Source organism: Thiorhodococcus minor (assembly GCF_010820565.1).
Taxonomy (GTDB): domain Bacteria; phylum Pseudomonadota; class Gammaproteobacteria; order Chromatiales; family Chromatiaceae; genus Thiorhodococcus; species Thiorhodococcus minor.
The window spans coordinates 1-51,276 of record NZ_JAAIJQ010000041.1 but is presented as its reverse complement, the minus strand read 5'-3'; the positions used below and the strand labels follow the sequence as shown (position 1 = coordinate 51,276).

53 protein-coding genes, 1 other RNA gene and 1 pseudogene are annotated in these 51,276 nt (G+C 65.5%); 32 read left to right on the top strand and 23 right to left on the bottom strand.

Features of this window, described 5'->3' with window-relative positions:
* Positions 1-312 precede the first annotated feature (312 nt).
* The 8 genes from tssA (at position 313) to tssG (ending at position 8,635) form a co-directional block, all read left to right on the top strand.
* Positions 313-1,365 (top strand): type VI secretion system protein TssA, encoded by a 1,053-nt coding sequence (tssA, locus tag G3446_RS14575; protein WP_164453559.1) that lies wholly within the window; start codon positions 313-315, stop codon positions 1,363-1,365.
* 216 nt (positions 1,366-1,581) lie between these two features.
* Entirely contained in the window at positions 1,582-2,124 is a 543-nt protein-coding gene (tssB, locus tag G3446_RS14570) for a type VI secretion system contractile sheath small subunit (protein ID WP_164453558.1), read from the top strand.
* Between the two features lie 2 nt (positions 2,125-2,126).
* On the top strand, positions 2,127-3,620 hold the full coding sequence (gene tssC, locus G3446_RS14565; protein ID WP_164453557.1) for a type VI secretion system contractile sheath large subunit: 1,494 nt from the start codon (positions 2,127-2,129) through the stop codon (positions 3,618-3,620).
* Between the two features lie 190 nt (positions 3,621-3,810).
* Positions 3,811-4,293, top strand: a complete 483-nt coding sequence (locus tag G3446_RS14560) for an Hcp family type VI secretion system effector (RefSeq protein ID WP_164453556.1) — start codon at positions 3,811-3,813, stop codon at positions 4,291-4,293.
* A gap of 120 nt (positions 4,294-4,413) precedes the next feature.
* Positions 4,414-5,253, top strand: coding sequence for a type VI secretion system accessory protein TagJ (locus tag G3446_RS14555; protein ID WP_164453555.1), 840 nt, complete (start codon positions 4,414-4,416; stop codon positions 5,251-5,253).
* Positions 5,246-5,758, top strand: coding sequence for a type VI secretion system baseplate subunit TssE (gene tssE, locus G3446_RS14550; protein WP_164453554.1), 513 nt, complete (start codon positions 5,246-5,248; stop codon positions 5,756-5,758). The genes G3446_RS14555 and tssE overlap by 8 nt, the downstream gene beginning before the upstream one ends.
* 1 nt (position 5,759) lies before the next feature.
* Positions 5,760-7,631 carry a type VI secretion system baseplate subunit TssF gene (gene tssF, locus G3446_RS14545; RefSeq protein ID WP_164453553.1) on the top strand — a complete coding sequence of 624 codons (1,872 nt, stop codon included), beginning with the start codon at positions 5,760-5,762 and terminating at the stop codon, positions 7,629-7,631.
* Positions 7,632-7,633: 2 nt separating this feature from the next.
* Entirely contained in the window at positions 7,634-8,635 is a 1,002-nt protein-coding gene (gene tssG, locus G3446_RS14540; protein ID WP_342450116.1) for a type VI secretion system baseplate subunit TssG, read from the top strand.
* 115 nt (positions 8,636-8,750) lie between these two features.
* Here tssG and G3446_RS14535 read toward each other — a convergent pair.
* Both G3446_RS14535 and G3446_RS14530 read right to left on the bottom strand, forming a co-directional pair.
* Positions 8,751-9,005 (bottom strand): annotated as a pseudogene (locus G3446_RS14535) (Txe/YoeB family addiction module toxin).
* On the bottom strand, positions 9,002-9,256 hold the full coding sequence (locus G3446_RS14530) for a type II toxin-antitoxin system Phd/YefM family antitoxin (RefSeq protein WP_164453551.1): 255 nt from the start codon (positions 9,254-9,256) through the stop codon (positions 9,002-9,004). Before G3446_RS14530 ends, G3446_RS14535 begins: the two are co-directional and overlap by 4 nt.
* Positions 9,257-9,427: 171 nt before the next feature.
* Between G3446_RS14530 and tssH the strand changes: the two genes are divergently transcribed.
* Positions 9,428-12,193, top strand: coding sequence for a type VI secretion system ATPase TssH (gene tssH / locus G3446_RS14525; protein ID WP_164453550.1), 2,766 nt, complete (start codon positions 9,428-9,430; stop codon positions 12,191-12,193).
* A 144-nt stretch (positions 12,194-12,337) separates the two neighbouring features.
* On the opposite strand, the gene G3446_RS14520 is transcribed toward tssH, so the two are convergent.
* Positions 12,338-13,678, bottom strand: a complete 1,341-nt coding sequence (locus tag G3446_RS14520; RefSeq protein WP_164453549.1) for a sigma 54-interacting transcriptional regulator — start codon at positions 13,676-13,678, stop codon at positions 12,338-12,340.
* A gap of 214 nt (positions 13,679-13,892) precedes the next feature.
* On the opposite strand from G3446_RS14520, the gene G3446_RS14515 reads away from it, so the two are divergent.
* A complete protein-coding gene (locus tag G3446_RS14515) occupies positions 13,893-14,768 on the top strand; it encodes a TauD/TfdA family dioxygenase (protein ID WP_164453548.1) in 876 nt (291 codons plus the stop codon).
* A 21-nt stretch (positions 14,769-14,789) separates the two neighbouring features.
* On the opposite strand, the gene G3446_RS14510 is transcribed toward G3446_RS14515, so the two are convergent.
* Positions 14,790-15,080 carry a DUF29 family protein gene (locus tag G3446_RS14510; protein ID WP_245232513.1) on the bottom strand — a complete coding sequence of 97 codons (291 nt, stop codon included), beginning with the start codon at positions 15,078-15,080 and terminating at the stop codon, positions 14,790-14,792.
* A 105-nt stretch (positions 15,081-15,185) separates the two neighbouring features.
* Here G3446_RS14510 and G3446_RS14505 point away from each other — a divergent pair, with 105 nt between their 5' ends.
* Together G3446_RS14505 and G3446_RS14500 are read left to right on the top strand one after the other, a co-directional pair.
* Positions 15,186-15,476, top strand: a complete 291-nt coding sequence (locus G3446_RS14505; RefSeq protein WP_164453547.1) for a type II toxin-antitoxin system ParD family antitoxin — start codon at positions 15,186-15,188, stop codon at positions 15,474-15,476.
* Positions 15,477-15,482: 6 nt separating this feature from the next.
* Positions 15,483-15,785, top strand: a complete 303-nt coding sequence (locus G3446_RS14500; protein ID WP_164453546.1) for a type II toxin-antitoxin system RelE/ParE family toxin — start codon at positions 15,483-15,485, stop codon at positions 15,783-15,785.
* 378 nt (positions 15,786-16,163) lie between these two features.
* Here the strand turns inward: G3446_RS14500 and G3446_RS14495 are convergent, their stop codons facing one another.
* The 10 genes from G3446_RS14495 to G3446_RS14450 all read right to left on the bottom strand — a co-directional run bounded on the left by G3446_RS14495 (position 16,164) and on the right by G3446_RS14450 (position 24,311).
* Positions 16,164-16,634, bottom strand: coding sequence for a DUF29 domain-containing protein (locus G3446_RS14495; protein ID WP_164453545.1), 471 nt, complete (start codon positions 16,632-16,634; stop codon positions 16,164-16,166).
* A 234-nt stretch (positions 16,635-16,868) separates the two neighbouring features.
* Positions 16,869-17,948, bottom strand: a complete 1,080-nt coding sequence (hisC, locus tag G3446_RS14490; protein ID WP_164453544.1) for a histidinol-phosphate transaminase — start codon at positions 17,946-17,948, stop codon at positions 16,869-16,871.
* On the bottom strand, positions 17,945-19,252 hold the full coding sequence (hisD, locus tag G3446_RS14485) for a histidinol dehydrogenase (RefSeq protein WP_164453543.1): 1,308 nt from the start codon (positions 19,250-19,252) through the stop codon (positions 17,945-17,947). Before hisD ends, hisC begins: the two co-directional genes overlap by 4 nt.
* 62 nt (positions 19,253-19,314) lie before the next feature.
* On the bottom strand, positions 19,315-19,959 hold the full coding sequence (hisG, locus tag G3446_RS14480) for an ATP phosphoribosyltransferase (RefSeq protein WP_164453542.1): 645 nt from the start codon (positions 19,957-19,959) through the stop codon (positions 19,315-19,317).
* Positions 19,956-21,236, bottom strand: coding sequence for a UDP-N-acetylglucosamine 1-carboxyvinyltransferase (gene murA, locus G3446_RS14475; protein WP_164453541.1), 1,281 nt, complete (start codon positions 21,234-21,236; stop codon positions 19,956-19,958). Before murA ends, hisG begins: the two co-directional genes overlap by 4 nt.
* A gap of 47 nt (positions 21,237-21,283) precedes the next feature.
* Complete coding sequence (locus tag G3446_RS14470) at positions 21,284-21,595, bottom strand: STAS domain-containing protein (protein WP_164453540.1); 312 nt, start codon at positions 21,593-21,595, stop codon at positions 21,284-21,286.
* Positions 21,592-22,212 (bottom strand): MlaC/ttg2D family ABC transporter substrate-binding protein, encoded by a 621-nt coding sequence (locus G3446_RS14465; RefSeq protein ID WP_164453539.1) that lies wholly within the window; start codon positions 22,210-22,212, stop codon positions 21,592-21,594. Before G3446_RS14465 ends, G3446_RS14470 begins: the two co-directional genes overlap by 4 nt.
* Positions 22,212-22,679: an outer membrane lipid asymmetry maintenance protein MlaD gene (gene mlaD, locus G3446_RS14460; RefSeq protein ID WP_164453538.1), complete on the bottom strand. Its 468-nt coding sequence runs from the start codon at positions 22,677-22,679 to the stop codon at positions 22,212-22,214. Before mlaD ends, G3446_RS14465 begins: the two co-directional genes overlap by 1 nt.
* Positions 22,680-22,683: 4 nt before the next feature.
* Complete coding sequence (gene mlaE, locus G3446_RS14455; RefSeq protein ID WP_164453537.1) at positions 22,684-23,466, bottom strand: lipid asymmetry maintenance ABC transporter permease subunit MlaE; 783 nt, start codon at positions 23,464-23,466, stop codon at positions 22,684-22,686.
* Positions 23,466-24,311, bottom strand: coding sequence for an ABC transporter ATP-binding protein (locus G3446_RS14450; RefSeq protein ID WP_342450115.1), 846 nt, complete (start codon positions 24,309-24,311; stop codon positions 23,466-23,468). The genes mlaE and G3446_RS14450 overlap by 1 nt, the downstream gene beginning before the upstream one ends.
* A gap of 448 nt (positions 24,312-24,759) precedes the next feature.
* Between G3446_RS14450 and G3446_RS14445 the strand changes: the two genes are divergently transcribed.
* From G3446_RS14445 to mgtE, 14 genes are all read left to right on the top strand, one after another.
* Complete coding sequence (locus G3446_RS14445; protein ID WP_164453535.1) at positions 24,760-25,779, top strand: KpsF/GutQ family sugar-phosphate isomerase; 1,020 nt, start codon at positions 24,760-24,762, stop codon at positions 25,777-25,779.
* Positions 25,780-25,811: 32 nt separating this feature from the next.
* Positions 25,812-26,333, top strand: coding sequence for a 3-deoxy-manno-octulosonate-8-phosphatase KdsC (gene kdsC / locus G3446_RS14440; RefSeq protein WP_164453534.1), 522 nt, complete (start codon positions 25,812-25,814; stop codon positions 26,331-26,333).
* A 33-nt stretch (positions 26,334-26,366) separates the two neighbouring features.
* Positions 26,367-26,981, top strand: coding sequence for an LPS export ABC transporter periplasmic protein LptC (lptC, locus tag G3446_RS14435; protein WP_164453533.1), 615 nt, complete (start codon positions 26,367-26,369; stop codon positions 26,979-26,981).
* Positions 26,982-27,040: 59 nt separating this feature from the next.
* The gene (gene lptA / locus G3446_RS14430; RefSeq protein ID WP_245232511.1) at positions 27,041-27,505 is read left to right on the top strand and encodes a lipopolysaccharide transport periplasmic protein LptA; all 465 of its coding nucleotides are present in this window, start codon (positions 27,041-27,043) and stop codon (positions 27,503-27,505) included.
* Positions 27,506-27,530: 25 nt separating this feature from the next.
* On the top strand, positions 27,531-28,256 hold the full coding sequence (gene lptB, locus G3446_RS14425; RefSeq protein WP_164453532.1) for an LPS export ABC transporter ATP-binding protein: 726 nt from the start codon (positions 27,531-27,533) through the stop codon (positions 28,254-28,256).
* Between the two features lie 171 nt (positions 28,257-28,427).
* A complete protein-coding gene (locus G3446_RS14420; RefSeq protein WP_164453531.1) occupies positions 28,428-29,912 on the top strand; it encodes an RNA polymerase factor sigma-54 in 1,485 nt (494 codons plus the stop codon).
* 32 nt (positions 29,913-29,944) lie between these two features.
* The gene (gene hpf, locus G3446_RS14415; RefSeq protein WP_164453561.1) at positions 29,945-30,265 is read left to right on the top strand and encodes a ribosome hibernation-promoting factor, HPF/YfiA family; all 321 of its coding nucleotides are present in this window, start codon (positions 29,945-29,947) and stop codon (positions 30,263-30,265) included.
* A gap of 405 nt (positions 30,266-30,670) precedes the next feature.
* Complete coding sequence (locus G3446_RS14410) at positions 30,671-31,120, top strand: PTS sugar transporter subunit IIA (protein WP_164453530.1); 450 nt, start codon at positions 30,671-30,673, stop codon at positions 31,118-31,120.
* 25 nt (positions 31,121-31,145) lie between these two features.
* A complete protein-coding gene (hprK, locus tag G3446_RS14405; RefSeq protein ID WP_164453529.1) occupies positions 31,146-32,108 on the top strand; it encodes an HPr(Ser) kinase/phosphatase in 963 nt (320 codons plus the stop codon).
* A gap of 55 nt (positions 32,109-32,163) precedes the next feature.
* Positions 32,164-33,024 (top strand): RNase adapter RapZ, encoded by an 861-nt coding sequence (gene rapZ, locus G3446_RS14400; RefSeq protein WP_164453528.1) that lies wholly within the window; start codon positions 32,164-32,166, stop codon positions 33,022-33,024.
* Entirely contained in the window at positions 33,021-33,419 is a 399-nt protein-coding gene (locus G3446_RS14395) for a PTS sugar transporter subunit IIA domain-containing protein (RefSeq protein WP_164453527.1), read from the top strand. The genes rapZ and G3446_RS14395 overlap by 4 nt, the downstream gene beginning before the upstream one ends.
* Before the next feature lie 36 nt (positions 33,420-33,455).
* Positions 33,456-33,725 (top strand): HPr family phosphocarrier protein, encoded by a 270-nt coding sequence (locus G3446_RS14390; protein ID WP_164453526.1) that lies wholly within the window; start codon positions 33,456-33,458, stop codon positions 33,723-33,725.
* Positions 33,722-35,464, top strand: coding sequence for a phosphoenolpyruvate--protein phosphotransferase (gene ptsP, locus G3446_RS14385; protein WP_164453525.1), 1,743 nt, complete (start codon positions 33,722-33,724; stop codon positions 35,462-35,464). The genes G3446_RS14390 and ptsP overlap by 4 nt, the downstream gene beginning before the upstream one ends.
* An 88-nt stretch (positions 35,465-35,552) precedes the next feature.
* A complete protein-coding gene (gene mgtE, locus G3446_RS14380; protein WP_164453524.1) occupies positions 35,553-36,914 on the top strand; it encodes a magnesium transporter in 1,362 nt (453 codons plus the stop codon).
* 239 nt (positions 36,915-37,153) lie between these two features.
* Here the strand turns inward: mgtE and G3446_RS14375 are convergent, their stop codons facing one another.
* On the bottom strand, positions 37,154-38,641 hold the full coding sequence (locus tag G3446_RS14375) for a phosphomannomutase (protein ID WP_164453523.1): 1,488 nt from the start codon (positions 38,639-38,641) through the stop codon (positions 37,154-37,156).
* A 603-nt stretch (positions 38,642-39,244) separates the two neighbouring features.
* Here G3446_RS14375 and G3446_RS14370 point away from each other — a divergent pair.
* The gene (locus G3446_RS14370; RefSeq protein WP_164453522.1) at positions 39,245-40,036 is read left to right on the top strand and encodes a hypothetical protein; all 792 of its coding nucleotides are present in this window, start codon (positions 39,245-39,247) and stop codon (positions 40,034-40,036) included.
* Between the two features lie 121 nt (positions 40,037-40,157).
* Here G3446_RS14370 and yihA read toward each other — a convergent pair whose 3' ends face one another.
* From yihA to G3446_RS14330, 8 genes are all read right to left on the bottom strand, one after another.
* A complete protein-coding gene (gene yihA / locus G3446_RS14365) occupies positions 40,158-40,766 on the bottom strand; it encodes a ribosome biogenesis GTP-binding protein YihA/YsxC (RefSeq protein ID WP_164453521.1) in 609 nt (202 codons plus the stop codon).
* A 69-nt stretch (positions 40,767-40,835) separates the two neighbouring features.
* Positions 40,836-41,324: a cyclic pyranopterin monophosphate synthase MoaC gene (gene moaC / locus G3446_RS14360; protein ID WP_425338404.1), complete on the bottom strand. Its 489-nt coding sequence runs from the start codon at positions 41,322-41,324 to the stop codon at positions 40,836-40,838.
* Positions 41,324-41,872: an inorganic diphosphatase gene (ppa, locus tag G3446_RS14355; protein WP_164453520.1), complete on the bottom strand. Its 549-nt coding sequence runs from the start codon at positions 41,870-41,872 to the stop codon at positions 41,324-41,326. Before ppa ends, moaC begins: the two co-directional genes overlap by 1 nt.
* 212 nt (positions 41,873-42,084) lie before the next feature.
* A complete protein-coding gene (locus G3446_RS14350) occupies positions 42,085-43,338 on the bottom strand; it encodes a 6-phosphofructokinase (protein ID WP_164453519.1) in 1,254 nt (417 codons plus the stop codon).
* A gap of 846 nt (positions 43,339-44,184) precedes the next feature.
* Positions 44,185-45,402 carry a UbiH/UbiF/VisC/COQ6 family ubiquinone biosynthesis hydroxylase gene (locus G3446_RS14345; protein WP_164453518.1) on the bottom strand — a complete coding sequence of 406 codons (1,218 nt, stop codon included), beginning with the start codon at positions 45,400-45,402 and terminating at the stop codon, positions 44,185-44,187.
* The gene (gene ubiH / locus G3446_RS14340; RefSeq protein ID WP_164453517.1) at positions 45,395-46,627 is read right to left on the bottom strand and encodes a 2-octaprenyl-6-methoxyphenyl hydroxylase; all 1,233 of its coding nucleotides are present in this window, start codon (positions 46,625-46,627) and stop codon (positions 45,395-45,397) included. Before ubiH ends, G3446_RS14345 begins: the two co-directional genes overlap by 8 nt.
* 52 nt (positions 46,628-46,679) lie before the next feature.
* Positions 46,680-47,984 (bottom strand): Xaa-Pro aminopeptidase, encoded by a 1,305-nt coding sequence (gene pepP, locus G3446_RS14335; RefSeq protein ID WP_164453516.1) that lies wholly within the window; start codon positions 47,982-47,984, stop codon positions 46,680-46,682.
* Positions 47,981-48,565: a UPF0149 family protein gene (locus tag G3446_RS14330; RefSeq protein ID WP_164453515.1), complete on the bottom strand. Its 585-nt coding sequence runs from the start codon at positions 48,563-48,565 to the stop codon at positions 47,981-47,983. Before G3446_RS14330 ends, pepP begins: the two co-directional genes overlap by 4 nt.
* A 98-nt stretch (positions 48,566-48,663) precedes the next feature.
* Between G3446_RS14330 and G3446_RS14325 the strand changes: the two genes are divergently transcribed.
* The 5 genes from G3446_RS14325 (at position 48,664) to rpiA (ending at position 50,805) form a co-directional block, all read left to right on the top strand.
* A complete protein-coding gene (locus tag G3446_RS14325) occupies positions 48,664-48,873 on the top strand; it encodes a TIGR02449 family protein (RefSeq protein WP_245232510.1) in 210 nt (69 codons plus the stop codon).
* Positions 48,870-49,244 (top strand): cell division protein ZapA, encoded by a 375-nt coding sequence (locus tag G3446_RS14320; RefSeq protein WP_164453513.1) that lies wholly within the window; start codon positions 48,870-48,872, stop codon positions 49,242-49,244. Before G3446_RS14325 ends, G3446_RS14320 begins: the two co-directional genes overlap by 4 nt.
* Before the next feature lie 14 nt (positions 49,245-49,258).
* A non-coding RNA gene (gene ssrS / locus G3446_RS14315) (6S RNA) lies at positions 49,259-49,444 on the top strand.
* Between the two features lie 15 nt (positions 49,445-49,459).
* On the top strand, positions 49,460-50,074 hold the full coding sequence (locus G3446_RS14310; protein WP_164453512.1) for a 5-formyltetrahydrofolate cyclo-ligase: 615 nt from the start codon (positions 49,460-49,462) through the stop codon (positions 50,072-50,074).
* Between the two features lie 71 nt (positions 50,075-50,145).
* The gene (gene rpiA / locus G3446_RS14305) at positions 50,146-50,805 is read left to right on the top strand and encodes a ribose-5-phosphate isomerase RpiA (protein WP_164453511.1); all 660 of its coding nucleotides are present in this window, start codon (positions 50,146-50,148) and stop codon (positions 50,803-50,805) included.
* Positions 50,806-51,276: the final 471 nt, after the last annotated feature.

The window sequence follows — 51,276 nt, the reverse complement described above, 5'->3', positions numbered from 1 at the left end:
CGCCGAAACTTCGACCATGGGGTCATATTTTAAGCCATTGTCCCGTAAGATGAAACAGACTTTTCGGCCAGGCACTACCTAGGAGGGCACGAGGGTATTCGCCGCGCTTGGCAGTCCGAGCCGCGCGCGATCCTCCGCTCAGACGAGCGACCTCGCTCGAAGATCGACAAGACCGCCCGTCGCCGCATCGCCATGGATTAGGCTCAGGTCATCTTGATCCGGCGACGGCCCGATTGGCGCATCGGCATCCCGCAGCATCCCGCTCGCGCATGAGCTCACTGCCGGATCCCGATGCCGAATAGGAGTACGGCGTTGATCGATATCCAAGGTCTGCTCCGAGAGGTTTCTCCTGAGGCACCTTGTGGAGAGGATCTCGAGTACGATCCAGCCTATGGCGCGCTGGAGCGCGCCACTGAGGGCAAGCCCGAGCAGCAGTTCGGCGACACCATCATCCCGGCGGAAGAGCCCGAGTGGTCCGAGGTCGAGCGCCAGGCCTTGGAGCTGCTGGTACGCACCAAGGATCTCCGCGTCGCGACCCATCTCACGCGCGCCCTCATCCGCACCAAGGGCTGGCCTGGCTTCCGCGACGGCCTGGGTCTCATCCAAGGTCTGATCGAGCGGTACTGGGAGCCCGTCCATCCCAGGCTGGATCCCGACGACGACAACGACCCTACCCTGCGCATCAATACCCTTCTAACCCTGGCCGACGCCGAGGCCACGCTCGAGGCGCTGCGCGACGCGCCCCTGGTGAGCGCGCGCGGCATCGGCAGCTTCAGCCTGCGCGACCTGCAGATCGCGCATAGGGAGCTGCCGCCGCCCAAGGACGACAAGGGGGACGCACCCGAGCCACAGCTGATCGACGCGGCCTTCCAGGAGGTCGATCTGGACCAGCTGCAGGCCACAATGGACGCCATCGACGGCTCGCTGGAGCTTGCGCGGACCATCGAGACCCAGCTGACCGAGGCCGTCGGCATCGATGCCAGCCCAGACCTCTCGCCCCTCGCGGACATGATCGAGCTCGCGCGCAAGGCCGTTGCGACGCCCCTGCAAGCGCGCGGCGGTGCGGCCCCGAGCGCCGGGGAGACGGATGGAGAGATCCTAGACGACGTACCCGCCGCGGCACCGACTGGCAAGCCCGTTGCTTCGAGCGGCTTGGACGCGATCAACAATCGAGCGGACGTGGTGCGCGCACTGGACCTCCTCATCGACTACTACCGTCGCCAGGAGCCATCCAGCCCCATCCCGCTGCTCTTGAGCCGGGCCAAGCGGCTCGTCTCCAAGGATTTTCTGGAGATCTTGGAGGACCTGGCTCCGGATGGCCTATCGCAGGCGCAGGTGATCCGGGGGCCGGAGTCGGAAAACTAGAAACCCTGATTCAAGTGCCCTGCCGGCACGCATTCGGCCCGGGCTATCCATGGCACAGACCAGTAGGGTGGACGATCGCGAGCGAAGTCCACCGAATCCCGCGCCGGCGTTGGTGGACTGCGCTGCGCTTGCCCACCCTACGGAGAACGACCGGGCGCAACGATCATCGACGCCCCCGAGCGGGCGCTTCAGATCAGCTAACCAGGGGAGGCTCCCATGGCGGAAAGCAGTCAGAAATTCATCGCGAGAAACCGTGCACCACGGGTCCAGATCGAATACGACGTCGAGCTCTATGGCGCCGAGAAGACCATTCAGCTGCCCTTCGTCATGGGCGTGATGTCCGATCTCTCCGGCAAGCCCGCGGAGTCCCTGCCGGCGGTCGCGGATCGCAAGTTCCTGGAGATCGACGTCGACAACTTCGACGATCGGATCAAGGCGATGAAGCCGCGCGTCGCCTTCCAGGTCCCCAACACCCTGACCGGCGAGGGCAATCTGAGCGTCGACATCACCTTCGAGAGCATGGACGACTTCTCGCCGGCGGCCGTCGCCCGCAAGGTCGACGCGCTCAACAAGCTGCTGCAGGCGCGCGAGCAGCTCTCAAACCTCATGAGCTACATGGACGGCAAGTCCGGGGCCGAGGAGCTGATCGCTAAGGCCCTCCAGGACCCGGCACTGCTGCAGTCGCTCGCCTCAGCGCCCAAGCCGAAAGAGGCCACGCCGCCCGAGGCCGGTGACGAATCCACGAAGACGGAGGCTTGACCATGGCCGAAGCAGAAACCCAAGTCCAGCCGCAGGCCGCGGGCGAAGCCCTCGAGGCCCGCGATTTCAGTGCCTTGCTGGAGAAGGAGTTCCGCCCGAAGTCCGAGCGCGCCAAGGAGGCCGTGACCGAGGCCGTCAAGACCCTGGCCGAGCAGGCGCTTGCCGGAACCGTCACCGTCTCCACGGACGTGCTGCGCACCATTGAGTCCATCATCGCGGAGATCGACAAGAAGCTCTCCGAGCAGGTCAATCTCATCATGCACCACCAGGACTTCCAGCAGCTGGAAGGCGCCTGGCGCGGACTGCACTACCTGGTGAACAACACCGAAACGGACGAGATGCTCAAGATCCGGGTCATGAACATCTCCAAGAAGGACGTCCACAAGACCCTGCGCAAGTTCAAGGGCACGGCCTGGGATCAGAGCCCGCTGTTCAAGAAGATGTACGAGGAAGAGTACGGTCAGTTCGGCGGCGAGCCCTTCGGCTGCCTGGTCGGCGACTACTACTTCGACCACAGCCCGCCTGACGTGGAGTGCCTGGGGGAGCTCTCGAAGGTCTGCGCGGCCATGCACGCCCCCTTCATCGGCGGCGCCGGCCCCTCGGTGATGCAGATGGACTCCTGGGGCGAGCTGGCCAATCCGCGCGACCTCACCAAGATCTTCCAGACGCCGGAGTACGCCGCCTGGCGCTCGCTGCGTGAATCCGACGACGCACGCTACATCGGCCTGGCGATGCCGCGCTTCCTCTCGCGCCTGCCCTATGGGGCCAAGACCAACCCGGTCGACGAGTTCGACTTCGAGGAAGACACCGAGGGCGCGGACCACGACAAGTACACCTGGGCCAACTCGGCCTTTGCCATGGCGACCAACATCACCCGGTCATTCAAATACTTCGGCTGGTGCTCCCGCATCCGCGGCATCGAGTCCGGCGGCGCAGTGGAAGGGCTGCCGACCCACACCTTCCCGACCGACGACGGCGGCGTGGACATGAAGTGCCCGACCGAGATCGCCATCAGCGACCGTCGCGAGGCCGAGCTGGCCAAGAACGGCTTCATGCCGCTCATCCACAAGAAGAACTCGGACTTCGCCGCCTTCATCGGCGCCCAGTCGCTGCAGAAGCCGTTCGAGTACGACGACCCGGATGCCACGGCCAACGCCAATCTCTCGGCGCGTCTGCCCTATCTCTTCGCGACCTGCCGCTTCGCGCACTACCTGAAGTGCATCGTGCGCGACAAGATCGGCTCCTTCAAGGAGCGCGCCGACATGGAGACCTGGCTCAACAACTGGATCGGCAAGTACGTGCTCAACAACCCGGCCACCGCCACGGAGGCCGATAAGGCACGGCGGCCGCTGGCCGGCGCCGAGGTCGTGGTCGAGGAGGTCGAGGGCAACCCGGGGTACTACACCTCGAAGTTCTTCCTGCGTCCGCACTATCAACTGGAGGGCCTCACCGTCTCCCTGCGCTTGGTCTCCAAGCTACCCTCAGGCAAGAAGTAGTGAGCCCAGGGAAGAGAAGAATGGACAGGATTTCGGGAAGGAGCGTCGACCACCGTTCCGCCCGGTCGACTTCTGAGGGTGGACAAGCGCAGCGCAGTCCACCAACGCTGGCACGGGATTCGGTGGACTTCGCTCTCGCTCGTCCACCCTACTCGCTGTCCACTGACCACTGACCACTGAGGAGCCCCCCATGATTCTTCTCGACTTCGAACAAGTCATCAGCGGCGACGCGCAGCAATCCGGACACGAGAACTGGATCAATCTGACATCGATCCAGCTCGGCGTGGCACGCACCATCACCGTCAGCGGCTCGGGCAAGGACCGCGAGACCAGCACACCCAACTTCAGCGAGGTCGCCTGCTCCAAGGACGCCGACATCTCCTCCAACGAGCTCTTCGCCCAGTCCATCTACGGCAAGAAGATCTGCGAGAAGGCGATCGTGCACTTCATCCAGACGGGTGGCGAGGGCGCCGACCAGGTCTACATGGAGTACGAGCTCTACGAGCCGATCGTCTCCTCCTACTCGATCTCGAGCGGCGGCGAGCGGCCGATGGAGAGCTTCACCATCAGCTTCACCAAGATCATTCAGAAGTACACGCAATTCGACTCGGGCGGCACGCAGACGCAGGCCACCGACAAGGGCTTCGACCTCAAGACCGGGCTGCCGACCTAATGGGGATGATGACGACACGCCGGCAGCCTGCACCATGATGAGGATGCGTAGGCTGGGCCGAGGCACGAGGCCCGGCCTACGCGCTCGTCTACTGCACGATAAACCCAAGGGGAGCAAGTCATGTCCGCCGAGCAACTTCTCGCCGAAGGCCGTCTGGACGAGGCGCTGACGGAGCTCAAACAGGGCGTCCGCAAGGACGCGGCCAATCCTAAGCACCGGATCTTTCTCTTCCAGCTCCTGGCCGTTCAGGGGGACTGGGAGCGGGCGCTCAATCAGCTCGAGGTATCGGCGCAGATGGATCCGGCCGCCCTGCCGATGGCGCAAACCTATCGCGAGGCGATTCGCTGCGAGTACCTGCGTGCGGCCATCTTCGCAGGCAAGCGCTCCCCATTGATTTTCGGCGATCCCGAGCACTGGCTGGCCCTGCTGCTCGAGACCCTGCAATGCATGGCCGAGGGTCGGCTGGAGGAGGCCGCCCGACTCCGCGACGAGGCCTTTGCCGCCGCCCCAGCCACCAGCGGCAGGATCGACGGCCAGGCCTTCACCTGGATCGCCGATGCCGACCCCAGGCTCGGCCCCGTCCTCGAGGCCATCGTCGAGGGGCGCTACTATTGGATTCCCTTCCATCGCATTGGCCGCATCCAGATCGAGGCGCCGGCCGACCTGCGCGACGTCGTCTGGATGCCGGCCTACTTCACCTGGGCCAACGGGGGCGAGACCGTCGGCCTCATCCCGACACGCTATCCCGGCTCGGACGCCAGCGAGGACGAGCAGATCCGCCTCGCCCGCAAGACCGAGTGGCAGGAGCCGGCGCCCGGGACCTATTTTGGGCTGGGGCAGCGGATGCTCGCCACGGATTCCGGGGACTATCCGCTCATGGATGTCCGCCGAATCGACTTGGACGTCGCGCCTCAACCGGGCAGCGATGCGGCGGACGCGGCCGAGCCAAGCGGTGGCTGAGCTCACCCAAGCCGAGCGCCTGCAGCCCGCGCTCCTGGACCGACTCACCGACGACGCGCCCAACAAGCAGCAGGAGTCGCGCGAGAAGCGCGTCATCTCCATGCGTCAGCTCCGCGAGAGCGTGCTGCGCGATCTGGCATGGCTGCTCAACGCCGGCCGCCTGGAGAGCGTGCAGGACCTGGAGGACTATCCCTATGTGGAGCACTCGGTGGTCAACTACGGCATCCCGGACATGACCGGCCTGACCGCGTCCGGCGTCGACATCACGGTGATCGAGCGCGCCGTGCGGCAGGCCATCTGGGATTTCGAGCCGCGCATCCTGCGTCAGACGGTCCGGGTGCGCGCCAGGGTCGACCCCGAGCACATGACGCACAATGCACTCACCTTCGACATCGAAGGCGAGCTCTGGGCGCAGCCCGTTCCTCTGCGCATCTATCTCAAGACGGAGCTGGACCTGGATCTCGGCGACGTCCAGGTGACCGAGCAGGCAGGACCTGGCCGCTGAGATGGATCCAGACTTCCTGCGCTACTACAACCGCGAGCTGCAGTTCATCCGCGAGATGGGGGCGGAGTTCGCGCGTGACTTTCCCAAAATCGCCGGCCGTCTCGGCATGGACGGCTTCGACTGCGCCGACCCCTATGTCGAGCGTCTGCTGGAGGGATTCGCCTTCCTCGCGGCGCGCGTTCAGCTCAAGCTCGACGCCGAGTTCCCCAGCTTCACCCAGCACCTGCTGGAGATGGTCTATCCGCACTATCTGGCGCCAGTGCCCTCGATGGCGGTGGTCCAGCTCCAGCCCGACCTGGGCAAGGGGGATCTTGCCAAGGGCTTCGAGATCCCGCGCGGGACCAGTCTGCGCAGCATCCTCGGCAAGGGCGAGCGCACCGCCTGCGAGTACCGCACCGCAAGCGACGTCACCCTCTGGCCGATCGAGCTGATCGAGGCCAAGCCACTCAGCACGCCGGCCGCGGTCGCCGCTGGCGGGCAGGGCATCAAGGGCGTCAAGGCCGGCATTCGCTTTCGCCTGCGCGCCACCGGGGTCACCTTCGACGCGCTGCCGCTGGATCGCCTGCGCCTCTTTCTGCGCGGCGGCGACGGGCTGCGCATGCGCCTCTACGAGCAGCTGCTCGGCCATGCCTTGGCCGTCATCCTGCGGCCGGGCAAGAACGAGCCGGAATGGCAGACACGCCTCGACCCGAGCAGCATCAAGCGCGTTGGCTTCGACGACCATGAGGCCTTGCTGCCCTATGGCCCGCAATCCTTCCAGGGCTATCGACTGCTACAAGAGTATTTCGCCTTCCCGGACCGCTATCTCTTCGTCGACTTCACCGGGCTACGGCAATCCGTCAAACGCTGTGCCGAGTCCCAGCTCGACATCGTCGTGCTGCTCGATCAGAGTGGCCTGTTGGACGAAGACGCCTTCGACGCCTCCTATTTCGCCCTCCACTGCACCCCGGCCATCAATCTCTTCCCCAAACGGGCCGACCGCATCCACCTGAGCAACCGCAGCCATGAGCACCATGTGGTGGCGGACCGAACCCGGCCGATGGACTATGAGGTCTTCAGCATCAAGGAGGTCGTCGGCATCGGCGCCCATACCGATCCGGAGCAGCCCTTCCTGCCCTTCTACACCTCGCAGGACGTCGTTGGCGGGCGCGCCCACCGCGCCTATTACACGCTCCACCGCGAGCCGCGCGTCCCTTCGGCCCAGCAGCAACTGCGCGGACCGCGCTCCAGCTACATTGGCAGCGAGGTCTTCATCGGCCTGGTCGACCCAGACCAGGCCCCCTATCGGCACAGCCTGCGGCAGCTCGCGATCGGCACCCTCTGCACCAACCGCGACCTGCCCTTGCAGCTGCCCCTCGGCAAGGGCAACACGGATTTTTCCCTGGAGATCAGCGCCCCCGTGCAGTCCATCCGCTGCGTCGCCGGGCCGACCAAACCGCGCCCCTCCTTCCCCAAGGGCGACAGCGCCTGGCGCCTCATCAGCCACCTCTCGCTCAACTATCTCTCGCTCAGCAACGAGGACGGGGAGCGGGGCGCGACCGCGCTGCGCGAGCTGCTGGCGCTCTATGGTGAGCTGAGCGACGCCGCCACCCGCCGCCAGGTCGAGGGTGTGCAGGCGGTTCAAACCACCCCCATCACGCGAAGACTGCCGGATCCTGGACGCGTGACCTATGCAAGGGGTCTGCAAGTGAGACTGACCCTCGAGCCCAGCGCCTTCGAGGGCAGTGGCGTCTTCCTCTTGGGCGCGGTGCTGGAGCAGTTCTTCGCGAAATACGTCTCCATCAATTCCTTCACGGAGACTGTCATCAACACCCCGGACGACGGCGAGGTCATGCGGTGGCCAGCGAGAATCGGTCGACGTCAGACCAGCTAGCCGTGCTGCAAGCCTTGCGGGAGTCGCCCTATGGGTTCGGCTTCTTCCAAGCGCTGCGTCAGCTCGAGTGCGCCCATCGCGACCATCCGCGCATCGGCCAGACATCCCGACCGGCCGAGGAGCCGGTGCGTCTCGCACAAGACCCCTCGCTCAGCTTCGCGCCCGCGACCTTGTCGGACTTCCGCTGGGAGAAGCCCGGACAGCCGCCGCGTCTGGCCGTCTACTTCCTGGGCCTTTTTGGCCCCAATGGTCCGCTGCCGCTACACCTGAGCGAGTATGCCCGCGAGCGCGAGCGCACGGCCGGCGATCCGACCTTCGCGCGCTTCGCCGACATCTTCCACCATCGCATGCTGGCGCTCTTCTATCGCGCCTGGGCCAACGGACGCCCGACCGTCAGCTTCGACCGCCCCGAGAGCGATCGTTTCTCCGTCTATCTGGCCGCGCTCTTCGGACAGGGCATGCCGTCATTCCGCGCACGCGACGCCATGCCGGACCTCGCCAAGCTGCACTACGCCGGGCGCCTGGTCGCGCAGAGCCGCCACCCCGAGGGCTTGACCGCCATGATCGCGGACTTCTTCGGACTCCCGGCACGCATCGAGGAATTCGTCGGACACTGGCTCCAGCTGCCGCGCGGCTCCCAATGGCAGCTCGGCGGCTCGCCTGAGACCGGCAGCCTGGGCCTGACCACCATCGTCGGCGCACGCGTCTGGGACCGTCAGTACAGGTTCCGCATCCAGCTCGGCCCCTTGGGTCTCGACGACTACCGCCGCATGCTGCCCGGAGGCGCCAGCCTCGCGCGGCTGGTCGCCATCGTGCGGAACTACCTCGGAGACGAGCTGGATTGGGAGCTGAACCTGGTCCTGCGCCGCGAGGACACACCGCCGATGCAGCTCGGCGGCCAGAGCCAGCTCGGCTGGACGACCTGGGCGACCAGCGGGACGCCGGAGCAGGATCCGGATGATTTGAAGCTGCAGCCGCTGCGGTTCCTGACCGCAACGGCATGAAGGCGCGTGCCAACGTGGGAGCGCCGCCCCGGCGCGACTGGCACCGGATCGCGGCGAGGCGCCGCTCCCACCGACCAAGCGAGGCCCGGAGCACCGCGAAAGCCAGCGGAAGCGATCAATAGTGATAACGACACTGGACGATGATCAGCGCCGATTCAGTCACCTTGTAAACCAGCCGGTGCTCGCGGTCGATCCGCCGCGACCAATAGCCGGATCAGTTGTGCCTCAGCGGCTCGGGGTCACCAAGTCCGGAGAACGGCTGGCGTTGGATGTCTTTGATCAGTGTGTTGACGCGCTTGAGCGTTTTGCGATCCGTCTGCTGCCAATAGAGGTAATCCTCCCAGGCGGCTTCCGCCCAGGAAAGGATCATGGGTCGATGAGATCGTGCTGAGTCAGATGGCCTGCCTCGACCTCGGCAATGGCGCGGCTCAGGCGCTCGGCGTTCTTGGGGCCGCTCATCAGGTACGCGGTCTCTTCATAGGACTGGAAATCCTCCAGGCTCATGACGACCGCGGGCTTGCCGTTCTGGCGCGTGATCAAGACCGGCTTGTGATCGTCGTTGACCTTGTCGAGGGTGTCGGCCAGATTGGCCCTGAATCCCGAGTAGCTGATGGAATCCATGTCGTCGACCCCGAAGCAGTCCGTGATACCCCAGAGCGTAGGCGTACGTATTTTCGTACGCAACAGAAACCGAGGAGCGTAAGCGGCTCCCTCTGGAGCGACAAGACCAGCGCGCATAGGCCAAACGCCTGTGAGCGGGCGCAGTCCGAGAACAACTGAGAGGAAACCACCATGCCCGACATCAGTCGCGTCGCCCTGTTCGGCAAGCTCAACCGGATCGGCTACAAGGCTATCGAGAGCGCCACGGTCTTCTGCAAGCTGCGTGGGAATCCCTATGTCGAGCTGGTGCATTGGATTCACCAGATCCTGCAACTGCAGGACTCGGACCTGCATCGGATCATCAAGGCGTTCGGGATCGACCCGGCCCGGCTGGTGAAGGACGTCACCGAGTCACTGGACCGGCTGCCGGCCGGCGCGACCTCCATCTCGGACCTCTCCGCACATGTAGAAGAGGCGGTCGAGCGCGGCTGGGTCTACGGCAGCCTCATGTTCAAGGAGTCCCAGGTGCGCACCGGGCACCTGGTCGTCGGCATCCTCAAGACACCCGGACTCAAGAACGCCCTGCCCGCCATCTCCAAGGAATTCGACAAGATCAAGCTGGATACCCTGTGCGAACGCTTCGGCGAGATCCTCGGCGGCTCGCCGGAGGAGTCCATGGGATCCCAGGACGGATCCCAATTCGGAGGCGCCGCACCCGGCGAGGCAAGCGACGCCATCGCACCGGCCGCCATGGGCAAGCAGGAGGCGCTCAAGCGTTTCACCGTCGACCTCACCGAGCAGGCACTTAAGGGCAAGCTCGACCCCATCGTGGGGCGCGACGCCGAGATCCGCCAGATCGTCGACATCCTCATGCGCCGTCGTCAGAACAACCCCATCCTGACCGGCGAGGCCGGCGTGGGTAAGACCGCCGTGGTCGAGGGCTTCGCGCTCAAGATCGTCGCCGGAGACGTCCCGCCGCCGCTCAAGGACGTGACCCTGCGCACCCTCGACGTCGGCCTGCTCCAGGCCGGCGCCAGCATGAAGGGCGAGTTCGAGCAGCGTCTGCGCTCGGTGATCGAGGAGGTTCAGGCGTCCCAGAAGCCGATCATCCTCTTCATCGACGAGGCCCATACCCTGGTCGGCGCGGGCGGCGCGGCCGGCACCGGCGATGCCGCCAACCTGCTCAAGCCCGCGCTCGCGCGCGGCACCCTGCGCACGGTCGCGGCGACCACCTGGGCCGAGTACAAAAAGCACATCGAGAAGGACCCGGCGCTGACCCGGCGCTTCCAGGTGGTGCAGATCGGCGAGCCGAGCGAGGAGAAGGCCATCCTCATGATGCGCGGGGTCGCCTCGACCATGGAGCAGCACCATCGGGTGCAGATCCTGGACGAGGCGCTGGAGGCATCGGTACGGCTGTCGCACCGCTACATCCCGGCGCGCCAGCTCCCGGACAAGTCCGTGAGCCTGCTGGACACGGCCTCCGCGCGGGTCGCCATCAGCCAGCACGCCGTCCCGCCCGAGGTCGACGATTGCCGCAAGCGCATCGGCGCGCTGGAGAACGAGCTGGCGATCATCCGGCGCGAGACGGTCGTCGGCATCGACACGGCCGAGCGCGAAGCCGCCGCGGCCGAGAAGCTGGCGACCGAGCAGGCCCGTCTCACCGAGGTCGAAGCCCGCTGGGAGCAGGAGAAGGCGCTGGTCGAGCAGATCCTCCAGATCCGCGGCCAACTGCGGGGCAAGACCGGCAAGGTCGAGGGGACGGCGACCGAGCTGGAGGAGGCCGCCGACGCCGCGGCCGAGACGACCCAGGTCCAGACCGCCGACCAGGCCGAGTCCACCACGCTGCCCGAACCGATGCCCGAGGCCGATCGCGACGCCCTGCTGACCCAGCTCAAGGATCTACAGGCCCAGCTCCACGGCCTGCAGGGCGAGCATCCGCTCATCCTCCCGACCGTCGACCACCAGGCGGTCGCCGCCGTGGTCGAGAGCTGGACCGGCATCCCGGTCGGCCGCATGGTCAGGAACGAGCTGGAGTCCATCCTCAAGCTGGCGGACACCCTGGAGCAGCGCATCATCGGCCAGCGCCATGCGCTGGACATGATCGCCCGGCGCATCCAGACCTCCCGCGCCAAGCTCGACAACCCCAACAAGCCCATCGGCGTCTTCCTGCTCGCCGGCAGCTCGGGCGTCGGCAAGACCGAGACCGCCCTCGCCCTGGCCGAAACCCTCTACGGCGGCGAGCAGAACGTCATCACCATCAACATGAGCGAGTACCAAGAGGCGCACACCGTCTCCACCCTCAAGGGCGCCCCGCCCGGCTATGTCGGCTATGGCGAGGGCGGCATTCTCACCGAGGCCGTGCGGCGCCGGCCCTACTCGGTCGTTCTGCTCGACGAGGTCGAGAAGGCCCACCCAGACGTCCACGAGATCTTCTTCCAGGTCTTCGACAAGGGCTGGATGGAGGACGGCGAGGGGCGCGTCATCGACTTCAAGCACTGCCTCATCCTGCTCACCACCAATGTCGGCACCGACCTCATCGTGCGCCTCTGCAGCGATCCCGAGCTGATCCCCGAGCCAGAGGACATCGCCAAGGCCCTGCGCGAGCCCCTGCTCAAAGTCTTCCCGCCCGCCCTGCTCGGACGCCTGGTCACCATCCCCTACTACCCGCTCAACGAGGAGATGATCGGCGCCATCGCGCGGCTGCAGCTCGGCCGCATCGCCCGGCGCGTGCAAGAGAACCATCGGGTGCCGCTCAGCTATGACGACGCCGTCGTCAAGCTCATCGCCTCGCGCTGCACCGAGCTGGAGAGCGGCGGCCGCATGATCGACGCCATCCTGACCAACACCGTCCTACCCAAGATCAGCGAGGAATTCCTGACCCGAATGATGGAAGGCAAGCCGATCGAGCAGGTGCACATCGGCGTTGCGAATGGCAACTTCCAATATGGGTTCGAGTGATTCGTGAAGAAGCTGCCAGCCTCCAGCTTCTTGGAATCAGTCAGTTAACGGATCTTTGGCGCCCCAGGCTTCACCCGATGGATGAGTCCGTCAAGGGCTCAAGGCTCGACGAAGCAACGGCTGGGAGCTGGGAGCTGGAAGCTGTCACAGCCCGTACTCGGCGATCCGCCGCTTGAGCGTCGAGAGCGGAATCCCAAGCTCGCGGGCGACGGCGGTCTTGTTGTTGCCGTTGCGTGCCATGGCGTCACTGATCATCTGGCGCTCCATCGCCTTGAGCTCGGCGGGGGACTGGGCCACGGCGGCGGATGAGCCGCCGGAGGTATCGCCCATGGGGCTGGGCTGGGAGGCCCCGCCGAGATCCCTCAGGCGCAGGTGCTCGGGTCGGATCTCCTGGCTGCGACAGAGCACGGCCGCCCGCTCCAGGACGTTGCGCAGCTCACGGACGTTGCCGGGCCAGTGATAGCCCAGCAGGGCGCGCTCGGCGTCTGCCGTCAGCCGACAGGGCATACCCATCTTGTCGGCGAAGCTCTGCACGAGCAGCGGGATGTCGGGCTTGATCTCACGCAGCGGCGGCACCTGCAGGCAGATGACCGAGAGGCGGTAGTAGAGATCGGCGCGAAACTCCCCGGCTTGCACCATGGCCTCGAGGTTTCGGTGGGTCGCGGCGATGACACGCACATCGACCTTGACGGACTGATCCGATCCGACCGGCACCACCTCGCGGCTCTCGAGCGCCCGCAGCAGCCTTGGCTGCAAATCCAACGGCAGCTCGCCGATCTCGTCGATGAAGAGGGTTCCGCCGTCCGCGCGGCGAAAGGCGCCTTCCCGCGAGCCGGTCGCCCCGGTGAAGGCCCCTTTGATGTGTCCGAAGAGGTCGTTGCGCACCATCTCGGGATCGGTGACAGAGGCATCGAAGACGACCAATGGCCCGCGCCGGCCCGACAGCTCATGCAGCGCGGTCGCGACGACCTCCTTGCCCGAGCCGGACTCGCCGGTGATGAGCACCGTGGTCGGCGTCGGCGCCACCACCTTGATAAGGCCGTAGAGCTCACGCATGGGCTCTGTGCCACCGACCAGTCCGCCGAGGCGGCTCTCTTGGGCGACCTCGTAGGGCCGCTCCTCCGTGCCGGCGCCGATGCGGATCTCTGTGGATCCCAGGGTAAGCACGCTGTCTGTTCCCAGATAGGCCTCCTTGACCCTGAGTCCGTTGAGAAAGGTCCCGTTGGTGGAGCCCAGATCGCTGAGCAGCAGGCCCTCCTGGGTCATGCGGATCTCGGCATGGTGCCGCGAGACCGTGCGGTCCGTGAGCATGACGTCGTTGTCTGGGGCGGTTCCGATCTTCACGCTCGGCAGCGTCAGCTTGACCTCGCGACCGGCGTCCGGTCCCGAGAGGATCTCCAGCTCGATGCGCTCGAGACGGATCTTTCGGGCGGCCTCATCGGCCGCTGGCATAATCTGGGTGGAGCTGGGATCCGCCGTTGACATGGGCTGTGCAGTCGATCCAATGGCTGGGCCAATGCGTCAATGGTAGCAAGCACTGGCATGGCGATGTGCACCCCTGACGGCCCATCAGCGGCAGCTGACAGGCGTCAATGCCTTCCGCGAGCGCGCCGATTAGCGTTGCCCTCCAATCGGCGAAGGCCGATGATGCCCAGCCCAAAGTGCCCTAGAGCCCATCAGGAGAGGAGCGCCACCCCCAATGCTCGATTCACCCTTCGATTTGGACAACGAAGACGCCTACCGCCGCTGGCGCGATGAAAAGCTGGCCCAGGCTCCGACGGCGCTCACCGACCTGGTCGTCGAGATCGGTGATCCGCGCCGCCTGACGGACAGCGAGCATGCCGCCATCCTGGAGCGCTGCCGCCGAGCCAACATGGCCATCTATGTCGGTCAGACCGGGGACGACCCGGACAAGGCCATCCCGACGGCGATCGGCGCGCGCTTCGGACTGCATCGACTCGATCACAACCGAGGTGCCGACGAGGACGCCATCACCTCATTGACGGTGCAGACGGATGCCGGGCATCGAGACTACATCCCCTACTCCAACCGCCCCATCGACTGGCACACGGACGGCTATTACAACAGCCCGGACCGCGAGATCTTCGCCCTACTCCTCCATTGCGTTCAGCCGGCCGAGAGCGGCGGAGAGAACGCCCTGCTGGATCAGGAGATCGCCTACATCCTTGTGCGCGACAAGTCGCCCGACTACATCCGCGCCCTCATGCACCCGGAGTGCATGACGATTCCGGCCAGCTTCGTCGACGGCGAGCAGGTGCGTCCCGACCAGCCCGGACCTGTCTTCTCGGTGAGGCCCGACGGGCGCCTCCACATGCGCTTCACCAACCGCTCGCGCAACATCCGCTGGCGCGAGGACGGGCTGACCGCCGAGGCCGTCGCCTGCCTCAAAGGCATCCTCAAGGAAGGCTCGCCCTGGCACTTCAAGGGGCGGTTGAAGTCCGGCTGGGGACTGGTGAGCAACAATGCGCTGCACACCCGTACCGGCTTCACGGACGGAAGCGCACCCCGCTTGCTTTACCGGGCACGCTACTACGACCGGATCGAAGGGACCTGAGCGAGGCGCTCGCGCACAAGATCAGGTGCGCACATCCCAGGCGAGCGAATACCAGACCGCGTTGTCCGGGTCTAGCAGGTGCTCGGCACTGAAGGGGTTGTCCTCGGGAAAGAGGTCGGGATCCAGGCCAGTCTCGCGGATCGCCAAATCGCGCCCGTCACCCCAAGTAGTTTCCAGGGCTTTCGTCATCTGCGCCGGGCTCTTGAGTCCGGGATTTTGATCCAGATGCCACAACAGCGATCTGCGCTGCGTCCTGATGGTGTCGCGCCAGCCCTTTTCATTGGTGCGCGCTCGGTCGACCTGAACCTGCAGCTTGAGCAGATGCGCGATGAGGATGTCGAGCTGCTGGAGCTCTAGAGACGTCTTCTTGCTCTATAGTAGGAATCCTTACGACCTTTAAATCAGGGGATACGGGTCATGGCGAACGTCGAAAAGGTGAGTGTGGCGCTAACGCCCGAAATGCTGGCCGTTGTGCGCGAAGCTGTCGAGAGCGGCGAGTATGCCTCAACCAGCGAGGTCATGCGGGAAGCGCTGCGGGACTGGAAGAAGCGGCGTGCCCTGGAGCAGAGCGAAGTGGAGGAGCTGCGGCGTCTTTGGCAGGAAGGCCTTGCGAGTGGACAGGGACGTTTCACCGATATGGCGGCGGTCAAGACTGAGGCCCGGCGGCGGCTTGTCGACGCTGAGGAGACTCAAGAGCCAAGGGCATGAGGGACAATGCCAAACATCAAGCGGACGGCCCAAGCCGAGGAAGATCTAATCGACATCTGGCTCTACATTGCGCCGGGTGATAGGCGCGCCGCCGACCGTATTCTAGATGACATTGAGGAGAAGCTAATGCTTCTTCGGGATCAACCGTCCCTGGGTCCAGCGCGGCCAGATATTGCGCCGGGACTGCGCTACTTTCCGATGCGACGGTATCTCATCCTGTATCGCGAGATCACGGATGGTATCGAGGTCGTCCGCGTGGTGCATGGTGCACGTGATGTTCTGGCACTGCTAACGGACAATTGTCCCTAGGAGGACCTGACAGCCACCAGCAGCCAGCCTAGGTGATTTCCGGGAAACAGATTCCCCGAGGATGGGCAAAGCGCAGCCTGCCCATCGTCCAGGCGCCTGAGCGACCTGGGTGGGCACGCCCCACAAACGGCTTCCCCATACGCGCCGGCGTGCCAGGGGCTTTGCCCATCCTACTGGAGGCGCTGTTCTGGGTAGGATCATTTCAGGAGATCACCTAAGAGCCTTGTCTTAGAAGGGCTCTTAGGTGTCCTATGCGTCATCCGAACGGATGAGCGGCCTGTCAGCCAGAAAGTCCGGCATCTGGATGTTTCTCGGCTAGCACCGCCGGGCGGACCGGGCATGAGGGATGCCGTCTCGACAAGGGCGCATTCGAGATACTCATTCCGACTCGGGATAGAAGTCGTCGTCGAAGACCTGGTCGCGGCTATAGGGACAGATTTCAGGAAATATGGTCTTGGGCAGCCGGGTCTCCTTGTGGGCGAGACGGACCGCGACCGGATAGGCGTCGGCAATGGCCCCATCGACGGCAGACTTCAGGCCGGGGGATTGGCGCAGCAAATCGGCAAGCTGCTCGCGCTGCTCGACGATGGTCGAGCGCCAGCTGTCGCCTTTGAATTCGCGCCACCGCTCGGAGAGCGAGCGATATTGAAACTCCCATTTGAGCAAATGCGCCAGCAGCACCAGCAAACGGCTGTGCAGCTCGCGGCGATCGCTCTTGCTCATGTCGCTGAGCTCCTCCAGCAGATGCTCGATATCGAGCTCGTCGAAGCGTCGCTCGCGCAGCAGCTCGGCGTTGCGTTGCGCCCAGGCGGCGTAGTCGGTCTGGTAGAGTGTGGTCAGGTCAGTCATGTCGGGATGACGAGGCTCATGCTTGTGATGCACCCGGACAAGTATAGCCTCGGGTGCTCAAGCCCAAGTCGAGGCGCTCAACCTAGAAAGCGTCTCGCCCTGCAGTCTCTCGTCGGCGGGCAAGCCCAGCGCGGTCCGCCAACAGCCACCGGCGCGGGATTCGGTGGACTTCGCTCTCGCTCGTCCGCCCGACCGGCCTTGGCGCCTTTGCGGCTCCGCATTCCGGAGCTCGGCTCAAGCGAGCAGGGGACCGAGCGCGTCCAGCAGGGCGGCGTTCTCGTCCGGCGAGCCAACCGTCAGGCGCAGACAGTCCTCGAGCATTGGGTGCGCGCCGTTCAGGTTCTTGACCAGGATCTTGCGCTCCTTGAGGCCGGCGAAGATGGCGTCCGCGCGTCCTTCAGGCATGCGCGTCAGGATGAAGTTGGCCTCGCTCGGATAGGGATGGATGCCCGGAAGCCGACCGAGACCTTCCATGAGATGACCGCGCTCGACGCGGATGCTGTGCGTCTGCTCGTCCAGCATCGCCTTGTGCTTCAGGGCGAAGGCCGCGGAGACCTGGGTCAGCACGTTGATATTGTAGGGCAGCCGGACCTTGTCGATCTCGTCCAGCCAAGGCTTGGGGCCGACGAGATAACCCAGACGCAGACCGGCCAGCCCCATCTTGGAGACGGTGCGCATGACCAGGAGGTTCTCCCAGTCGCCGAGCAAGCCCATGAAGCTGCAGTCGGTGAAGGGGGAATAGGCCTCATCGACGATGACCAGCCCGGGTGCCATCTCGATGATGCGCACCATGTCGTCGGCGTCGAAGCGGTTGCCGGTCGGGTTGTTGGGATAGGCCAGATAGACCAGCGCCGGCTGCTCGCGCTCGATCGCCGCGAGCATGGCATCCAGGTCGAGCGAGAAGTCCTCGGCCTCGAGCGGCACGCCCAGGTACTCCATGCCGGCGAAGAGCCCGATCATGCGGTACATGACGAAGCCGGGATCGACCGAGAGGATCTTGCGGCCGGACTGCGCGACCGTGAGCGCGATCATCTGGATCAGCTCGTCCGAGCCATTGCCCAGCAGCAGGCCCATGTCCTCCGGGATATCCATGGCCGCACGGATGGCCAGCTGCAGATCTTCCCCTTGCGGATCCGGATAGCGATTCGGCTCGACCGCGCGCAGCGTCTCGAGCCATTCGGCCTTGAGCGCATCGGGCCAGCCATAGGGATTCTCCATGGCATCCAACTTGATCAGGCCCGTCGCCTCGGGGACGTGGTAGGCCTTGAGCGCACGGATCTCGGGCCGCACCAGGGCATCGATGCGGGCCTTCATTCCGCGCCTTCTCCGCGGTATTCGGCGGAGCGCGCGTGGGCGGTCAGCCCCTCGCCGCGCGCCAGCACGGAGGCGGTCTTGGACAGCTCGGCCGAGCCGGCCCGCGAGGCCATGATGAGGCTGGAGCGTTTCTGGAAGTCGTAGACGCCGAGCGGCGAGGAGAAGCGCGCCGTGCGCGAGGTCGGCAGCACGTGGTTGGGACCGGCGCAGTAATCGCCCAAGGCCTCGGCGGTGTAGCGCCCCATGAAGATGGCGCCCGCGTGGCGGATGCGGCCGACGATGGCCTCGGGGTCCTCGACCGATAGCTCCAAGTGCTCGGGGGCGATGAAGTTGGCGACATCGATGGCGTCGTCCAGATCGCGCGCCTGGATCAGGGCCCCGCGTGCGCGCAGGGCGGCGGAGATGATCTCCTGGCGCTCCATGGTCGGCAGCAGCTTGTCGATGCTGGCGGCGACGCGATCGAGAAAACCGGCATCCCAGCTCACCAGGATCGACTGGGCATCCTCGTCGTGCTCGGCCTGGGAGAAGAGGTCCATGGCGATCCAGTCGGGATCCGTCCCGCCGTCGCAGACGACCAAGATCTCCGATGGGCCAGCGACCATGTCGATGCCGACCTGACCAAAGACGGCCCGCTTGGCGGTGGCGACATAGATGTTGCCTGGTCCCACAACCTTGTCGACGCCAGGGATGGATTCCGTGCCATAGGCCAGGGCCGCGACCGCTTGGGCGCCACCGATGGCGAAGGCGCGGTCGACGCCCGAGACATGGGCGGCGGCGAGGACCAGCTCGTTCAGCTCACCGTCGGGCGTCGGCACCACCATGATCAGCTCGGCGACACCGGCCACCTTGGCGGGAATGGCGTTCATGAGCACGGAGGAGGGATAGGCCGCCTTGCCCCCAGGGACATAGAGCCCGGCGCGATCGAGCGGCGTCACCTGCTGACCGAGCAGGGTGCCGTCCGGCTCGCGGTAGCTCCAGCCGCTCGTCTTCTGGTGCTCGGCATAGGCGCGGATGCGCTCGGCCGCCTTCTCGAGTGCGGCGCGCTGAGCGGCCGGAATCTTGCCCCAAGCCGCCTCCAAGCGGGCCTTTGGCAGCTCGAGGTCCGCCGCGCTCGCTGGGGTCCAGCGGTCGAAACGGCTGGTGTAGTCGATCAAGGCCGCGTCACCGCGGGCGCGGACCTCGCGAATGATCTCGGCGACGGTCTGCTGGACCCTGTCATCCGACACGGACTCCCAGGCCAGCAGATCGGCGATCCGTGCCTGATAGTCGGAATCCGCGGTAGAAAGACGTTTGATCTCGGTCACGACGATGTCACTGTTTGGAATTGAAAGTTCACGCTGAAATGACGGCTGCCTGGGCGCATCCCTCACCGCTGCCCGACGGCCTCGCGAAGGCACTCGAGCAGCGCACTCACCGCCTCGTGCTTCATCTTCCAGGACGCCTTATTGACGACCAGCCGCGAGCTGATGTCCGCGATATGCTCCAGGGGCACCAAACCGTTGGCTTTGAGTGTATTGCCGCTCTCGACCAGGTCCACGATCAGATCGGACAAGCCGACCAAGGGCGCCAGCTCCATGGAGCCGTAGAGCTTGATGATCTCGACCTGCTGGCCCTTGGAGGCGAAATAGCGCTCGGCGCTATGGACATACTTGGTGGCGATGCGCAGCCGTCTGGAGGTCGGCTCGAGCGCGTCGGGCAGACCGGCCACCATCAAGCGGCAGCGGGCGATGCCGAGGTCGAGCGGCTCGTAGAGGCCTTCGCCGCCATGCTCGAGCAGCACATCCTTGCCGGCGACACCCAGGTCGGCGGCACCGTATTGAACATAGGTCGGTACGTCGCTCGCGCGGATGATGACGAATTTGACCTTTGGACTGGACGTCTCAAGGATCAGCTTACGGCTGGTCTCCGGGTCGTCAAGGGGCTCGATGCCCGCGTGTGCAAGCAGCGGCAATGTTTGGTCGAAGATACGGCCCTTGGAGAGGGCAATCGTCAGTGGGGCATTCAGATTCATGGCGTTGCGGTCCCATTGCCCCCGGAGATGCGCTCGATGCTCGCACCCAAGCCCGAGAGCTTCGCCTCCATGGTCTCATAGCCGCGATCGAGGTGATAGATGCGGTCGACCATGGTCTCTCCCGCGGCGACCAGCCCGGCGAGGACGAGCCCGGCCGAGGCGCGCAGGTCCGTCGCCATGACCGGGGCCGCGGTCAAGCCGCCAACGCCATGGCAGACGGCCAGATTCCCCTCCACCCGAATGTCGGCACCCATGCGCTGAAGCTCGGGAACATGCATGAAGCGGTTCTCGAAGATGGTCTCCGTCACCACGCCAACCCCCTCAGCGATCGCATTCAGCGCGCAGAACTGGGCCTGCATGTCAGTGGGAAACGCCGGGTGCGGCGCCGTGTGGATGTCCACGGAGCGCGGCCTGCGGCCACGCATGTCCAGCTCGATCCAGTCCGGACCGACCTCGACCGCGCCACCGGCCTCGCGCAGCTTCTGAATCACGGCATCCAGACAATCCGGGCGGGTCTCCTCGACACGAACACAGCCACCCGTCATCGCGGCCCCGACCAAGAAGGTGCCGCTCTCGATCCGGTCGGGCATGACGCGATACTCGGCACCACCCAAGCGCTCGACGCCCTGAATCCGGATCTCCGCCGTGCCCGCGCCCTGGATGCGGGCGCCCATGGCATTGAGGAAGTCCGCCAGATCCGCGATCTCGGGCTCGCGCGCAGCGTTCTCTATGAGCGTCTCTCCGTCGGCGAGGGCGGCCGCCATCATGAGGTTCTCGGTCCCGGTGACCGAGACCATCTCCATCACCAGCCGAGCGCCCTTGAGCCGCTTCGCCCGCGCGCGGATGTAGCCGCTGTCCACGCTGACCTCCGCACCCAAGGCGCGGAGTCCGTCGATGTGGAGATTCACGGGCCTGGCGCCGATGGCACATCCCCCCGGCAAGGAGACGTCGGCCTGGCCGTAGCGCGCCACCAGGGGGCCGAGCACCAGGATCGAGGCGCGCATGGTCTTCACCAGCTCATAGGGGGCCACGAAGCTGGTGAGGGCCGCCGGCTGCACGGTGACGGCGCCCTCCGCGGTGCGCTCCAGCCGCGCGCCCATGCGCCCCAAGAGCGCGAGCATGGTGTTGATGTCACGCAGGTGCGGCACGTTCGTGAGCCTGACTGGACCATCGGCCAAGAGGGTCGCGGCCAGAATGGGGAGGGCGGCGTTCTTTGCCCCGGACGCACGCACGCGCCCCTGAAGTGCCTGGCCGCCTGTGATGAGGAGTTTATCCATGGAGATCGAGCGAAGAACAGAAGAAGGGAGCCCGAAGGGGCGGGCGATCAGTGCCCGGTTGGCAGCAGATCTTGAAGATTCGAAAAGGCGGCGATCCGCCGTAGCGAGTCGGGCAGACGCCTGTAGCTGAGCTGGATATCGCGCGTCTGCGCCATCTCCAGCCACTCGAGCAGGAGCGCGAGCCCGGCGCTGTTGGCCAGCTCGACCCCGGAGAGATCGATCGCGACCCGTCCACGATCCGGCACCTTACGGAGCAGGCGCATGCCCTCCTCCGCCAAGTGCGTGACCGTGGTGAAGTCCAGCACGCCAGAGAGCTCCCAGCGGCCAGACTCCGCGGGCAGCAATCGCGCCGCCGTCACCCTTGGCCCTTCTGGTTCATGTCCACGAGCTTCGCGATCAGACCGTCGACGCCGCTCTGACGGATCTCGTTCGCGAAGCTGCTCCGGTAATTGCCGACGAGGCTGGCATTGTTGATCACCACGTCATAGACCTTCCAGCCGTTGCCGTTGTTATACATACGGTAGTCGACGGGGATGGGGGCGGCGCCCGGCTCGCGCACCTCGGTCGAAACAGTGACCGTCGAGGGGCGACTCCCCGGCTTGACGGGCAGATACCGAATCTCCTCCCCCGAATAGCTGAGCAGCGAGCGGGCGTAGGTGCGGATCAGCACCTGCTTGAAGCCGTCGACGAGACGCTGCTGCTGGGCGGGCGTCGCCTGGCGCCAGTACTGCCCGAGCGCGCCCTGGGTGATGCGCTGGAAGTCGAAATGAGGCGCAACGATGCTCTCCACCATGCCGTAGATCAGCGATGGATTACGATCCACCTCGGCGCGACGCGCCTCCAGGGTGCTCAGCATCCGCTCGGCCGTGCGCTTGACCAGCGCCGTCGCCTCGTCTTGCGCAGCCTGGGCGCCAAGGCTCCAGAACAGGGGTGCCAGGGCCAGAAGCCCGATCAGGAAGTGACGTCTCGAAGCCATCAGCCGCTCTCACCTGCTTTTCTGAAAAGAAACTGTCCGATCATCTGCTCGAGCACCAGCGCCGACTGCGTGTTGGCGATCTCGTCGCCGTCGCGCAGGTAGTCCGGGCTGCCGCCAGGCTCGAGACCGATGTACTGCTCGCCGAGAAGACCGGCGGTAAAGATATTCGCGAAGGTATCCTCGGGGATGGCGTCGATCCCGGCATCGACACGCATGGTCACCACGGCTTCGTAGGTCGTCTTGTCGAAGCGCACGCCCTCGACCCGCCCGATCCGCACACCCGCCATGGTGACCGGGGCCCGGACCTTGAGACTGCCGACGTTCGCGAAGCGCGCGGTCAGCGCATAGCCCTCGCCACCTGAGCTCAGGCTGAGATTACTCACCTTCATGGCGAGAAAGAAGAGCGCCACCAAGCCGAGCGCCACGAAGGCACCGACCATCAGCTCCACATTTTGCCGCTTGGCCATATCCTCAGTCTCCAAACATCAGCGCCGTCAAGACGAAATCCAGCCCCAAGACGACCAGCGCCGCATGGACGACCGATCGGGTCGTCGAGCGACTCACGCCGATGGACGTCGGCACACTGTCGTAGCCCTGGAAGAGGGCAATCCAAGTGACCACGATCCCGAAGGCCAGGCTCTTGATGACGCCGTTGACCACGTCCTCGGCAAAATCGATCTTCGCCTGCATCTGGCTCCAGAAGGCGCCGTCATCGACGCCCAGCAGCCCCACACCGACGAAATAGCCCCCGAGGATACCCACGGCGCTGAAGATGGCCGCAAGCATGGGCATGGCGAGCACGCCGCCGTAGAAGCGCGGTGTCAGCACGCGCCGGACCGGATCGACCGCCATCATCTCCAGGCCGGAAAGCTGCTCGGTCGCCTTCATCAGGCCGATCTCCGCCGTCAGCGCCGAGCCCGCGCGCCCCGCGACCAAGAGAGCGGTCACGACAGGACCGAGCTCGCGCACCAGAGACGCGGCCACCATGACACCCAGGCTCTCCTCGGCGCCGAACTGGTTGAGCACATAGTAGCCCTGGAGCGCGAGCACCATCCCGACGAAGAGCCCCGAGACGCCGACGATGAGGAGCGACAGGACACCGATATTGACGATCTGCTCGCCCAGCAAGCGCGGATGCCGGAAGATCTCCCCGGACCCGCGCAAGATGTCGGCCAGCAGCAGGTGCCCGCGCCCCAGCCGGGTCAGCGAGTCCAGCACGCCACGCCCGAGCGCGGCTATGGAATCCACCAGCATCAGGCCGCGCTCCGTCGGAGCAGATCCTGCGCCAGCGGCGGCCCCGGATAGTGGAAGTGCACGGGTCCGTCGGGCAGACCGCCCATGAACTGACGGACCCATTCCGAGTCGTCCGCCTCGACCTCCGCCGGGGACCCCTGGGCAATGATTCGCCCCTGCGAGATCACGTACAGATAGTCGGCGATGCTCGCGGTCTCGCGCACGTCGTGCGAGACGACGATGCTGGTGAGGCCAGCTGCGTCGTTGAGGTGACGAATCAGCGCGATCAGCACGCCCATCGAGATCGGATCCTGGCCGGTGAAGGGCTCGTCGTAGAGGATCATCATCGGATCCAGGGCGATCGCCCGCGCCAGCGCGGCCCGGCGGGCCATGCCACCGGAAAGGGCGCTGGGCATGAGATCGCGCGCCCCGCGCAGCCCGACCGCCTCCAGCTTGAGCAGGACCACCTTGCGCAGCATGGAGGGGCTCAGATCCGTATGCTCGCGCAGCGGATAGGCCACGTTGTCGAAGACGCTGAGATCCGTCAGCAGGGCATTCGATTGGAATAGCATGCCCATGCGGCGGCGCAGCTTGAACAGCTGCGGCTTGTCCAACCCCTGGATGTTCAGCCCATCGACCTCGATGCTTCCGGCATCCGGTCGCAGCTGGCCGGTAATCAGCTTGAGCAAGGTCGTCTTGCCGGTGCCGCTCGGCCCCATGACCGCCGTGACCGCGCCACGCTGGATATCCAGATCCAGGTCTTCGAAGACGACCAGCGAGCCACGGCGATAGGTCAGGCCGCGGATACGAACCAAAGGCTTGGGGACTCGCGGGGAGGCCGCCGGCTGGGAATCGCCAGTCGTCACGGCCGGCGTCGAGGCACCTGGCGCCTTTGACCTAGAGCCATTGTCCTTCATGGGGCTTCGCCTAGCCATGGTCCTGGTTTGTGAATCGCGGTCGCCGTAGGCGAAAGCGCGGAATTGTCGCGAGCGGCGCCCGAGGCGTCAAGAGAGCGCAAGGGGCGGCCCGCCTCTGCGCCGACCATGGCATCGGCTCGCCGCGCCGGAACTTCGGCAGAGCACGCGGGGACAGACCACCCTCGAGATCGCTCGAGCAGGCAGGCTCGCCGGGCGGCACGCGCGGCCAGCGCGACGCGCTTCCGAGCAGCGACGCTAGGGCAGGCGCCATCCGCCCGCATGTGCTCGCGGGACACGACCCGCCGCGTGGTGTATTTTGTGCCGGCAACTTTGGGCGCAAACTGGCGCCCCTCAACCCGACAGCCAAGACTAAAGCATCCGGCAGCCACCCAAACGCATGACAGAGAAGCGACAACTCGGCGCACTCCGAGCGCCTCTATCGAGTGGACAGGCGGAGCAGATCATAGCCCTCGGCCGCGCGGTGATCGAGAACGAGGCCGTGGCGGTTGCCGCGCTCGAGGCACGCATCGATCGCGCCTTCGTCGAGGCCTGCCGCTACATGCTCGCCTGCGAGGGGCGCATCGTCGTTCTCGGCATGGGCAAATCAGGCCACATCGGCGGCAAGATCGCCGCGACCCTGGCAAGCACAGGCAGCCCCGCCTTCTTCGTTCATCCCGGCGAGGCCAGCCATGGCGACCTTGGGATGATCACACCACGCGACGTGGTGCTCGCCATCTCCAATTCAGGCCAGACCGACGAGCTGCTGACCATCCTGCCGATCCTCAAGCGGCTCGGTGTCCCCATGGTGACCATGACCGGCCAGCGCGACTCGACCTTGGCCAGGGAGGCGGACGTCAATCTTGACATCAGCGTGGCGACGGAGGCCTGTCCGCTCGGCCTGGCCCCGACATCCAGCACCACGGCCGCGCTCGCCATGGGCGACGCCCTGGCCATCGCGCTGCTGGAAAGCCGCGGCTTCACCGCCGAGGACTTCGCGCGCTCCCACCCCGCCGGCAGTCTCGGCAGGCGCCTGCTGCTGCACGTCAGCGACATCATGCACCGCGACGAGCGCGTCCCCGAGGTCCCTCTGGGCAGCAGCTTGCTCGAGGCCCTGGAGGAAATGTCGCGCAAGGGACTTGGCATGACCGGCGTGGTGGACGCGCAGGGGTGCCTAGCAGGCATCTTCACCGACGGCGACCTCAGGCGCGCGCTGGACGGCGGCATCGATGTCCGCGAGACCCGCATCGACAGCATTATGACGCGCGACTGCGCGACACTGAGCGCAGACGCCCTGGCGGTCGAGGCGGTCCGGATCATGGAGTCCAAATCGATCAATGGCCTGCTGGTCATCGACGACCGGCGACGCCTCATCGGCGCGCTGAATATGCACGACCTTCTCAGGGCCGGCGTCGTCTGACCGCAGAGAAAAACCATCCTTGGAGGGCACTGATGCAAGAGGTTCGCGACCGCGCTGCAAACATCCGGCTTGTGATCTTCGACGTCGACGGCGTCCTCACCGATGGCAGCCTCTTCCTCGGCGACGACGGCCAGGAATACAAGGCCTTCAACTCGCGTGACGGTCATGGCATGGTCATGCTCCAGGAGACGGGCGTCCGGCTGGCCATTATCACCGGACGCACGTCGAACGTCGTCCAGATGCGCATGGAGAGCCTCGGCGTCTCCGATGTCTACCAGGGCTACCGCAAGAAGCTGCCCGCCTACGAGGAGCTGAGACAGCGCCTGAGCCTGAATGACGACGCCATCGCCTACGTGGGCGATGACGTCGTCGACCTGCCCATCATGCGGCGCGTCGGCCTCGCCATCGCAGTCGCGGACGCCCACCCCGCCGTGAAGGGTCGCGCCCATTGGACAACCTCCGCGCTGGGTGGACAGGGCGCCGCGCGGGAGGTCTGCGAGCTGCTCATGGACGCCCAGGGGTCGCTCGATGCGATGATGGCGCGTTACCAATGATGACGCACGACCAATGAGGACGGCGCCCCGCCCATGACCCGTTTCGCACCGCCCTCGAACGGCTACGGCTGGCCGCGGCACCAGCTCCTGCTGCTCCTCCTGCTCGGCATGATCGGCATCGCCGCCTGGTGGCTGATGCGCATCGGCGCGCAAGACACACGCGTGCTCGGCGCCCGCGAGCGCCTGCCAGACTACGTCGTGCGCGACTTCTCCGCCGTGGAGACGGACGCCGCGGGCCAGCCGGGCCGCAAGCTCGTCGCGCTGGAGCTTCGCCACTATGCGGAAGAAGGCATTTCGGAGCTGACCCATCCGCGCATGGAGCTGTTCCAGGCCGATGGTCCGCCTTGGCGCGCGCAATCGCGCAGCGGCACCATCTTCGACAACGGCGAGCGCGTGCGGCTCGCCGGAGACGTCCGACTCGATCGCGAGGGCGACGGCGATTTCCGCGAGACGCATCTCGAGACCGAGCGCATCGACATCCTGCGTGCCGAGGCGGTCGCCGAGACCGACCTCCAGGTCAGCATCCGCAGCGACGACGACACGCTGACGGCGAATGGCATGCGGCTCTGGTACAACGAGCCGACCCGCTCCACCTTCCATGGCCGGGCACGCATCCGTCTCGCGCCCGCAGAGGAGCCTAAGCCTTGAGAGCAGCAGTGGCCCCACTCCGGCGACGACTGCGACCTGGCCTCGCCCTCTTCGCCCTCCTGGCTGGCGTCGGCGCTTGCGCATGGCTGCCGGCCTGGGCCCTGAAGGACGATGCCAAGCAGCCGATCTTCATCGAGGCGGACGACGTGGAGGTGCGCGAGAGCGACAGCACCAGCGTCTACGTCGGCAATGTTCAGGTCGACCAAGGCAGCATGCGGCTCCTGGCCGACCATGTGACCGTCTATCACCGCGAGGACCGCCAGCCCAGGCTCATCATCGCGCTCGGAAGCCCAGCCAAGTACAAGCAGCAGCTCGACGACGATCAAGGCGAGGTCAAGGCCTTCGCCAAGCGCATGGAATACGACGCCGACAAGGACGAGCTCACCCTGATCGGCGACGGCTTGCTGATTCAGGGCGCCGATCGCTTGGCGGGCGAGCGCATCGTCTATGATCGCGCCAAGGCCCAGTTCCGCGCCGGCGGCTCTGGCCGCGTCAAGATCACCATCACCCCGGAGCAGGAGTGAGGATCTTGGGTACGAGGACCCGGCTTTGACCGCGCTACGCGCCGAGCACCTGCAGAAGCACTACCGCAGCCGCCAGGTCGTGCAGGACGTGAGCGTGCAGGTCGACGCCGGGGAGGTCGTCGGCCTGCTTGGCCCGAACGGTGCCGGAAAGACCACCTGCTTCTACCTCATCGTCGGCCTCATCCCCGCCGACCAAGGCCGCATCCTGCTCAAGGATCGCGACATCACCCGGCTTCCCATGCACGCACGCGCGCGCTCAGGGCTCAGCTACCTGGCGCAAGAGCCGTCCGTCTTCCGCAAGCTCAGCGCGCGGGAGAACATCATGGCCATCCTGGAAACGCGCAAGGGACTCAAGCGCGCGGAGCGGGAGCAGCGCTGCGACCGTCTGCTGGAAGAGCTCGGAATCGCGCATGTCGCCGACTCGCTCGCCCTCAGCCTGTCTGGCGGCGAGCGCAGACGACTCGAGATCGCCCGGGCGCTCGCCGTCGATCCGGCGGTGATGCTGCTCGACGAGCCCTTCGCCGGCGTCGATCCCATCGCAGTCGGCGACATCAAGGCGATCGTGTCCCATCTGCGCGACCGCCGCATCGGCGTCCTGATTACAGATCATAATGTACGCGAGACCCTCGACATCTGCGATCGCGGCTACATCATCAATGCGGGAACCGTCATCGCCTCGGGAGAGCCGAGCGAGCTGCTCGAAGACCAGCAGGTCCGCGACGTCTATCTGGGAGCGGACTTCTCCATGTAGGCGCGAAGCTGCTAAGGTCGGGGGGGAAATCCCAGTGCGCTCGCGCACATTGCCGCGCGCGGCGCCCTGGAAGAGCCGTTTAGATGTGCCGGAGTCGACTAGAATTAACCTAGGCACCCTTATTGCTTTAAGCTACTTGCACCGGTTCAATCCACCACGCCAGCGCGATCGATGAAGCAATCCATCCAGCTTCGCCTCAGCCAGCATCTCACGATGACGCCTCAGCTGCAGCAGGCGATCAAGCTCCTGCAGCTCTCCACGCTCGACTTGCAGAAGGAGATCCAAGAGGCGCTCGACACCAACCTCATGCTCGAGGAAGGCGACGAGGCCGATCGTGAGAGCACGCCGAGCACCGAGGAGAGCGGGATGTCCCGCACCGAGCAGACGGAAGCCTCAGCGGGGGACCAGGACCTCAAGGTCGACCGCGAGATCCGCGCCGAGTCCAGCGAGATGCCCGAGGACTTGCCCGTCGACACCCAGTGGGCGGACGTCTACGACAGCTACCTGCCAACCACAGCGCACGGCGCCGACGACGGCTCGGACTTCGACCCCTTCGCGCATCAGAGCCGCCCTCAGACCCTCCAAGACCATCTCGCGTGGCAGCTCAATCTCAGCCGCCTGAACGATCGCGACTTCATGATCTGCCAGGCCATCCTCGACGCGGTCGATGCCGGAGGCTACCTGCGCAGCGACGTCGATGAGCTGCTGGCGACCATCGACGACGCGTCCATCGCCGCCGAGGAGATCGAAACGCAAATCCACCGGGTGCAGTCGCTCGATCCGCCGGGGATCGGGGCCCGCAGCCTGCAAGAATGTCTGCTCATCCAGCTGCGCCAGATGCCCTTCGGCACCGAGCTGAGGGATCAAGCGATTGCCATCTGCGAGAAGGGCTTCAACCACTTGCCGCGCAGCGATGTCAACGCCCTCATGAAGCAGCTCAAGCTTCCCGAAGCGGAAGTCATCGGCGCCCTGGGACTCATCCGCGGGCTACAGCCGAGGCCGGGCAGCTTGATCGAAACGGCACCATCGGAGTACGTTGTCCCTGACATCTTCGTCCGCAAGAAGGAGGGGCGCTGGCTCGTCGAGCTAAATTCCGAATCGACGCCTAAACTTAGAGTGAATGCGGACTACGCGAGCTTGGTCCGGCGCTCGGATCAGAGCGCAGACAGCGTCACGCTCAAGAGCCACTTGCAGGAGGCCAGGTGGTTCATCAAGAGCCTGGCAAGCCGCAACGACACGGTGCTGCGAGTGGGGTCAAAGATCGTCGAGATGCAGCAGGATTTCTTCGAGCACGGCGACGAGGGCATGCGCCCCATGGTGCTGCGCGACATCGCCGAAGCCTTGGATCTGCACGAGTCCACCGTGTCTCGCGTCACCACGCAGAAGTACATGCACACCCCCCGCGGCACCTTCGAGTTCAAGTACTTCTTCTCCTCTCACGTCAACACCGCATCTGGCGGCGAATGCTCGTCCACGGCCATTCGCGCCCTGATTCGCAAGCTCATCGCCAGCGAGTCACCCAAGAAGCCGTTGAGCGATAGCAAGATCGCCCAGGAGCTTGGCGATCAGGGCATCAATGTCGCGAGACGAACAGTCGCCAAATACCGCGAGGCAATGGGTATCCCACCCTCGAACGAGCGCAAACGCCTGGCTTAACAGGCCGTTTGAACCTTTGAAGGAGTCACATGATGCAAATCAACCTGACGGGTCATCACATCGACGTCACCGAAGCGCTGAAGTCCTACGTCGACAGCAAATTCGAGCGTCTAGCACGGCACTTCGACCACGTCATCAACGCCCATGTCGTCCTAAGCGTCGAGAAGCTGTCGCAGAAGGCAGAGGCGACGCTCCACGTCAACGGCGGCAAGGTATTTGCCGACTCCGTCCACGAGGACATGTACGCGGCCATCGATGGTCTCATCGACAAGCTCGACAGACAGGTCATTCGCCACAAGGAAAAGAAGAGCAGTCACCGCGGCGCAGCCGTCAAGATCGTCGAGGCAGAATAGCCAGCGACGCGGAGCGAGCACGGAAAGCGCCCAGCTCCTCTCCAAGAGTGGCAGGCGATGATTCCTTCCGTAGAATAAGCCGCTCGGGCAGAGGAGAATCGCGCCGCTGCACTCGCTTCATCGGACGGTCGAGCGCCGCCGCTAGGGATAGAGAGGCATCCGCACCTGGAAGAGCGGCGTATTGACTCAGCATCTCTCGAGCACCTGCTCGCAGCACCTCGGACGGGCGGATCGACCGTTCGAGGTGTTTTTCATTGAGACAACTGCAGATGAGCACATCTACAGGCTTGGGTCCCGTGATCCAATCATGACCCGAGGTAGCAGAAAACATGAGCAATAACAGCCCCTGCCACCCTTCGGGCGCGCCTTGCGCGACCGCACCTGAGGCCATCTGGAGTCGGCCCCATGTTCAGTCCTGACCTGATCACCGAGACCAGAATCGGCTGCGGTGTGGAGATCGCCAGCAAGAAGCGACTCCTGGAGACGCTGGCGGAGCTCTTGGCGAACGACCATCCGCGCCTTCAGGCGGAAACTGTGTTCGAGCGGCTGCTGGAGCGCGAACGGCTCGGCAGCACCGGCTTGGGACATGGCATCGCCCTGCCGCACGCTCGCCTCAAAGACGTGAGCGAAGTCCTCGGCGCCTTCGTCCAGACAGTCAAGGGCGTCGACTATGATGCCGCCGACGGCGAGCCCGTGGACTTGGCGTTCGCGCTGCTCGTCCCCGAGGAGGCCAACGAAGAGCACCTGCAGCTCTTGGCGCACTTGGCCAGCTTGTTCAGCAGCGCGAGCGTTCGCGCACGCTTGCGCGAGGCAGCGTCACCCTCGGGCTTGCTCGACGTCCTCAACACAGAGTGAGCCGGCCTGCCGGCGGCGCACCCTCATGCTCGACAGTCTTCAGTCCACCGTCGACCAAACCGGGCATCAGCTGAAGCTGCGCTGGCTGACGCCCGAGCCCGAGATCGAGCGCCCGCTGCGCGGCGAGGAGCCGGAGCAGGCCCAGCAGTCCCTGATCGGGTCATTGAACTGCATCCATCCGAACCGCCTCCAGGTCATCGGACACCCGGAGCAGCTCTATCTGGCCACGCTCGGCACGACGGCCTATGCAGAGACCGTCAAGAAGCTCTTCTCCGACCGGCCGGCTGCCGTAATCTTCACCGACGACATCGAGCCGAGCCCGGACCTGCGCGACGAGGCGACACGGACCCAGACGCCTCTGCTTGGCTCCACGCTCGGCGACCAGGAGCTGATCAACCATCTGCGCTACTTCCTGACCCACGCCCTGGCAGAGCGCACGACGGTGCATGGCGTCTTCATCGAAGTGCTCGGGATGGGCGTCCTGCTCGTCGGCGACCCGGCGGTCGGCAAGAGCGAGCTGGCGCTGGACCTCATCACCCGCGGGCACCGCATCATTGCGGACGATGCCCCCAGGTTCGCACGCATCGCACCCGAGACCATCGAGGGCACCTGCCCGGAGACGCTCCGGGATTTCCTCGAGGTCCGCGGACTGGGTATCCTGAACATCCGCGCGATGTTCGGAGAAGGCGCCATCCTGCGCAACAAGACGCTCAATCTGGTCATCGACCTGCAACCGCTCGACCAGCGGCAGCTCGCCTGCATCGACCGCCTCACGGGGGGGCTTTCCGCCATGACCATTCTGGGAGTGGCCATCCCGAAGATCGTCATGCCGGTCGCGCCGGGCCGCAATCTCGCCATCCTGGTCGAGGCCGCGGTCAGGCACCAAATGCTCCGAATTCGCGGCTATGATGCCGGAGTCGACTTCATCGATCGCCAGGCGCGGGCGATCAGCCAAGACCGACCCGACCCACCGGCGGCCAAGCCCTGACGCAGCCTGGCTCACCGTGCGCCAAATGTTTTCGGCCTGACACAGGGCACATCCGATGAAACTGGTCATCCTCAGCGGTCTCTCTGGCTCCGGGAAGAGCGTCGCTTTGCATACGCTCGAGGATCTCGGCTTCTATTGCATCGACAATCTTCCGATCTTCTTGCTCAAAGAGCTGATCCGCGGCCTCGCGCGCAAGCTCGACGACCCCGCGCTCTCGAGCACGGCGGTCGGCATCGACGCGCGCACCAATCCAGACGACCTGCGTCAGCTGCCGGAGCTGGTGCAGGAGGCGCAAGCGAGCAGCATCGCCTGTCAGGTGCTCTTCCTGGAGACCGACACAGAGACCCTGATCCGCCGCTTCAGCGAGACCCGCCGCAAGCACCCGCTCACACGTGGCGACCGCCCCCTGCGCGAGGCGATCACGCTCGAGCAGAAGCTGCTGGAGCCCATTCGCCGCCACGCGGACGAGCTCATCGACACCACGGAGACGAACGTGCACGAGCTGCGCGACCGGGTGCGCGGCTGGCTCGTCGGCAACGCCTCGCCGAAGGCGTCGGTTCTGCTGAAATCTTTCGGCTTCAAGCATGGCGTCCCGGCCGATGTGGACTTCGTCTTCGACGTGCGCTGCCTGCCCAACCCACACTGGCAGCCGGAGCTGCGCATGCTCTCGGGCCTGGACCCTCAGGTCGCGCACTTCCTGGAGTCCAGCCCAGAGGTAATCCGAATGCGCGATGACATCATCGCCTTCTTCGAGCATTGGATTCCGCAATTCGAGACGGACGGGCGCAGCTATTTGACCATCGCCATCGGCTGCACCGGCGGCCAGCATCGTTCGGTGTACATGACGGAGGCACTCGGCCGCCACTTTGAGGCCCTCGGTCACAAGGTCATGGTCCGGCACCGGGAGCTGTCGTGAGCGTCGGCATCCTGCTGATGACGCACGGCCCCCTCGCCGGAGACCTGCTGCGGATCGCCGGCGAGATCCTCGGCGGCCGTCCAGAGAAGGCGGAGGCCCTGGAGGTGATCAATGACACCCCCCGCGAGACCTTGGTGGACAGGTCGCTGCGTCTCGCCGACGGCCTCGACGACGGCGACGGCGTGCTGATCCTCACCGACGTCTATGGCGCCACACCCGCCAATGTTGCCCTCACGTTGAGCGAGCGGCGTCCCCGTACCCGCGTGCTCGCCGGCGTCAATCTGCCGATGCTCCTGCGGGCACTCAACTATGCCAAGCTCGACTTGGACACAGTCGTCGATCGGGCGCTCGAGGGTGGCCGCAACGGCGTCCGCCTCTGCGAGCCGCGCGAATAGGCACTAGGCTTAGAGCAATTAGGAGCCGGTTTCGGGATGATCCGCAAAGAATTCGAGATATGTAACAAGCTCGGACTGCACGCGCGCGCAGCGGCGAAGCTGGTGCAATGCGCCGCGCACTTCGAGAGTCAGATCGACATCGAGCGACGCGGCCAGAGCGTCAACTGCAAGAGCATCATGGGCGTGATGATGCTCGCGGCCAGTCAAGGCACCAAGGTCAGGGTCGAGGCGCGTGGCGATGACGAAGAGGAGGCCATCTTGGCCATCGAAACCTTGATCAGGGAACGCTTCGGAGAGCCTGAGTGACGCTCGCCTTTCAGGGCATAGGTATCGCCTCGAGCTGCTCCGTTGCGATCGGACCAGCCTTCATCGACCTGCGCGGCCAGAGCGGCGCCTCCCATGCGGCCATCGACGCGGATCAGGTCGAGCGCGAGATCGCCCGCTTCGACCTTGCCGTCGCGGCGGCGCACGCCTCCGTGCAGAACGTGCGGGCGCAAATCCCCGCCACCACGCCGTTCAAGATCGCCGAGCTCCTCGATGCCCATCTGCTCATGCTCGAGGACACCGCCCTCGTCGAGGAGGTGAGGCGGATCGTCGCCGACGAGCTGTGCAGCGCCGAATGGGCCCTGCAGCTGCACCGGGACACCTTGGTCGAGGTCTTCGACCAGATGGACGACCCCTATTTGCGCACCCGCCGCGACGACATCGAGCACGTCGTCCAGCAGATCCAGGCGTATTTGCGCGGAGAAGGCGCGCAGCAGCCCTTGGAAGCGCAGGACTTGAATGGGGTCGTGGTCGTCGCCCGCGACTTGACGCCCGCGGACACCATCCTGCTGCGCCACCGGGGCGCGGCGGCCTTCGTCACCGAGTTCGGCGGCCCCATGTCGCATACGGCCATTCTGGCGCGCAGTCTGGCGGTTCCGGCGGTCATGGGGGTTCACGAAATCACCCGCTACTTGCGCCCCGGCGAGCAGCTGGTGGTGGACGGCGAGACCGGCACGGTCCTGGCCAAGGCCGACGACTCCACCCTGGAGTACTATCGCCAGCGGCTGCGGGCGATCGAGGCACGGCAGCGCCGACTGCGGGGAATCGCGCACCGCCCCACCCACACGCGCGACGGCGTCTCGGTCAGTCTCCAGGCCAATCTCGAGCTGCCAGAGGACGTCGAGATCGCGCGCGGCAATGGCGCAGCCGGCGTGGGCCTCTACCGCACCGAATTTCTCTACATGAGCAGAGCCGACCTCCCGGACGAGGAGGAGCACCTGGCGACCTACACCGCAATGATCGAGGACCTGGATGGCATCCCCATCACCATCCGCACCCTCGATCTCGGAGTGGACAAGCGCGCCGACGGCCTCACCGCCTGCGGCTCCGCTGCCTGCAATCCGGCGCTCGGACTCCGTGCCATCCGCCTCTGTCTCAAGGAGCCGGCCCTCTTCCGCCCACAGCTGCGGGCGATCCTGCGCGCCTCGGCAGTTGGGCCGGTGCGGCTGATGCTTCCCTTGGTGACCAATGTCGAGGAGCTCGACACCGTGCTCGCGCTCATCGAGGAGCTCAAGCATCAGCTGCATCAACAGGGCCTGCCCTATGACGACGCCCTCCCCGTCGGCGCCATGATCGAGGTGCCGGCGGCGGCGCTGTCGGCACGCGCCATCGCCAAGCGCATGGACTTCCTCTCCATCGGCACCAACGATCTCGTCCAATACACCCTGGCGGTGGATCGGCTCGACGACTCGGTCAACTATCTCTTCGACCCCATGCATCCTGCGATCCTCCGGCTCATCCGCATGACCATCGAGGCCGCCAACAGCGCCGACATTCCGGTAAGCATGTGTGGCGAAATGGCTGGCGATACCCAATTCACCCGCCTGCTGCTCGGCATGGGGCTGCGCGAGCTCAGCATGCAGCCGGGCGCCCTCCTCGACGTCAAGGAGCTAATCCTGCAGGCCGATACCCAGGATCTCAGGCGACGCGTTGCACAGCTCTTCACCCACCTCGACGAGACCTCCCCGGCACGCCTGCTGGACGCGCTCAATCAAGCCTGACATCGCTCGGGAAGTCCCCAGTTGTTAGCATAGGCGCGCGAAGCCCCCCGCCTCGAGGGCTAGATCACGACCGCGCGCCAAGGTGACCATGACAGCCCCCGCCTCCAGCAATCCCGAAGCCACGCGTCTCGAAGACCTGCGCCAGGTGCTCGAGCAAGGCGGCATGCGCAAGGCCGGACGCATGCTCAACGCCTTGCAGACGGCCGAGATCGCCCACCTGCTGGAGTCGCTGCCCCCCAAGGAGCGCGAGCTGGTCTGGAACCTGGTGGACGCGGAGCACGATGGCGAGGTCCTCACCTATCTGCACGACGACGTTCGCGAGCACCTGATCCAGCTGATGGACACCGGCGAGCTGGTCGCAGCCGTGGGAAGCCTGGACACGGACGACCTCGCCGATATCGTCCAAGACCTCCCGGTCGCTATCACCCATGAGGTCGTCAAGTCGCTCGATCAGCAGCGCCGCGACCGCCTCGAGAAGGCGCTGTCCTACGCCGAAGACAGCGCCGGCGGACTGATGAACTCGGACACCGTCACGGTGCGCCCGGAGATGACCTTGGACGTGGTGATGCGCTACCTGCGCAGGCTGAGAGACGGCCTGCCGGACATCACCGACAACCTCATCGTCGTGAACCGAAAGGGCCACTATCTAGGCGTACTTTACCTCACCGACCTGCTGACGCACGATCCCGAGGACTCGGTCGCGGAGGCCATGACACTGGACGTACAGGCCATCCCAGCAACCTGGAGCGCCCGGGAGGTCGCGACCCGCTTCGAGCAGCACGATCTGGTCACCGCCCCGGTCGTCGATGACGAAGGGCTTCTGCTCGGACGCATCACGGTCGACGACGTGGTCGACGTCATCCGCGAGGAAGCGGATCACCAGTTCCTCGGTCAAGCCGGCCTCTCCGAGACCGAGGACATGTTCGCGCCCGTCCTGCTCAGCGCCCGCCGCCGCGCACTCTGGCTTGGCGTCAACCTGCTCACGGCCTTTCTCGCCGCCTGGGTAATCGGCCAGTTCGAGGCCACCATCCAGCAGGTCGTGGCCCTGGCGGTGCTCATGCCCGTGGTCGCCAGCATGGGCGGGATCGCCGGCACCCAGACGCTGACCCTGACCATCCGCGGTCTCGCCTTGGGCCAGCTCACGCTCAAGAGCACGCGCTGGCTGCTCGCCAAGGAGATGGCGGTCGCGGCGATCAACAGCGTCATCTGGGCACTGGTGGTCGCCCTGATCGCACAGCTCTGGTTCAAGGATGCCGACATCGCCTTGGTGATCGCCGCGGCCATCACCATCAACCTCTTGGCTGCGGCCTTCGCCGGTGCCCTGCTGCCCCTGGCGCTGCAGCGATTGGGCATCGACCCCGCGCTCGCCGGCGGGGTCATCTTGACGACGGTGACCGACGTCGTCGGCTTCCTCGCCTTCCTGGGTCTCGCGACCCTCTTCCTGCTATGAGCCGACCGCTCGCTGCGCGGCAAGACCCTGAGCCGCGGATGCACAGGGCTCTAGACCGCGAGCCCGATCGATTGCGCCTCTAGCCAACTTCTGTCAATTCTCATACCATCTGGCTTGTCTTGACGCCCGCCTTCTGTGTCGCCCCGCCAGTCACATAGGCCCGCTATGCTCCTGCCGACGCTCCTTGAAGGCGGACCTCAATCCGGCGCTACCTGGTAGACGAATTTCCGGCAATCGCCTTACCCGCGCCACTGCTCGAGCCGCTGCATGCAGATCCGCCCCATGGCCGCAGCCCGCTCCGGCGTATCCGCCTCCGTGTAGGCGCGCAGCTCCGGGGCGTTCCCGGAGGGACGCAGATGGGCGATCTCGCCGCTCGCGAAGGTGATCCGCAAGCCGTCGGTGTCGTCGAGGGAGGCGACCGCGCCGAAGTCCTCGGCCAAGAAGTCCTCGATCGCGGCCTTGTCCGCGGCGAAATCGCCGCTGTTGAGCGCGGCCAGTCGCGCCTGGCTGATGTGAGTGGGGAAATCCTTCAGGCGGTCACTGTAGGTGAAACGTCGCGGCAGATCTCCGGCCAGCTCCGAGACCGGCTTACCCTGCTGCGCGGATTCCAGAAGGATGCTGACGGCGACGATGATCGCATCGCGCGTCGGCAAAGCGGTCAGGCGCAGGCCTTGACGCTCGACGTCGCTCCCGAGCAAGAAGCCGCCATTGGCCTCATAGCCCACGACCGGCCCCAGGCCCTGATCGATGAGCGCCTGCATGCCTTCGATCACGTAGGGGGAGCCGATTCGGGTGCGCGCGACGGCCTGGAAGCAGCCGCACTTCTCGACTGCCGTATTGCTGCTCACGGGGGTGACAACGGCTTGCGCGCCGAGCTGACGGGCACAGAGCACGCCGGCGATGTCGCCGCGCAGCCAGCTCCCGGTCTCATCGCCGACGAGCGGGCGATCGCCGTCGCCATCGGCCGAGACCAGGGCGTCGAGCTGCCCGCCCGCCGCCCAGGCTCTTGCCAAGTCGACATCCTCTGGACGGATGGCCTCCGTATCGACCGGGATGAAGGCATCGGAGGGCGCGAGCCGCGTCACACGCGCGCCAAGGCCAGCGAGCACGTCGCCATAGGCCTCGCGGGCCACGCTCGAGTGCTCGTAGACCCCAACGCTCAGTCCTTCGAGACATCCCCGGGGGAAGAAGTCGAGATACCGCCTCACGTAGGCCGCGTAGGCCTGCCCGTCCGGCGCCGGCAAGGCCGCTGCCTGATCGGTGACGAAGCGCCCCGCCGCATCGAAGACGCCGGACGGCCGAGCCACCTCCTGGGCGCGGATGCCCGCTTCGTCGCGCTTGAGGATCTCGCCGGTCGGCAAATTGAACTTGATTCCGTTGCGATCGTCCGGAATGTGGCTGCCAGTGACCATGAGCGTCGGAATCCCATGCGCCATGCCATAAGCGGCCAGCGCGGGACTTGGAATGAAGCCGCAGCTCAGCGGCCGACAGCCCATGTCGAGCACGGCCCGGGCGCAAGCGGTCATGATCCGTGGCGAGCTCGGACGCAAATCGCCGGCGATGCCCACCGCGCCGCCCTCGGAGACGACGCCGCTATCGCGCAGATAGCCCAAGAACCCGCGTGTGTAGGCATAGCAGACCCAGTCCGTCATGTCCTCCGCCAAGCCGCGGGCACCACTGGTGCCAAACTTGACGCCGCTTTCTGCCATCAAATCTCCAATTTGCATGTCTATCCTCTTTACCGCGACCGAGACCGACTCGAAGATGCCCTGCCACGGATTCTAGCCGAGCCAGCACCGCCGGCCCATCGGGGAGCGGCGGCCAGCGCCGCATCCGCGATGCCCGGATGGGCGCAATCGAGGCTTGGGCTGTACACTCTCAGGCGCTCGGCGTCGACCAAGGGCAGGCATCGACTCGGTCAGCCGACAAGATGGAAGGAGCGGCCAGCGATCGGCTTCCGGCTGTTGGGTCGCCGAAGCTCGCGCGTGTTGACGCCCTCACTCGACAGCTAAGGCGATTGCCGGAAATTCTTATACCAGGTGGCGCCGGATTGAGGTCCGCCTTCAAGGAGCGCCGACAGGCGCATAGCTGGGCGATGTGACTGACGGGGCGACACAGAAGGCGGGCGTCAAGACAAGCCAGATGGTATGGGAATTGACAGAAATCGCCTAAGCACGAGCAAGACAAGCCCCAGGGGGCCGGCCAGCTGCCTGACTCCAAAACGCTGGCGGCTGGAAGCTGGCAGCTCTTTTCAGATCCAAGCCCACACATGAAATCGGCCAACCGATTCGCGACCAGCAACCTTTCACAACCAGCAACGAGGAGTGACGATGTCCCAAAAGCCAATCATTCGCACGCTCGCATCGGCGTCCGTCGTCGCCATGACGATGACATACCCGGCCTGGATGAGCACCGCGGCCGCGCAGGCAGCCACCCCGGGGCCAGACGAGACGGCTAGCGCGTCAGCGGCGCAGCCGCAGGCGCAAGCCCAGGCGCCTTCCGGCTTGGAAGCCGCGCGCGCCAAGGCGGAAGAGCGTCGGGCCGCCATGGACGAGGAGCGCGAGAAACGCTACGCGGAGCTGCGCGCCAGTGCCGCGGAGCTTGGGGTCGACTTGCCCGAGACGCCACCCTGGGCAGCAAGCGGGGCCATAATGCCCGAGCCTCCGGCCCCTCCGGAGATGCCAGGCCGTTACAAGCGACCGAGCCAGAAAGAGCGCGATGCCATCCGGCAGAAGCGCGAGGAGATGCGTGAGGCGCATTGGAAGCGCATGCAAGCGGAGGCCGCCCAGCGCAATCGAGACATTCCGCAGCCGGCACCTTGGGAAGCAATGGAAGAGCGCCGCCAAGCGATGGCCAAGCGCATGGAGCAGTATCGAGAGACGATCGAGAAGATGACGGTGGAGCAGCGCGAGGCCGCACGCGCGGTCTTCGCACAGAGACCCCCGATGCCGCGCCCGCCGATGCGCCCGGACAGATATGGCGCCCCTCAATGGCACGGCCCCTGCCCGATCGCAGGTCATGAGTACGGTCGGCCTCTCCACCCCATGATGCCCGGCTTGTACGATGCCCCCGGCTACGATCAGGGGCCGCCGCCGCCACCCGCCCGCCAGGGAAGCAACTGAGATCGGCCCACATCGGTGATCGAGACCGCAATGTGCCGGTCTCGGTCCCGGCTCGCGTACCGCGAATGCCGTCGGACACTCGCCGGCGCCGCGGCAATGCCCGGAGTCGAGCCCGCTGGGCTCAGTCGACCTGCAGCCACAGATTCAGTCTTTCCTGCGCAGCCTCGACACCAAGACGCTCGGTTGCCGAGAAGAGCGCGACGCTCACCCGATTGTCCGCGCCTGCGTCCCGGGCGACTTCGCGCTCGACCGCGAGCTGCGCCGCGCGCCCGGCACCGCGCTTGAGCTTATCCGCCTTCGTCAGAAGCAGCAGAATATCGAGGCTCCCGCCCTGCCCCCAAGCCAGCATCTGACGATCGTAATCGGTCAGCGGATGACGGATGTCCATCACGATGACCAGCCCAGCGAGCGATGCGCGGCACTCGAGGTAGCGTGACAGCTGCTGCTGCCATTGCTGCTTCACGGAGACCGCGACCTTCGCATAGCCATAGCCGGGAAGATCGACGATTCTCCGGGTCTCATCGAGCCCGAAGAAGATGATCTGCTGCGTCCGTCCAGGCGTCTTGCTGGTCCGCGCCAGCGCCTTCTGGTGACAAATGGCGTTGATGGCGCTTGATTTGCCGGCGTTCGAGCGACCGGCGAAGGCGACCTCGCGGCCGCAGTCTTCTGGACATTGCTCCAGCTTGGCCGCAGCGGTGAGGAATCGAGCACCTTGGTAGAAGGGATTCATTTCAGAGGCTCATGGGTCGATCCGGTGGCTCGATTCGATAGATCGGCTCGATCGGCCGATTCGACTTGATCAGGACGCATTGGCCGACGCGCGGACCCAGTGCCCGGAGCGCCCTCCCTGTTTCTCGACCAGCCGAATGTCCGTCATCTCCATACCGCGGTCGACCGCCTTGCACATGTCGTAGATCGTGAGCAGGGTAATCTGAACCGCGCACAACGCCTCCATTTCGACGCCGGTCTGCCCTTCCGTCTCGACGGTCGAGCGACAATAGACGGCCGACTCGTCCTCGCAAGCAGCGAGATCGATCACCACTCGGGTCAGCGGCAGCGGATGGCAGAGGGGGACCAGATCGGCGGTGCGCTTCGCGGCCATGATGCCGGCGATGCGCGCGACCCCTAGGACATCGCCCTTCTTGTGAGCGCCCTGCTGGATCAAGGCCAGCGTCTGGGCGGCCATGAGGATACGCCCCTCAGCCACCGCCCGACGCCGCGTCACGGCCTTGGCGCCCACGTCGACCATGTGGGCTTCACCGTTCTGATCGAAATGCGTGAGCGGCATCAGAAGGCCGGCTTCTCCGGAGCATCTTCGAACATCTTGACGCTGTCCAGGATCTCCTGGCAAGCCTCCTCGCGACCGCCCCAGCCGCCGACGCGGACCCATTTGCCCTCGTCCAGATCCTTGTAGTGCTCGAAGAAGTGAGCGATCTGGTCCAAGAGATGCTGCGGCATATCGCGGAAGCTCTCGACGTCGCGATAGCCCTTGTAGAGATTATCGATCGGCAGCGCGAGGATCTTGGCGTCGTCGCCCGACTCGTCGGTCATCTTGAGCACGCCGATGGGACGGCACTTGATGACCGAGCCCGAAATCAGGGGATAGGGCGTGACCACCAAGACGTCGACCGGATCGCCGTCCGACGACAAGGTGTGAGGCACATAGCCATAGTTGCATGGATAGTACATGGGGGTCGACATGAAGCGGTCGACGAACATGGCGCCCGTCTCCTTGTCCATCTCATACTTGACGGGCTCGGCGTGGGAGGGGATCTCGATGATGACGTTCAGGATGTGGGGGACATTGTCGCCACGGGAAACCTTGGATATATCCATGGGGCTGGCCTCGATTTGGTTTGAAGAATCGGTCGCGTCGCGGCTCGCAGCTCCGCGAGCACAACGAAAAAAGGCCCTGACGGGCCCATCGCGGTAATCAATCCCTAATTGTATTCCAAAATGCCCTTGGAAATACCAATCCTTCGAATTCGGCCAGGCTTCAGGGATTCTAGGGTCGGCCGGGCGAGCGGCGCTCGCCCGACGCGTCGCGCTCAGAGCTCGAAAGGCGACAGCTTGCGCTCGACAGCGGCGTTCTTCAGGGTCACGTACTTGGGCAGACCATGCTCGAAGGGCGGATAGTCCTCGCCTTGGATCAGCGGGATCAGATACTCCTTGCAGGCGGGCGTGATCCCGAAGCCATCCTCCGAGATGAACTCGCTCGGCATGAACTTCTCGACATTGGCGACCTCGGACAGCGGCGCCTCGCCGACCTCCCAGGCATAGGGGTCGTTGCTGGTGCGCTTGACGGTCGGCATGACGGCGCTGTGGCCGGCCACGGCGAATTCGACGCCGGCGCGTCCCATGGCGTAGGCCTGCTCGACGTCGGTCTTGGATGCCAGATGCCGCGCGGCCCGCTGGAGATAATCGGCGACGGCCCAATGGAATTTGTAGCCCGTCACATCCTTGATCATGTTGGCGACCACGGGCGCGGCGCCGCCCAGCTGGGCATGACCGAAGGCATCCCGCGTTCCCTGCTCGGCCAGGAAGCGGCCGTCCGGATACTTGGCGCCCTCGGAGACCACGATGGTGCAGAAGTCGAAGCGCTCGACCTTCTCCTTCACGGCGGCGAGAAAGCGCTCTTGGTCGAACTCGACCTCCGGGAAGAGGATGAGCACGGGGATGTTGTGGTCCTCGACCAGTCCGCCCGCCGCGGCAATCCAGCCGGCGTGCCGTCCCATCACCTCGATGACGAAGATCTTGGTCGAGGTCTTGGCCATGGAGCGCACATCATAGGATGCCTCCAGAGTGGAGGTCGCGATGTACTTGGCGACCGACCCGAAGCCGGGGCAGTTGTCGGTGATCGGCAAGTCGTTGTCGACGGTCTTGGGGACGTGGATGGCCTGCACCGGATAGCCCATCTTCTCGGAGAGCTGGGAGACCTTGTAGCAGGTATCGGCGGAATCGCCGCCGCCGTTGTAGAAGAAGTAGCCGATGTCGTGCGCCTTGAAGACCTCGATCAGACGCTCGTACTCGCGCCTGTTCGCCTCCAAGCTCTTGAGCTTGTAGCGACAAGATCCAAAGGCGCCGGAGGGCGTATAGCGCAGCGCGGCGATAGCCTCGTCCGATTCCTGACTGGTATCGATCAGGTCCTCGGTCAGGGCGCCGATGATGCCATTGCGACCGGCATAGACGTTGGCGATCTTGTCGGTGTGCCGACGCGCCGTCTCGATGACGCCGCAGGCAGAGGCGTTGATGACCGCTGTGACACCGCCGGATTGGGCGTAGAAGGCGTTCTTTGCTGACATGGTTGTCCTCGCTGGGTCAGGTTGCTAGCGGGCTCGAAAGGAAGCCAAGCATCGGGAGCGACGCCGATTCGACCGATCACCAGACTGCATGGTCGTTGAGCCAGCCCGCGCCCGCAGCAAGGCGGCCCTGCAGTCGGCGGGGTGATCGCACTGGCCGACGCCGATCCCGGGTCCGCTGTCGGGCTCGAAGAAGCTGGCGCCGCTGGGTGCGCGCGCCGAGCTTGGAAATGCGCAGGCTGCGACAGTCGTCGTCGGCCGGCCAGCGGATCGCCGAGCAGGTCGCGAGCCGCGACTGCGGCGCCCGGAGTCGGGGCTCCACATCGCGGCCAACGGGATCGAGGCGGCTGGCCCGCAGGACCCGATGGCCCGTGTCGGAGATGGCTGGAATCCTGGCCATGGAATCGCCTCGGTCTCGATCGAGGTGTCTAGGGCGATTTCTGTCAACGCTCATACCATCTCGCTTGGCTTGATGCCCGCCTTCTGTGTCTCACCGTCGGTCGCATCGCCCGGCGATGCTCCTGCCGGCACTCCTTGAAGGAGGGCCTCAATCCGGCGCCAGCTGGTATAAGAATTTCCGGCAATCGCCTAAGTGGCCCGAGACTCTGGCCCCGGCGGCCGGCCGCAAGACTAACCAAAACGCCGCCTCCATCCAAATCGAAAAAATCCGTGCATGGATGCACGCGACTGATCGCTAGACCGCGAGGGAGGCGCGCCATTGCTCCCTTCGCCGTCCGGAGCCTAGAGGTCTCGGCATGCGAGGATGCCGGGGCCGAGCATGGCGCGCCCCGAAATCGGCATTTCGGAGTCACGCGCCGATCGACGGCCGCGACGGCATTGCCTCGGCGTCTAGGCAGCGGCGAGCGGCGGCAGATCCACGCCCAGGCCCAAGGCACGCTCCATGAAGAGACGCTTCAGCGGCGCGACGCGATCGGTGGCTCGCAGCCCCAGGCTACGCGCGGTGGAGAGCGCCGGATGGTCGTTGCCGAAGAGCCGTTTGAAGGCGTCCATGGCGGCCAGCATGAGCATGTTGTCGCCCCGCCGTGCCCGCTCGTAGCGACGCAGTGCCCAGAGACCACCGATGTTGCGGCCATGGGCGATGGCGTACTCGAGCGCGACGGCCAGCTCGGCGGCGTCGAGGAATCCGAGATTGACGCCCTGCCCGGCCAAGGGATGGATGGCGTGGGCCGCGTCGCCGATGAGGGCCAGCCCAGGCTGGACGTAGTGCTTGGCGTGCTGCAGACGCAAGGGCACGGCGGCGCGCGGACCATCGACGCCGAGCCGACCAAGGCGCGCCTCGAAGGCATCGGTCAGGGCATTGGAGAAGTCTTGATCCTCCATGGCCATCAGCTCGGCGGCGCGCGCGTCGGTCGCCGACCAGACGATGGAGCAGCGGCCATCGGCGAGCGGCAGCAGGGCGAGCGGGCCGGTCGGGAGAAACCGCTGCCAGGCGGTCTCTTGGTGCCGCTCGGCGGGCTTGACGTTGGCAACGATGGCCTTCTGGCCATAGTCCCAGCCTTCGGTCTCGATACCCGCGAGCGAGCGCACCAGGGAGTCGCGGCCGTCGGCGCCCACCAAGAGGCCGCACTCGATCGCGCGCCCGTCGGTGAACAGCAGGCGCGAGACCCCGCCAGCCCGCTCCATGTCGGAGATGGCCCCGGGACAGAAGAGGGTCACGTCCTGCAGATGCTCGAGCGTCTCCCAGAGCGCGAGCTGAATGACGCGATTTTCAACGATGTGCCCGAGATCGGCCTGACCCACGGACGCACTGTCGAAGTGGATCTCGCCGCCGCCCACGGCGTCCCAAACATGCATGTGCCGATAGGGGCTGCAGCCCAAGGCCTCAATGCGGGACCAGACATCCAGACGCTCGAGAATGCGCTGGCTAGCACGACTCAAGGCCGAGACGCGCAGGTCGATCTCACCCTTCGGCCAATCGCGCGCCGGCTCCCGCGCCTCGATCACGGCGATGCTCAGCCCCTTGCCGGAGAGGGCCGCCGCAAAGGCCGCGCCCACCATACCGCCACCGACGACGACGACATCGAAATCCCGCTCAGCATCAGACATGACGCCCCTCCAGCGACAATCCCCTGGCCAGCCGCGGAAGCCGGCCGCTCAGCCCCATGAAACGCCCGGCCACGCCATGCCGCGCGGCCGGGAGCAGGTCCAGACCCAGCATCCCGAGGTTGCGACAGAGACGCACGGGCCACCAGGGGACCACGAAGAGGCGCGCGAGGGTATCGGTGAGGCGCGCCGTGCCGACCTGGTCGCGCTGACGCCATTCGCCGTACTCGGCGAGCACAGATGTGGCACCAGCATCGCCACCCCTGACAGCGGACTCGACCACGACCTCGGCGAGGGCCGCAACGTCGCGCAGCCCCAGATTGAACCCCTGCCCGGCAACCGGGTGCAGGGTATGGGCGGCGTTGCCGATGAGCACCAGACGCTCTTGAACGGCGTCCCGCGTCAACAGCAGCTTGAGCGGATAGGCATGGCGTGGCGCGACCTCGCCGAGACGGCCTAGCCGGTAGCCGAAGCGGCCCTGCAAACGCTCGAGGAAGGCCTCGTCCGAGAGCCCGAGGAGCTCGGCCGTCTCCGCCTCGCGACAGGTCCAGACGACCGAATAGCGCCCGCGCGTCATCGGCAGCATGGCCAGCGGCCCGGAATCCGTGAAGCGCTCGAAGGCCCAGCCGCGCCGCGGCCGGTCCGGCGTCACCGTGGTGATGACGGCGTCGTGCCCGTAGGCGCGCTCCTCCGTCTTGAGCGCCAGCCCGCGCCTCACGGCCGAATCGCCGCCGTCCGCCGCCACGAGCAGCTTGGCGTGGAGACCCAGCCGCCCGTCCTCGGTCTCGATATCGAGCTCGACACCGCCCGAGCCCACACGATAGCCGTGCAGCTGCGCCGGGCAATAGACCTCCACATTCGGCGCATAGCGCAGCGCCGAATAGATGGCCTGCCCCATGGCGCGCGCCGGCGCCACGTAGCCGAGCGCCTCGACACCCTCTTCGCGATGGCTCAGGTGACTGAAGCCGCAATGACCCCGATCCGAGACGTGGATATCGCAAATGGGCTCCGCCTCGGGCTCGATCTCCGGCCAGACACCGATCGCACCGAAGATGCGCCGGCTGCCCAGCGAGAGCGCGATGACGCGCTCGTCATAGCTTGGCTGTTGGTCGGAGCGGGGCGGCACGGCCTCGATCAGCGCGACCCGGGCCGCCGTGCGGCTCAGGGCGCACGCCAGGCTGCCGCCGACGAGGCCGCCCCCCACAATTACCACGTCGTAATCATACATCTCGTCACATCTCGCTCGCTCGCGCGCAAGGGTCGAAGCCGCCACTCTTGGCTCAGGCCGCCATCAGCGCCTCGATCGCACTCGGGTCCTTGGGCACGCCCGCAGACAGGATCTCATGGCCATCGTCGGTAATGAGCACATCGTCTTCGATGCGGATACCCATCCCGCGATAGGCCTCGGGCACAGCATCCGTGCTCGGCATGTAGAGGCCGGGCTCGATGGTCAGCACCATGCCGGGCTCGAGCACCCGCCAGTCGCCATGGCGCTTGTAGGCACCGACATCGTGCACGTCCATGCCGAGCCAATGTCCGGTGCGATGCATGTAGTAGGGCTTGTACGCCTCGTCCTTGATCAGCTTGCCCACCTTGCCGTCGAGCACGCCCAGCGCGACGAGCCCCTTGGTCAGGACACGAACGGCGGCCTCGTGCGGCTCGTTCCAGCGCGCACCTGGGCGCGCCTTCTTGATGGCGGCCAGCTGCGCCTTGAGCACCAGATCGTAGAGCGCGCGCTGAGGCGGCGTGAAGCGGCCGTTGACCGGGAAGGTCCGCGTGATGTCTGAGGCATAGCCGTCGAGCTCGCACCCGGCATCGATCAGAACCAGGTCGCCATCCTCCAGGCGCGCGGCATTCTCCGTGTAGTGCAGCACGCAGGCGTTCTTGCCTCCGCCCACGATCGATGGGTAAGCCAAGTGGCGAGCGCCGCGGACGGCGCAGGCATGCTCGAGCTCGGCCTCCAGATCGTACTCGTGCATCCCCGGCCGACACAGCTGCATCAGCCTGCAATGCGCCTCGGCCGAGATCCGCGCGGCCCGCCGCATGACGCGGGCCTCGGCCTTGCTTTTGCGCAGACGCTGCTCGTGCAGGAGGGAGTCGATGACCACGAAGGTGTCGGGGGCCCGCGCACCGGCGCGCGCCCTCGCCCGCACTTGATTCACCCAGCCCATCACCTTGGCATCCAGGCCAGGATCGGCACCGATCGGGAAGTAGAGCCGGTCGCGCCCGTCGATCAGGGTGGGCAGCACCTCGTCAAGGTCGCTGAGCGGATAAGCCTCGTCGGCACCGAGCTGCGCGATCGCACCCTCCACGCCCAGCCGCGAGCCGTCCCATTGCTCGCGCTCTTCGTCCCGCGGGCGGCAGAACAAGACGAATTCGCCCTCCTTCCGCCCGGGCACGACCACGGCGAAGGCGTCGGGCTCCATGAAGCCCGTCAGATAGCCGAAATCGCTGTCCTGCCGGAATGGGTAATGGACGTCGCGATTGCGAATCGCCTCGCGGGCAGCCGGCAAGATGGCAAGACTGTCCGGCCCGATCTGCTTCGCGAGGGCGCGTCGGCGTCGTTTGTACTCGGCTCGAGTCATGCGTCCGTCTTCTTGCGCTTCGGGATCTTGGCGCACGCCTCGTAGATGGTCATGGCGGCGACGCGAACGAACTCGGTGATCTCCATCAGCGCCTGCTCGTTCTCCTCGCCATCTTCGATGCTTTCCAGATCCATCTTTGTCAGCTCGGCGAAATCACGGTAGGCCTCCTGAGCCTCACCCCCAAGGTCGCGCTCGGAGATGCCCAGGACCCCCATCGCGTAGAGGAAGCCGCGCACCCAATCGTAGACGGCGGTCACGCGCTCGACCAGGGGCGCGCGCTCTTGCGGCATCGGCAGGTCAAAGGTGAGATCCGGGCCGCGCACCTGTTTCTCAATCGTCTCGCCGACATCGCGCAACGCCGCGCGGTCCTCGGGATCGGGCGACTCAGCCTCCTCCGCGGAGGGAAGCAGCTGCTCGATCCAGAGTCCGACGGGATCGGCGACGTCTCCACAGAGCACCCCGCAGAGCATGCCGTGCGCCTCGGCCAACGTCGGATTCAAGGGACTCGCATCGAGGCACGAAGCGAGCTGTCCATGGTCGATATCCGTAAGAGGCTCCTCGATGCATCGCGCATCAGTCATGGCTTCGAATCGCGCCGATCATAGCATGGGCCTCGGCCTCATTGACCGCTCACCGAGCCCCTTCCATAATGCGCAGAATTTCAACGGAGTCGTGGACTTTGGCGAACTTTGACCTCGACCAGCTTGAGCTTCAGGTAGACGCCCTGATCCGCCTAAACGAGAGGCTCCGCGAGGAGAACGCCTCACTACGCGTGCGCCAGGAATCCCTGGTCGCCGAGCGGAGCGAGCTCATCGAGAAAACCGAGCAAGCGCGAAGTCGCGTTGAGGCCATGCTGTCCCGGTTGCGCGCAATGGAGGAGAATTTGTGATCGAAGAGCCGCTGCAAGTCAGCATCAAGATTCTAGAGAAAGAGTATCGGATCGCATGCGAATACCACGAGCAGGACGACCTCAGGGCGTCGGCGCGCCTGCTCGACAGCCGCATGCGTGAGATTCGCCAGAGCGGTCGCGTGATCGGCACGGATCGAATCGCGGTGATGGCCGCGCTCAACATCGCCCATGACCTCATCCAGCTACAGCGCTCCCGAGTCGGCTCGGACGGCGAGCCCGGCAACCGTCTGCGCCAGCTCCAGGAGCGCATCAACGCGGCCCTTTCCGCCGATCGCGAGGGGGTCTTCGAGCCGGCCGACGAAGGCAGCGATGATCCGCCACAACTGGACGCGTCGGACGAAAGGGTATAGCCTTCTTTCTCAGACACCCCCTGTAGTGCTCGATAGCGGCCTGGGTATTTTCTTGAGCCTAATCGCTACCCAGGGGACATGAACGCAAAGCTGTTGAGCATGTCCGTCACCGAGCGGAAAGCCTGAAGCCGAGTCAAGTGTCCCCACTTGAACCTCATGGTTCAAGAACAAAGGCCAGCAACGGCACAGATGGGGGGTGTCCCTTAATTCCCCGCATGCCTCCCGAACAACCCTCCCGAAAGCAGCTTCGCGCCGCAAGGCGGAGGCTTTCCCGCGCCGATCAGGCGCAGCACGCCAGACGAGTCGCCCAACAGGCCGGCATCAGCCAAGTGTTTCTGCGTGCTCGCCGACTGGGATTCTATTGGCCCGTCGACGGAGAGCTCGACCCCAGCCCGCTACTGCGCATCGCCGAGCGATTGGGCAAGCAATGCTATCTGCCCGTGCTCAGCCCCATCCGCGGCAAGGCATTGGGCAACAAGCTCCTCTTCGCCCGCAAGCTCCCGGCCGAGAGGATAACCCGCAACCGCTTCGGCATCCCCGAGCCGAGCCGCCGAGGACGACACCTCGCCCAACCGATCGCGCTCGACCTGCTCGTCGTCCCGCTCGTCGGCTTCGACCCCCGCTGTCATCGAATCGGGATGGGCGGCGGCTTCTACGACAGGACGCTGGGCTACCTCAGACACCACCGACACTGGCGTCGACCGCGCCTGATGGGCGTCGCGCACGAATGCCAGCGGATCGAGGCGATCTCCCCCAGCCCCTGGGACATCCAGCTCGACTGGATCGTCACGGAGGCGCGGCTCTACTCGAGCCAGGCAGACGCAAACTAGGACGCAAACGAGAGAGAAGCCCCCTCTGGTATGATTCGCCGACAACGAATCAGACAATCGGAGGACCGACAATGAGCCAAGACATACTGAAAAAACAAGCCGCGGAAGCGGCCTTGGATTACGTAACAGGAGGCATCGTCGGCGTGGGGACCGGCTCCACGGTGAACCACTTCATTGACGCCCTGGCGGGAATCAAGGGGCGCATCGAGGGCGCCGTATCGAGCTCCGAGGCATCGACTGAGCGGCTCAAGAGCCACGGAATTCCCGTGCTTGACTTGAACGCGGTTGGCGAGCTATCCATCTACGTCGATGGCGCGGACGAGTCGAACGCTCAGCTACAGCTCATCAAAGGCGGCGGCGGGGCGCTGACGCGCGAGAAAATCGTTGCGGCCGCCAGCAAGATATTCGTCTGCATTGCCGATGAGAGCAAGCTCGTCAAGGTGCTCGGCAAGTTCCCGCTTCCCGTCGAGGTCATCCCCATGGCACGCAGCTATGTCGCTCGCGAGCTGGTTCAGCTCGGCGGCACGCCGGCCTGGAGAGAAGGCTTCGTCACCGACAACGGCAATCTCATCCTGGACGTACAGGGCCTGGCGATCACCGAGCCTGCGGCGCTCGAGCAGAAGATCAACAACATTGCCGGCGTCGTCACCGTCGGCATCTTCGCCCTGCGCCCGGCCGACGTCCTCATCCTCGGCTCGCAGGAAGGCCCCAAGAACCTCAAGGCAGCCTAGGGCAAAGCCAAGAGCGGCCCGGCCCAGGCGCCTGGCCGCACACCCTCTTACACCAGAGCCCCATCGTCTCTACCAGCAGTAGCCGGCGACCAGCTTCCAACGGTTGGCTTGCGGAGGTTGCACTCGCCGGCGCCTTGAAGCAATGAGCTCGCCGGGACAAGCACCACAGGCCGGCCGACCACCTGCTCCCAAGGAGCTGGCCACTCGCGACCGGGACCGCAGCCCCCTTCAGACTCAGCTCTTCCAGCCCGGGATTGCGCGCATCCCGACAGGCCAGATTGCACCCCCACCTCAGCTCATCCCAACGAGAAGCCCGCCCGAGCCACGGGCGCAACCTTCCGCATCCGGCGATACGGCAGCCCCAACGAGCACCACTCAACCTAGATTCGGCAATTGGAACCGGTAGAGTAGAGGCCAGGGTCGCCCCTGGCCCCCCTCGTCAAACGCAGCATGCAGATTTCCCGCACTGCG

Excerpts from the sequence above, each read along its gene's own strand:
- tssB (WP_164453558.1), top strand. The coding sequence starts at position 1,582 with ATGGCGGAAAGCAGTCAGAAATTCATCGCGAGAAACCGTGCACCACGG.
- tssC (WP_164453557.1), top strand. The coding sequence starts at position 2,127 with ATGGCCGAAGCAGAAACCCAAGTCCAGCCGCAGGCCGCGGGCGAAGCC.
- G3446_RS14560 (WP_164453556.1), top strand. The coding sequence starts at position 3,811 with ATGATTCTTCTCGACTTCGAACAAGTCATCAGCGGCGACGCGCAGCAA.
- G3446_RS14555 (WP_164453555.1), top strand. The coding sequence starts at position 4,414 with ATGTCCGCCGAGCAACTTCTCGCCGAAGGCCGTCTGGACGAGGCGCTG.
- tssF (WP_164453553.1), top strand. The coding sequence starts at position 5,760 with ATGGATCCAGACTTCCTGCGCTACTACAACCGCGAGCTGCAGTTCATC.
- G3446_RS14530 (WP_164453551.1), bottom strand. The coding sequence starts at position 9,256 with ATGGATTCCATCAGCTACTCGGGATTCAGGGCCAATCTGGCCGACACC.
- tssH (WP_164453550.1), top strand. The coding sequence starts at position 9,428 with ATGCCCGACATCAGTCGCGTCGCCCTGTTCGGCAAGCTCAACCGGATC.
- G3446_RS14520 (WP_164453549.1), bottom strand. The coding sequence starts at position 13,678 with ATGTCAACGGCGGATCCCAGCTCCACCCAGATTATGCCAGCGGCCGAT.
- G3446_RS14515 (WP_164453548.1), top strand. The coding sequence starts at position 13,893 with ATGCTCGATTCACCCTTCGATTTGGACAACGAAGACGCCTACCGCCGC.
- G3446_RS14505 (WP_164453547.1), top strand. The coding sequence starts at position 15,186 with ATGGCGAACGTCGAAAAGGTGAGTGTGGCGCTAACGCCCGAAATGCTG.
- G3446_RS14500 (WP_164453546.1), top strand. The coding sequence starts at position 15,483 with ATGCCAAACATCAAGCGGACGGCCCAAGCCGAGGAAGATCTAATCGAC.
- G3446_RS14495 (WP_164453545.1), bottom strand. The coding sequence starts at position 16,634 with ATGACTGACCTGACCACACTCTACCAGACCGACTACGCCGCCTGGGCG.
- hisC (WP_164453544.1), bottom strand. The coding sequence starts at position 17,948 with ATGAAGGCCCGCATCGATGCCCTGGTGCGGCCCGAGATCCGTGCGCTC.
- hisG (WP_164453542.1), bottom strand. The coding sequence starts at position 19,959 with ATGAATCTGAATGCCCCACTGACGATTGCCCTCTCCAAGGGCCGTATC.
- murA (WP_164453541.1), bottom strand. The coding sequence starts at position 21,236 with ATGGATAAACTCCTCATCACAGGCGGCCAGGCACTTCAGGGGCGCGTG.
- G3446_RS14465 (WP_164453539.1), bottom strand. The coding sequence starts at position 22,212 with ATGGCTTCGAGACGTCACTTCCTGATCGGGCTTCTGGCCCTGGCACCC.
- mlaD (WP_164453538.1), bottom strand. The coding sequence starts at position 22,679 with ATGGCCAAGCGGCAAAATGTGGAGCTGATGGTCGGTGCCTTCGTGGCG.
- mlaE (WP_164453537.1), bottom strand. The coding sequence starts at position 23,466 with ATGCTGGTGGATTCCATAGCCGCGCTCGGGCGTGGCGTGCTGGACTCG.
- G3446_RS14445 (WP_164453535.1), top strand. The coding sequence starts at position 24,760 with ATGACAGAGAAGCGACAACTCGGCGCACTCCGAGCGCCTCTATCGAGT.
- kdsC (WP_164453534.1), top strand. The coding sequence starts at position 25,812 with ATGCAAGAGGTTCGCGACCGCGCTGCAAACATCCGGCTTGTGATCTTC.
- lptC (WP_164453533.1), top strand. The coding sequence starts at position 26,367 with ATGACCCGTTTCGCACCGCCCTCGAACGGCTACGGCTGGCCGCGGCAC.
- G3446_RS14420 (WP_164453531.1), top strand. The coding sequence starts at position 28,428 with ATGAAGCAATCCATCCAGCTTCGCCTCAGCCAGCATCTCACGATGACG.
- hpf (WP_164453561.1), top strand. The coding sequence starts at position 29,945 with ATGCAAATCAACCTGACGGGTCATCACATCGACGTCACCGAAGCGCTG.
- G3446_RS14410 (WP_164453530.1), top strand. The coding sequence starts at position 30,671 with ATGTTCAGTCCTGACCTGATCACCGAGACCAGAATCGGCTGCGGTGTG.
- hprK (WP_164453529.1), top strand. The coding sequence starts at position 31,146 with ATGCTCGACAGTCTTCAGTCCACCGTCGACCAAACCGGGCATCAGCTG.
- rapZ (WP_164453528.1), top strand. The coding sequence starts at position 32,164 with ATGAAACTGGTCATCCTCAGCGGTCTCTCTGGCTCCGGGAAGAGCGTC.
- G3446_RS14390 (WP_164453526.1), top strand. The coding sequence starts at position 33,456 with ATGATCCGCAAAGAATTCGAGATATGTAACAAGCTCGGACTGCACGCG.
- mgtE (WP_164453524.1), top strand. The coding sequence starts at position 35,553 with ATGACAGCCCCCGCCTCCAGCAATCCCGAAGCCACGCGTCTCGAAGAC.
- G3446_RS14375 (WP_164453523.1), bottom strand. The coding sequence starts at position 38,641 with ATGCAAATTGGAGATTTGATGGCAGAAAGCGGCGTCAAGTTTGGCACC.
- G3446_RS14370 (WP_164453522.1), top strand. The coding sequence starts at position 39,245 with ATGTCCCAAAAGCCAATCATTCGCACGCTCGCATCGGCGTCCGTCGTC.
- yihA (WP_164453521.1), bottom strand. The coding sequence starts at position 40,766 with ATGAATCCCTTCTACCAAGGTGCTCGATTCCTCACCGCTGCGGCCAAG.
- moaC (WP_425338404.1), bottom strand. The coding sequence starts at position 41,324 with ATGCCGCTCACGCATTTCGATCAGAACGGTGAAGCCCACATGGTCGAC.
- ppa (WP_164453520.1), bottom strand. The coding sequence starts at position 41,872 with ATGGATATATCCAAGGTTTCCCGTGGCGACAATGTCCCCCACATCCTG.
- G3446_RS14350 (WP_164453519.1), bottom strand. The coding sequence starts at position 43,338 with ATGTCAGCAAAGAACGCCTTCTACGCCCAATCCGGCGGTGTCACAGCG.
- G3446_RS14345 (WP_164453518.1), bottom strand. The coding sequence starts at position 45,402 with ATGTCTGATGCTGAGCGGGATTTCGATGTCGTCGTCGTCGGTGGCGGT.
- ubiH (WP_164453517.1), bottom strand. The coding sequence starts at position 46,627 with ATGTATGATTACGACGTGGTAATTGTGGGGGGCGGCCTCGTCGGCGGC.
- pepP (WP_164453516.1), bottom strand. The coding sequence starts at position 47,984 with ATGACTCGAGCCGAGTACAAACGACGCCGACGCGCCCTCGCGAAGCAG.
- G3446_RS14330 (WP_164453515.1), bottom strand. The coding sequence starts at position 48,565 with ATGACTGATGCGCGATGCATCGAGGAGCCTCTTACGGATATCGACCAT.
- G3446_RS14310 (WP_164453512.1), top strand. The coding sequence starts at position 49,460 with ATGCCTCCCGAACAACCCTCCCGAAAGCAGCTTCGCGCCGCAAGGCGG.
- rpiA (WP_164453511.1), top strand. The coding sequence starts at position 50,146 with ATGAGCCAAGACATACTGAAAAAACAAGCCGCGGAAGCGGCCTTGGAT.